The organism is Candidatus Cardinium hertigii (genome assembly GCF_050864855.1).
In the GTDB taxonomy this organism is placed as follows: domain Bacteria; phylum Bacteroidota; class Bacteroidia; order Cytophagales; family Amoebophilaceae; genus Cardinium; species Cardinium hertigii_C.
Genome location: NZ_JBOZWW010000056.1, coordinates 57,672 through 99,208, shown reverse-complemented (window position 1 = coordinate 99,208; position 41,537 = coordinate 57,672). Strand labels below are relative to the sequence as shown.

The following is a 41,537-nucleotide window of genomic DNA, read 5'->3' as shown; positions in this document are numbered from 1 at the left end:
AAACCCATACGCAACATGTTATGGAATCTATAGCCTATAATTTATATAGAGCTCCAAATATCATTTTAAAGGGTTTTTAGGGGGATGGTATATCTAAAATATACAAATATTAACTTGAAAATCAATAAATAATGAAATTTATGCATCCTTAACCATAAAAACTACAAAAAATACAACTACAACCTTATCAAAAATTATAATAACTATCTATAACAACGGTCTCAATACGTTTGATAGGCTTGCCAAAAAAAGATGCGGATGATGCGATAAAAATTATGTATGGTACATTTAGTGAAAATGAACCAAACGTATCAGAAAACGCTAGACTTATCGGGACTTTATACAAAAAAATACTTAAACTTTACAAACAAGGTATATCTGGTGAGATTACTCAAGATAAATTAGATGATGAATTAAATAAATTAGATATGCCATCCAACTGGAAATCCTCCTTTAAAGCTGGAATATTACAGGACAAAACAATTTTTGAACAAGCCATTAGAAATAGCACTTAAAGCCATTTATATCTTTATGGTTTGCTTGCCTCTTGATCAAGCAAACCATAAAGATCTGTGTAAAAATTGCAAAAAGAACTCCACTTTCCGCTAAAAAAAAAGCGGTAAGCGCTCTCGTCCCTTTTATTTTAATCAACTGTTTTTTTATATGTAAACAAAGGTTTTTACACAGGGCCTTTTTGTTTCAGGAATATGGAAAAATAGCTAAGCAGATAAAGTCTCATTACCGAAAGCAAAGCTTAGTCACTCCAGCCTCTTTTTCTACTGTTATAGCTAAGGGCAATTTGTCTTTAAACAGTGGGTTGCTTTGGTCCTTTGCCAATGATTGGTAGATCAAATCCGCAACGCTATCTATAGCTTCGCTTTGCGCTGGATGGGGTGCCATCACATAGAGCCGTTCCGCTGCTCTTGTAAAAGCAACATAAAGTAAATTTAGGTTGTCTAGATGGACTTGCATCTGCTCGAGGTAATAGGCTTTGGCGTAATGGGTTTCTTTTAAATCTACCCCATAACTTATAGGCCATATAGGAAAGTGGGCCGATGGTTGTTGGTCGATAGACCATAAAATGGGTCCATTTTGTGGTGGATGATCCAAATTCCAATTACAAAAAGGGATAATGACTACTTTAAATGCAAGCCCTTTAGATTGGTGGATGGTCATTACTTTAACCACATTTTCATGATGACCTGTAGGCAGTTGTATGGCACCTCCTCTTTTTTCCCACCAAACCAAAAAGTCTGCTATAGAAGCGGATTTTGTAAGGCTGAAATGTAAAACAACACTTTGAAAAAAAGATAAAACATCTTTAAAATCAGAAGGATTTTTAAATAAAGAAGTGATCAGTAGCGCCACACAAGGATAGACAGATAAATTTTTTAAAAAGTCTTTTTGTACCCAAAATCGCTCGGGGAATACATTTTCAGTTGCACCATCTACTACGCCATAAAATCTATCATGATGTCCAATGGCCAAATCGTGGTCTATGCAATGCAAATAGGCTTGCACCCAAGCTGCTTTATTGATTAGATCATCGTCATCATTAAGATAATACAATGCATGGATCAATACTTTTACCGCTATATGACTCCATAAAGCATAGGCATGATCCGACCGTACCGCATAAGGACCAGTGGGATGGCTGGTTTGCCAGCCATTGGTTATCAAAGCGGCTTGACTATTATTGCGCACCAATAGGACTATATCGTTTGCTGGGATCTCTTCTTTTTGCAACTGTTCTAGCAGATCTATACAGTTTTTTTGCGCATGGACTTTCCAATGCATAAGATGACCTGCTGGATCTATTTGGTCAGAGGGAAGCAGGTACAATTCTACATGGCCTCCTTTTTGCCCATTGGTTTCTTGGACCACATCGCTATAGGCTCGCCTTATTTGGGCCCATTCATGTGACAATGCATCAATAGGATGAAAATTAGAGCTGCTTTCAAGGTACTCCACCAACCGGTTGGCAGCCGTTTTAAAGAAATAATTATTAAATAATACAATAGCCTCTTGGCTGCGCCTATTGGTCGTTAAATAATGAAGGGTACTTTCCTTAAAGGCTGCTTCTACTTGATGGTTCAAAAGTTTCCAATTGCTGCCACGCCAACGGTAGATAGATTGTTTGACGTCTCCCACTAATAGACTACTATAGCCTTGGGCCAGACTATTACGCAACAATGGTTTGATATTCATCCATTGAAAAAGAGAAAGATCTTGAAACTCATCTATCAGAAAATGATGAAATGAATGGCCTGTTTTTTCATATAAAAAAGCAGCATCGCTTTCCTGAATGGCTTGGTAAAGCAAGGCAGCAATATCTGACATAAAACAGACATTGTTTTTAGATCGATACCGTTCCAACCCTATGAGCAATGCACCTATCATACCAAAAGCATAGGTAAAACGGGCAGCTACTAGCGCTGTTCTATAGGCCAAACCCTCTCTTTCATACAAATCTATAGCCTTTACAAGCAAAGGATGGAGCAATTGCTCCACTACCCTAGCAATAGAAAGGGCATTATCCTCTTTTTCCCTATACCAACTGGTTAGATTATTTTTTCCTATAATAGCTCGTTTGGTTGGCGCAAACCCTTTTTTACTAGCCAATCTTAAAAAATAACCTATTACCCCTTTGGTACCATAGGTAAAATCTGTTGGTGAAAGGTCCTCTTGGTGCAATATGGTCAAGGCGGCTTGACCGATTTTTTGCATGCTTTGTGCAAAAGAATGGACACATGCTTGTGTAGCCAACAGAAATTGGGGCCATGCTTCTTGTTGCTGAAAAGCGATTAATAACGCTTTTTCATGTAGCTTAAACCCTTCATCAAAAAGTGATCTACCTAGCTCCTGAATGTTGCGTTTAATATTCCAGCTTTTACCAACCAATAGTTTCGTAAGGGCAAAATCTACCATCCATTGTTGCAAAAATGGATCATCTAAGGTCAGTAGCTCTTCTATGGTTTCTTTTAAAGCCAATGATTCATCCATTTCAACCGAAAAATGGTGCTGTAAGCCGACTACTTTGGCAAAGGACTGAACCATTCTATGGAAGAAACGATCAATCGTAGTAACCGCGCAATCACCATAGTGATACACCATCATCGACAATACCTCCTTGCTGCGTACCTTTAGCTGAGCAGAGGTCCATCCTTCCTGGCATAACGTTGCTTGTAAAACGGTAGCTTCTCCAATAGATAAGCTATACAAATAGGCTAAAATGCGTTGCTTCATCTCTTGGGTAGCACGATTGGTAAAGGTTACCGCCAAAATATGTTTAAAAGCATCTGGATAACGCAAAGCCCATTGAATATAACGGGTTACCAATATATGGGTCTTACCAGCACCTGCAGAAGCACGATAAATATGCAATTGAGCCATAGCATTCATTTGATAAGCCACTAGATGAATATAACTGCATATATTCTTTTGATCTGTTCAAAAGATGGCTATACGGGTTCGATTCCATTAGGCCGGTAAGAGTAGGCTTTTGTATACTGCAAAATACCCTTCGTTATATTGATCATCATTTTGCACCCAAGGCAATTCGTTTTTTTTTAAAAAATCTTCAAATTCAACAGCATCAAGTGTTTCGCCACGCAATACCAGATCAGAATAGTCCATAGCAAATTGAATGATGTTCTGAAAACCACCAGGGGTCAATAATACTGCATCTTTCGGTGCAATACCGAGCTTTTCTATCTTTTCTGCCAGAAAGGGAAAATGGTGCGAGAAAGTATTATTATAAATCGTAAAAACAAGCTTAGCTTTTGTAAAAAGAGGATGGTCTTGATACATTTTTTTCCAAAAGATAGGTATAAGAGCCGTTATCCAATCATGACAATGTACAATATCTGCTTCCCACTCTAATTTTTTAAGGGTTTCCATTACACCCATGCAGAAAAAAATCATGCGCGAATCATTGTCCTCAAAAAAATTATTATTTTGATCCTTAAAAACCGATCTTCTACTGCCAAATAAATCGTTATTGTCTACAAAATAAACCTGTAATCGGGTATTAGGTATCGTGCTTACTTTTACAGAAATAGAATGATCTACATCATTTACTGAGACAATAGAACCTGATAAACGCAACACTTCATGTAGCCTATTCATCCGGTCATTGATGGTACCAAATTTAGGTACTACAATTCGTACATCTATCTGTTTGCTTTGCATGGCTTCAGGCAGCCTACGTACACAATTTGAGACAAGGGAAGTTTCCAAAAAAGGAGCTATTTCACTTGCTACATATAGTATCCTTTGTAGAGACATCATGGAAGATACTTTTAAAGGTCGGATTAAAACAAGCATTTTAGCAAACTAGCTTTAAATATAATGTTTTTTCTTTTTTTTTTAAAAACTCATGTTCAATAATTTTTTATTTTAATTTCTTATAAATGCAAATAGATTGCTACAATCTAAAAGGGTTGCAATAGATTGACAACATAATTTTTGTTAACTTTACAGCTTTGCTTTTTGCAATTTTTAATATTAAGGGGAACGAGGTTAGCAATGGTATTATGTATTGAATTTGAATTGTAATTTTATTAACTTAGGAGAAAGGGAAAATCTATACCAAGGTATATATACGGGGAAGCATCATTTTTTAACATCTAGTTTAATTTAAAAACATAAGCAATGCAAAAAAACATAAATTTTTTATTTAAAAGTACGGTAATATACACCTCTATAGGATCTTTTGCAGTTGCATGCTTCGATCAAAGTACACAAAGACATTTTTTAATGGGAACAAGGGATAGAAAAGAATTAAAAAACTATGCAAGTACAACCGATCAAAGTAATAAACGATTGATGCAAGACGAAGGCCAATGCTTAGATGTTTCTATACAAGCAAAACGCACCAAATCTGTTTTAGCACATACATATGAAAAAAATGATAACCAATCAAATATTGATCTTGATCTATTTCACCAGAAGCTAGATAATGTAAACGAAGGGACGACTACATGGGATCCTATTGCCTCAACACAAATAGCCCTAGATTCAACGGAAGGACTAGAAAAAAAAGCAAAAAAAACAGAAAACAATCAAGAAAAGCCTATGTATATAGACATTATTGATTACAAACCTCAGCCTATTTCTGACAAACTTAATGGTTACTATTCCACTGATAACGAGAATTTTTATGAGGAGATTATTGATACAGAGTCTTATTATGAAACGCCGCGGAGCAATAGTAGCCATCAAAAGGATACTGATCAAAAGCTAAGCCCGATACATCCAGAGCAAACGCATAAAAGTGAAGCACTTATTTATCAAAATGGAATCGATATGAACCAACATGAAGAGCCTATTTATGAGGAAATAGATTGTAAAAAGGAAGAGGAAAGTAATAAAAATAAACAGCCTATTCATCAAAATACATCATCAACATCTAAAAAACAGGGGATACGTTTTATGAATTTTTTCACATCACGGCGTAAATAACGTAAAATCTACTTCTAATTTTAAGGTTCTGTGGCGTATATATTTATTTGGTATAGATATTACCTTGATTATCTATCTTTTTTCCTTATTCGTGCAAAAATTTATAAGCCATACAATTCCCGAGATAATTTATTTTTATAGCGCAGATAATATCCATAAGAAACAAAGGCCACAGAACCTCATTAAGTCCAGCAAACTGGTTTATTCGCCTCCACACTCCCTAATTCCTTCTAAAGGGCTACTTTCTTGTACCGATTCGTCTTCTGCATCTTGAATCGGTAGATCGGCATTAAAGTCATTTAAATTTGGAGATCCTGCATTGATCCAAGCCGTCAACCAAAAGTTTCCTACTTCTTTAATCGACTGTTGCAAACGTGCTTCAACCTGTCCTTGTAGTGCTTGATGGTAGATAGTGGCAAATGCAACTGAATATTCTTTTTTGAGTAGCTGGCCATCTTGTTCAAAACTATATTTTGCTACCATAGGATATTGTGCTGAAAGCTCCTTTTCTAAATGCAATACCTCTTCAACCAATTCATGAGATGCCAACACAATATGCCAAATATGGCTAAACAGATCTTTTATATAAACCGCCTGTCCAACAAAAAGATTATAGGTATCAAAAAATAAAATAGGGAGTCGGGTTTCCCATAAAGCATGAATCCCTTCTTGGTCCGTCATTTGTCCATTGTAGTTTTGTGTAGTGTGTAAAGGAACATGCGCATCGGCAATATAATGGCCTAAATCTGCTGATTTTTTTAGAATTTTAGCAATATTCTTCTGCCTAAAAGCCTCTGTTAATTGCTTGTGTACATGGAGTATAGCCCAAGGAAGTTGACCATGTGCCTCTACCGCTCTAGCACCATACTTTTCAACAGCTTCTTCAAATAAAAGCTTTTGTCGACCCAATAGACCAGCTTGGTAATGCTCCATATCTATAAAGTGTTTTGAGGCTTCACCTTTGACCACATATCTACGTTTATCTGGATTTATAGATTTTTCAGTTAAAAATGTTAGATGGGGTTTATAAAAAGCAAACATAGCTGGCGGTAGCGTAGTAATAGCATACCGATTAATCTGCTTGTGTGCAAAAAAACCCCAAGACCAAGCCTCTAAAGGAAGGGAAAAGGTTATCCAAAACCAATAAATGGTTTGAATAAGTACGAATTTTTTTTTCATTGTTCTAAACAAGAAAATTGTAATGCACCCATCAAATGGGAAAGACTATGCCACTATGTAATGCGATCTTATTTATTCTTAAGCCCATCGATTTTGAATATAACAAACGTATATCGTAATACAACCTAAGTTCAGTATCAAAAAATTTTTATATTGATAATAAAATTATAAAATTTATAACAAAACTTATTTTATTAAGCTTTTGACTTAAAAACAAACAGCTAATAATCAATGTATTTAACATATATTCTTCGATAAAACGATGATTAAAAATTTATCATATACTAAATAGTAATCAGATATATTATTATATTTCTAATGGCAAGCAACTTTTGTGCATAGAATATTTTTTTATTCTAATTTTACTTACATTAAATATAGGTACAGATTAAAGCCAATAAAATAGCCCATTACAAACCATATTAAATCATTTTACATATGATGTATACAAAACACACCCCATATATTCACTTTTCTAGTATAGAAGCAATGTTGTATAGGATTTTTCTGTTTCTTTTACTTCCGGTCTATGGTTATGCTGAGCCATATTCATTGGTAAAAAAAAGTGATACCAGTCTACATGTAGCAGCTAAAAATGGTGATATAGATAGGGTAAAATCTTTACTAAAAAATCCAACGGTTGATGTAAATGCGAAAAATGATGCTAATCTTTCTCCTCTTCATCTGGCAGCCGAAAAAGATCACGTAGCAGTAGTGAAAGCGTTGTTAAAACGAACAGATATCTTAGTCAATACAAAGCATAAGCATAATGGTACCCCCCTTCACATCGCAGCGAAAGAAGGTCACGTAGAAGTAGTAAAAGCACTACTATGTGCTAGAGATATTCGTGTGAATTTAGGAGATTATGTTGGGCGTAATCCATTATATTTGGCAGCCGAACAAGGTCACGTAGCAGCAGTGAAAGTGTTGTTAGAACAATCCAATATTAATGTTAATGCAAAAAGTATATATGGTGTTACGCCCCTGCATATCGCAGCCTGTAAGGGGCATAGAGCAGTAGTAAAAACGTTACTAGCCGTTAAAGATATTTTAATAAATACTCAAAATGAAGGTGGTTATACGCCACTTAAATTGGCCATGATTCATAACCACTCAAAATGCGTTACCCTATTAAAAATAGCTCTAAAAAAACTTTAAAAAACAAAAGTACGCTTCGTTCGAAATTATCCAGCTATTTTTCTACGTTAGAACGAATGCTTCGCAAGCAATCCATCATTCAAACTATTATCAATCAAGTTAAAAATATTAGTCACATAGAACATGCTGGCGATGGAAATATTTATAATTGTATTGTGTATATGATAGGCCAGTATTTCAGCCTATGCAATAATAAAGAGAAAAAAAATCTATAAATAATATATTATAACTGATTTACAATAAATACAATCCCTAATTGACATTAATATAGCAATTTTTTTTAGGATATAATCTGTAAAAATAGCAGCGCTTTGGCTGGTCCTATCTTGGCCATCAAATAATTGAATGATATGTAAAAAAGTAGTATCTTGTACCCAAAGCAAGCATTTAAATATTTAATTCCATTCATATGGCAAATCATAAATCAGCTGAAAAACGCATACGATCAAGTCATACGAAGTATCTTCGCAATCGTTATCAGCTAAAAACATGTAGAACCTTTATGAAAAAGGTGGGTAAACTTACAGATAAAACCGCTGCAGAACAGTTGTTACCTAAGGTTTTTTCTATGCTAGATAAACTAGCAGCAAAAAACATTGTGCACAAAAATAAAAGTGCAAATAGTAAAGCCAAACTGGCTAAATATGTCAATAGGTTAACTGCAACTGTAGCCTAATCGCTTAAGTGATATGGCATCACACATGTATAGAACAGCTCCGCTCAAGATTCGAGACTGGGCGCCTGAAGATCGGCCAAGAGAAAAGCTACTACAAAAAGGAGCAGCAGCCTTAACCGATGCAGAGCTTTTAGCTGTCCTTATAGGATCTGGTACACGCAATACAAGTGTGGTGGTATTGGCACAACATATTTTAAAAACGAATGGCAATAGTCTTCAAGAGCTGGCCAAACGTTCTGTACAAGAATTACAGCGATTTAGGGGTATAGGAGCAGCAAAAGCAATTGCTATTGTTTGTGCTATGGAACTTACGCGTAGGCGAACCGATGAGCCATTCCGAAAAAAAGAACTGGTCAACAGTTCTTCTAAAGCTTATAAATTACTACAGCCAAATTTAACGGATAAATCTATAGAAGAGTTTTGGATTCTCTTGCTCAATAGAGCAAATTATCTCATCAAGAAGATAAAAGTTAGCAGTGGAGGCACTAGTAGGACTATTGTAGATGCTAAGTTTTTATTTAGATTGGTGCTAGACCATCAAGCTGTTTCTATTATATTGGCGCACAATCATCCCTCCGGCAATACCGCTCCGAGTACTGCTGATATCGCATTAACCAATTCGCTTGACAAAGCTGGGAAATTGCTTGATATAGCTGTTTTAGACCATATTATATTTACAGACAGAAACTATTTTAGTTTTTCTGATGAAGGACTGCTTTGAGGCCGAAGGTGCCAAAAATGCACGTAACCATTCTACCTATAGATATGTTGTAATCTTCTCAATTATTTTTATAAGAAGTTAATCGATATCTTTAGGCTTATTGCCTTCTTGTCACAATAAAGCGCAATAAACGATAATAGATGGACCACTTTTTTTCATTAACGTTATTTAAAACTACTAGTAGCCTAAGCGGCCATTAAACTAAAATATTTCATGCAACCATTACGTAATATTGCCATTATAGCACACGTAGACCACGGGAAAACTACCTTATTAGACAACTTATTAAAGCAAAGTGGCGCATTCAGAGCCCATCAAGAAGTAGCCGATCGGGTTATGGACTCTAATGATTTAGAGCGGGAACGTGGCATTACCATCTTGGCCAAGTGTACCTCTTTAGTTTGGAAAGATACCCGTATTAATATTGTAGATACACCTGGTCATGCTGACTTTGGTGGAGAAGTAGAACGCATCTTAAGTATGGTAGATGGCGTGGTTTTATTGGTAGATGCTGCAGAAGGAACCATGCCCCAAACGAAGTTTGTTTTAAGTAAAGCGTTAAAGCTGGGATTACGTCCTATTGTAGTCGTGAATAAAATTGATCGTCCGGATGCACGTGTAGAAGAAGTAGAAGATGAAATTTTAGAACTTTTTATAGCACTTGAAGCTACAGAAGCGCAATTTAACTTTCCTACTGCCTATGCTTCTGGCAGAGCAGGTTGGGCCAGTAGAACATTAGATGGTGAACGAAAAGATCTATCCCCTTTATTTAATCTAATCTTAGACCATGTACCGGCACCAACTGTAGATTTAAATAGTGATTTTTCCATGCTTATAACGGCAAGGGAATATGACCCTTATTTAGGCCGTATGCTGACAGGACGTATCTTTACAGGTAGCTTAAAAGTACAACAGGCCATCAAAGCACTAAACAAAGACAATGGAGTGGTAGAAAATGGCAAGGTTACAAAAATTATGGCTTTCCGGGGCATGGAACATCTACCCATTGAAACAGCATATGCTGGTGATATCATTGCGATTGCAGGGATGCAACAGGCCAACGTAGCGGATACTATTTGCGCACCTACCGTGATAAAAGCTTTACCTGCGATTCCTATAGATCCACCTACACTGGCCATTAATTTTTCAGTAAATGATTCTCCACTCGCTGGAAAAGAAGGGAATAAGGTTACTTTTAATGCCCTACGTGATAGGCTTATGCGTGAACTTGAATCAAATGTATCGATTCAAGTAACAGAAAGCGCTAATAAAGATTCTTTTGAAGTAGCAGGACGTGGTGAATTACAGTTAGGGGTTTTAATAGAAACAATGAGAAGAGAAGGATTCGAACTTTCCATCAGTAGACCTCGCGTATTAATTAAATTAGGAGCCAATGGTGAAAAATTAGAACCATTAGAAGAAATACAAATAGAAGTAGATGATGCATTTTCAGGTGCTGTAATTGAATCTATGAATGTGCGAAAAGCAGAGATGAGAGACCTGCGTCCAATAGGTGGAGACAAAACACGTATTATTTTTGTTGGGCCATCACGTGGTTTAATTGGTTATTATGGCACTTTTCTTACTGAAACTAGAGGTACTGGTATTATGAATAGGACCTTTCATAGTTATGGTCCCTATCGTGGAACCATTGCTGGACGACGCAATGGAGTACTGATTGCAATGGGTATGGGCGATGCAGTTGCCTATGCCCTATTTAATTTAGCAGACCGAGGTAAAATGTTTATCGGTCCAGGCGAAAAGGTCTACGGTGGGATGATTGTAGGAGAACACAATAGAGATAATGATCTAGAAGTAAACTTATTAAAAGGGAAACAGCTTACAAATATGCGCGCATCAAGCTCAGACGAATCTATTCGATTAAGTCCACCGGTTGCGATGACATTAGAAGAAGCGATTACTTATATAAAAGATGATGAGCGTGTAGAGGTTACACCGCAATCTATCCGCTTACGAAAAGCTATATTAGATCCTAATCAGCGAAAAAGAGCTGCTAAATCACATTACTAGTTTTTAACACAAAAAATCAAAAAAGTTCCAAAAACACCTTTAGATAAGTTTTCTTGCAGTACCATTCCTAGATGGTTAAACGCATAGCAATAATCGCTGCTTAGATTGTATGTATAGCGCGTTATGAGGGGATAAATGAGATTCCACTTTTAATGAAAGCGATCCGCTAAACAGATGTAGAGGTTAGGTATAACAGACTGTAAAATCTTTGGAACGATAGCTTCTAACAATGGAAACAATAGGCTATTATCTGTATAAATACTGGACAAAGTAGCAAGTCCTAGAAGCCGGCAACAGTAGATCAACAAACTGATAAAAAATGCTACTTTACACAACCCAAATAGTGCCCCTAGTAGGTTATCAAATATACCTAGCAGACCAATCACTAAAATGCCTCTTATTAATTTGACTAGGAAATAAATGACGCCTCCTCCTATGAAGAGCATGAAAACAGCCAAGCAAATAGGAAGATAAGTAGCTAAAGCAGGTAATTCCTCTTTTATAATAGGGAGCAATGTATAAAACATAGGTACACCTTTTATGCAACCCAATACTACTAGAGCGGAAGCGATTAGCTCTACCATAAAGCCTTTCTTAAACCCATTATAGCTACCCCAAATAAGAGGTATAATCAGTAAAACATCCAAACCATTCATAGTTTTATTGGCATCAATTTAAAAAAATATCTATTTCAATGTATAGCTTTAGAAGAAGTATTACACCATTTTTTTTAGGTAATGGTGCAATACTTAATTTTAATCTTTTTTCAATCTAAACCAATAAGGTAATCAAGTTATATTTTTAGGTATTTGGGAGACATCACAAGAAAAAACTTCATCCAAAACCCAAACAAGCAAAATAATAAACGAAACCATTCGAATGGGTATGCTTTTATTGAATAGCATATTGCATCTGTGTTACCACACGCACCCGTTTTTTAGTAGGGATATAAGTATCTTCTATAGAAAAAGCACCTTGAGAAGCGTTACGCAACTTTCCTAAAGGAACATTTGCATCAGCAGTAAACTGCTCTGCCGCTTTTTTTGCGTTTATAGTAGCCTCTCGGATCATAGATGGTTTAATTTTATTTAAATCTGTGAAGATAAATTTAGCTGGCCCATCCCATCTATAAGATAGGCACACACCCAGTTTCATTAGCTCTTGAGATTTTTGTACAGTTTCATATAGTAAAAATACATTGGAGGTATGTACAACGACTTCCATCTTTATGGAGTTCCCAACAGGCTGTGCCTCGTTTTTTCCAAGATAACGAAATTCTGGGGTACCATGTATAATTTCTTTATCTACAAAACCTTGTTGCCTTAGAAAGGCAAGTAATATTTCTGTTTGCTTTTTTATTTTGTTATTGACGCCCTCTACATCACTATCTACTGCCTCAAACGGAATCGTCCATATACCTAGATTGGCATCGACTTCCTTTTCTGCAAGCCCTTTTACGCTAACAGATGCTACCACCCTTGAACGGGTGTAGTATAGACCTAAAACAAAAATAATACTGCTTACGACGAATCCTAAGCTTAGGATTACAGTGGCTTTTATTATATTCTTATGCATAGTAATTTAATGTATAGTTAGGGGTAATAGCTAGTTTTATGGGTTATCACCTTAAAACTAGGTAAACCCCATCTCTACACCACTGAATTTTAAATAGCATTCTGAACCATATCGCTTCTAGTGATATTACAAGCTAAATTTTACACCCCCAGAAAATTTGTGTACAGGTGCCTTATCTTTTGTCTCATTTACCCTGAACTCCCTGTTTACATCATACCCACCAGAAAAGGTGAAGTGGTTATTGAACTTATAGGCTACTTGCGGAATTAGATTCCATTGCTTAAGAAATGCGAAACCAGGCTTTTGTGAATCTTCTAGAGTAGCAAGATAAGAGCCTGCTATAGATAGCGTCCACTTAGGTGTTACACAGTATTCTAAAGCAGCGCCAAGGCCCCATGCATTTATAAAAGACAAGTGATTTTTGTCCTTATCTATATAGTAGGCGGCACACATTTCCTCACGATCTCTATCACTTTGAACTGCAGCAAGAGGCGGTAGGTAATCACCCAAACCATATACATAAGTGCCTTGTCCTGTAATGGTAAACTTTTTAGGTATCACTTGATACTGAATACCTAAATGGCCACCGCAAGTAAACGCTAAGTTATTAGGCAAATTTTGCGCATCAGGGTTAGTACTATGTGTGTAATCAGAAAAACGGAATAAGCCACTCAGGCCAATATTAAGGTCATCTCTAATGACGCTTAGGTTTACACCAAGGGATGGGAAATTGTTTTGAACTTTAAAAAAACGTTCTTTCTCTGTTAATTGATCGACTTTATTAGGTCGAATACCTTTTGGTTCTTTTGGTTCTTTATCGTCTTTTTGCTCTCCTTGTCCTTCTTTTTTCTTTTCCTGTTCTTTTGATGCTGATTTTTTTTCCTCCGGTTGATTTTTATCAAACAGTCCTACTTGCAATGCAATAGGCTTCTCAATGGCATAGCCAATTCGAAACCAATCAAAAGTATGCTCATTTTTTATTTGTAACACAGATCCACCTGGAGAAATAAGTAACCCATCAGCTGCTTTTTCATAAGAAAAAATAGTAGAACCATAGCCAATCGTTGTCATTTTTCCAATGGTAATAGTAGCACTACTAAGGGTAGTTTTTTTCTCTTTGCAACTAGCAGCTATATTAAAAGCTGCAGCTTTGTTGCACCAAGCGTTTGGCACCTCCGCCTTAAAGGTTAGCTTTGCACCAATGCTATTTTGAGAGGACCACCTCTTTTCCTGGTATACCATAGCAGGGCTCATGCTAATAGCAGCACCCAATTTTATCAAATCTTTAGATTTAGCTTCTTCCTGAGCTGCTTCTACTTTTACATCATCTTGCTCAATGATCGGATTGATACTTACTTCATCCGCCTCTAATTGAGTTACATATTCATCAGCATATATAGGATGCATGATGCTGTTGGCAAAGAATAAGCCAAGTAAGGCGATTTTAATTTTCATAGCAATAATATGTTAAAGTGGTATGCGTTAATTAAAGTGGTAATAAAATTAATTATAGGTTTTGTTAAGTCCCTTTAACAATCAAAGAGGCTGAAAAGTTAGCTACTTGCTTAACCAGTGGCTATGCGTTTTTTACAAACATTGAACCAGCTTCACAAGAGCTGCACATATTATAATAAATATGATTGGAATAAACAAATATTGATAAGGAAGGATTAATCTAAATCGAGCAAATCTTGTAGGCCGTCTAACTTGCTTGGGTCGTTTAATGTATGGTTTTTAGTATGGCAAGCTTTATTATTTAAATGGTTCTGACGATTACACTTGGTACATCGCATAGAAAGACCGACTTGGAGATAAATAGCGGGTTGTCTGTAGTAAATATTGTAATTTTTATGGTCAAACTGTTTAAATGTTTGCAATTCCATAGCAAAACGCATGGTGTATGAAAGGTAATCCGTCAGCTGCTGCTCGTATCCCACACCAAAATTATAGGCAACTGTTTGATGCAAGTAGGGGCCAAAGGTTACCAACCTAGCCAACTTATTACCCAAATGATGCACATAAAATAGTCGCATATCGCCAAAAAATCTATGCTTTTCATTATCAAAGGCATACCACCCACATTTGGCAAACCATCTTCCCTGTGCAGACCATTTTTGATGCATACGGTAGGCCTTATCGGATATGTGGTTGTGATCAAGAGTCAATCTACTGGTAGCATTAAAGATCATTTCTCTACCCAAACCTATAAACAGTCGTTGGCCACAAAGATATTGTATCCCTAATGTAATAGGCAGACCTAATCCTTTTCCTTGAAATTGTATCTTTTCATTGCGACCATATGCTTCAAATGGACCAAAGTCGGTGACTTTATCAAGCGTATGGTGGAACCAATTTGGCTTATATACTTGATTCGTCTTACTTCTAAGGAAATAAGTATTGTCTTGCCTTTGGATTAACTGCATGTGTTGCAAGCGGTTGGTATAGAAAACAGCGCCAACGCCTAGGGTGCAATCAAATGAAAATTTAGCCCATATACTTTTCGCTTGCTCCGCATGAGTGGTACGTGTGTGAACACCCAGCAATTCTTCCAATAGCGCATCTGTAACTACAGGCTGATCATGCAATAGATTATTCTGATCTGGTAAAATTGTTTTTTTTGTAGCAGTAGCGGGAGCATCGCTATTTATCTGGGTGTCGGGTTGTTGCAAATAAGATATAAGACTACCTTTGTGCCAGATCTGATGAGCCAAATCATATGGCCAAAATGTTGGCTGATCATCGATGATTGGATCAATAAGGGGATCACCGTAGAGCGGTTGTGGCCTAGCCTGGCCCAGCAGACCGACACAAGAACCATTTTGCGTTTGATTTTTTAGGTTGCATATGACGACACCACCTTCTATTCCTATCTGTTGGAGGTCATAGAGCCCTTGATAATCTAAATTTTTTAAAGTGTAACTTCCTTTAAATATTTTTTTGCAAAAGTTCCTTGTATTTTGTAGAATTGTAAAAAGATTTTCAATTTTTTGATCTTTTGCGTTGCTTGAATGGGTAAATAAGCAAAAAATTATACTTAAAATAGCTGTTAATAAATTGGAGGCTTTGCTACGTTCAGATGCATAGTGGCCGCTATAATTTTTATTGTTCATTACATTATCTCTTCTATTGCTTTTACCTCATTTAGCGTTTATATAAGTTGGACGTAGCGCTTAAAAAATCAAAAAATAAGCCAACTACGTTAGCTGTTCATAATACAACTAGCACACCTTAACTTATTTTAGTTTGTAGATGGTTGTGGGTTTGTTAATTCTTAATTACGTTATCTCTTCATTATGCTCACTATTAATGTAATGGTTCCTTTTGAATTACACAAGCTTAACACAACCATCTAGCCAAACAGATGTTTTTATTTTAGCAAATAAGATGTATGCATACTTTGTTCTGACTTATAAAGCGCATAAAAAATGGTTTTGACTTATTAATAAGTCAAAACCATTGGTAATAAATGTATAAAAAGCACTAATAAAGCTCTATTTCTTCTTGATTTCGATTGACAAGTTTATAATCTGTTACCGCCATTGAAGAATCTTCAACCAGCGTAACCCATTTACCATATTTTATAAACCATCTAAATCTCCTAGAGAACAAATTTTTAGTAAAGTAGGCATAGAGATAAGGATGAACTAAAAGTCTTATGCCCTTTTCATTTTGATTCATCAAAACAAGACGCAAGTTTTCTTCAATTCTTTCTGAAACCAATATAGAAGCATCAATTTTTCCTGTTCCATTACAAGATGGACAAAGTTCTCTTGTAACTACATTCATTTCTGGTCTCACCCGTTGCCGTGTGATTTGCATAATACTAAACTTGGACAATGGTAAAACAGAAGTTTTGGCGCGATCTTCTTTCATAAGCTCCCTCATTTTTTGATAAAGAAGCTTACGATCTTCTATGTCCTTTATATCTATAAAATCCACTACAATAATGCCCCCCATATCCCGCAAACGCAACTGCCGTGTAATTTCTTGTGCTGCGGCTAAATTAACATTCAAAGCCATTTTTCCTTGCCCCTCTTCATCTAATGCCCTATTGCCACTGTTTACATCAATAACATGCATCGCTTCAGTATGCTCAATCACTAAATAGCCCCCCCCCTCTATACCAACGGTTTGGCCAAAAAGAGTTTTCAACTGACGTTCTATACCCCACTGTTCAAAGAGCTTAATCTTACCTTGGTGAAGTTTAAGAATTTTCTCCTTGTCGGGTGCAATTGTATGTATATACTGTTTTATTTCAGTATAAAGAAGTTGATCGTCCACAACAATACTGTCGAAAGACTCGTTGAGCATATCGCGTAAAATAGTATAGGCTCTATTTACCTCACCTATAACTTTTTCCCCGGGTAATGCATGAACCAACTGTTCTATTCCTTTTTTCCATTTATTGATAAGATCTTTGAGATCTCTGTCTAATGTAGCGACATCAATCCCTTTTGCTACCGTACGCACAATTACGCCAAAATGTTTTGGCTTAATAGAAGCAATTAAACGGTGTAGTCGATCTCTTTCTTCAGCATTTGTAATTTTTTTAGAAATACTAATCGTATCTACAAAAGGTATAAGTATCATATAACGACCAGGTAAAGTTAACTCAGAAGCTATACGAGGTCCTTTACTAGAAATAGGCTCTTTGACAATTTGTACCAATACTTCTTGCCCTTTTGTCAGTACATCTCCAATTTTACCAAGCTTGTCTATAGGGGGCTCAACTACAAAATCAATGAGATTTTTCACATTACCTTGCTGATGCCTAACTACTTGAATCGCATTTTTTAAAGAGTTAAACTGCGGACCAAGATCTAAATAATGCAAAAAAGCATCTTTTTTGTATCCTACATCTACAAAACTTGCATTTAAACTAGGGACTACTTTTTTAATAATTCCCAAATAAATATCGCCTACTTTGAATTTGTTATCTTCTTTTTCTACCTGATATTCAAAAATATTCCCATCTTTTAGAAGTGCTATTCTACAATTATTATCTGTACTATTAATTATTAATTCGTTACCCACGTGCTCATTTTGTTTACGCTTTTACAAAAACTTAGAAAGCAATCAGCAGCCTATTTAATAAATAGTTAAGCAAAGTAGATAATAATGCTTCTTGGCACTTAAGTGCTATCTATTTTTCTTTTTATGTCTATTTAACCTAAGACGCTTTTTACGCTTATGTGTAGCTACCTTTTGTCTTTTTCTTTTCCTACCACAAGGCATTTTACTAAGATTTCGTAAGTTATATTTATATACCACTCTAGAATAGCCCCCCCCTGCGTTATAAATGCTGTTGCATAAGAGGATACTATTCATTTATACTTGATAAGGTCTATTGACTTATGCGATAAACCTCATTAAAATCCCAATACGGTTCAGGCATTGGAGATTAATCCCTCGAATTTACTGTTTTTTTCTCTAATTACATGCATGCTTATAATGATTATAGCCATACATCGGTACCATAAAGCAGGTTTTTAGATTCAAGCCAACGATTCAACAGCTAATCTAAACTTAATATATGATCTTATGTATGGTACCTATTCAAAGCAGATCCAATTATATCTTCATTGATTTATACGATATGTACCATTGTATTTGACCATAAATCCCTATAACTGATAAAATCAGATAGTGTATACTCAGTATGATGGCACCCTTTTGATAGCAGGCCAAAGAGAAGATGATATAACGAAAAATGGTAACGACCCATCGTTCTAATTTTTTATGAGACATCAGCCACTTATCCATAAAACCCAAAAACATATAACAAGTATCGCCATATGTAGATAGAATTGGGGCTTTATTAAAATATATATGTCCTATAAAGGTCCACACCATGCTACCCAACATACTCAGGCCAGTAATAGATAAAAGCATTTTATAAGATATTCTACTAACTTGTAGCGGTTTTCGATGCAAGGTTCCTTTCCATCTTAGATAAGCATATGCATTAAAGAATATAAAAACGATACTATAGATTACTTTTCCATAAAGCTGCCTAACCGAGTAAACATAGATATTGGTTAAAGCTATAGGAAAGGCTAAAATTCTGCTCCAAATGTTTTGACGTGTTTCTAAAAAATGGGCAAAAACGGATACAACTACTAAGATAAATTCTAATAACCTTTGTGGGTGATAGATAAGCGATTGTACTACATCTATAGTAGCTACTAAAAGTTGAGGGATGTGCATAGGTAAGCAAGAATAGATAAAATTAAAAATATATCACGATCCTTTATCATGTAAATCATGGGTATCAATGGATTTATTGGTTTGAAGTTGCGTGCAATTTGATTTGAGTTGTGCATTGGATTGCGCATGAATCTTTCCTATTAATTCATATACTTCCCGAAAAGGCTTTTCAGACAAAGCTTTAATAATTACATTTACTTCAGTAATGTTTAACCTTAGTGCTATTGTATTTTGCTGCATATGATTACATCCTATTTAAAAATGTATAGTGTACGTTATTTTATGTCGTGTAACAAGTATATGACAATCTTAAAAAGGATAGCCAATATTTACATTAAAAATGGGTTGTAGCTTCTGTAGTTTGCTTCCAGAAGGTCTATATAATGGGAATGCTAGATCTCCACAAAGTACAAAAGTATTGTACAAATTTAATCTTAATCCAAAACCACCTCCTACTGCAAAAGCTTTGTAAAATTTATGAAAATTAAATTTCATTTTTAATGGCGCATCTTTTTCTAGCTTCCAAGTATTGCCTATATCTAGGAAAAGCGCCCCCTCTAAATAGCCAATCAACTTTTGACGTAGTTCTATATTACCCAGTAAAAGCAAATTACCTTTTTGTGCTTCTTTTTTATCTTTTTTGCTTTCATACAGACCAGGTCCAACCATTCCTCTATCCCAAGCGCGCACGCTACCATATCCTCCTATTGTATATTGTTTGTCTAGAGGGACTTTATCAGTTGCTTTGTATCCCTTAACAGCACCTAATTTAGTTTGGTAAACCAGTGTTGTATAGGCTGTAAGGTGAAAAGCATGTCGATAACCTATATCAATCTTAAGATACTTATACAGTTGAATCTCCTTAGGTAAAATTTTCTTCACTAGAAAAAGATGTTCATAGAGCCCTCCATGCTCTATAGCGATTGAAACCATCCATCTATAGCTGACCAAGGGATTGAAATACAACGCAGGCGTGGCCGCTCGTATGGTAAGTATGCATCCTATGCTAGTGAAAAAAGATGGTAATTTTGTATGCGGTTGGTTTACTTTTGACTGATCTAGAACTTTAGGATTGTCAAATGTCACTTTAAAAGGAGCGCATTGGTATAAGATATGTTTACTATACCAATCATAATGTAATGCTGCATCTATTTTTTTGCTACTGTAAACACGATTTTCAGTAAAACTATAATCGATAGCCATAGTGGTGCTTGGATTAAGTTTTTCCAACATTAAATTGGTTTTTCTTGATAAAAAAAGTATAAAGCGTGGCGTAGTAAATTTACCACGCAATCCGTAGGCAATATTCTGGTAAGATGTTTGGGCCACAAACTCCTCTCTTCGCGCAACACTGGCCTCTATCTGCAGTATACCTAGCCCTCCAACCCGCCTTATAATGGGATTTAATTTGATAGCAGGATGGAGTTTTTTAAGATTGAGGTTGACGCATTCTCCGGCAATTTCTGTTTGGAATCTTATGCGTTCATCAGGCTTGGCATGAATGTAAACGACCAACCGATCCGCTTCTATTTTGGGTAAAATAGCAATAGACCCAAAGGTAGCAATGCGATGGAGCCGCTCATAGGTTTCTAAAATTTTACTTTTGTTGTACAAATCGCCAGGTCGAAGGGGTATTTTAGCCGCTATGTCATCTAAGGGATATCCATCTGATGGGACCAAAAAATAAAGACCTTGACATACTTTGGTTAGCAGACGCATTGTACTTGAAGCGTGATCCTTTTGGGTAGTTAGATCGACTACAATACGTCCTATTTTTGTTGTATGGTAGACCATTTTAGGATGAGGGAGATCTACTACAGTAGTTACCGCTATGGTATGGTCACTTTCTGATTGGTGAGCTATAAAGTGCACATATTGTTCATTAAATTCAAAATAACCATTATCTGACAATAGGTTTACAATACGTTCTTGCTCATTGACAAAATTTTGATAAGCATAAGGATCGCCTATTTTAATCAAACTTTCACTACTATGGTTGGCCAATAGGGTGCAGATTGCTTGATCATTTGCTTGTAACCTTGTTGCAATAATTTTATATAAATTTTTTGGCTTTATGTAATAAGTGACACGTATATTTGATTTTTGCAAATCAGTTTTAGTAATAATCTCCGCATCTAAATAGCCTTTGGAATTCATATAGTTTAAAAATATTTTTTCATTATGGTGCACATAGATTGGGTCATAGTATAAAGGTTTTTCACCCATACGCATGAGGCGGTTCCCATTGGCTGCTAGATTTTGTTTTCGTTTAATAGCTTTATCCCGTTTGGCCATAAGTTTAATTTTTTCTTTTTCATTGGCGGCTTTACGGATTCGGTAGCCATAGGTTGCTTCAATAGCTACACGCTCGTTTTTTATCTTTTCAAGATTAAAATGGTGATTGCCCCACTGATACAGCCATTTTTTAATGGGCATGGCTAAAAAAGTAGTGTGGGGGTGGTAAATAGAATGCTTTTGCAATGCCTTTTTATGCATATGATTGACGCCTACAATTACTTCTTTAATGGGCAAAGATTTACCAACAGATGCATGCAAAAAGCTTGCATAAATAGATAGCAATAGGTATGAAATAAATTGTATAATCAGCTTTTGCTTGTCTAAGCAATAGGTTTTCAACGCGTTATATTTAGAATGAAAATTTGACGATCTACTAAAGGTACAAGATGTAATACAATATTTATAGCTTCGATACAAAGTACTGCTATCATGATGCCATGTCAAATAAATGTAGTATGTTTAAGGATCAATTGGCTTACTTGACGACTACATCCTATTGATCATCTATTATTGCCTTAACTGCAGATGGCGTTGTTGATACACATACCATTAAGCTACTAAAAAATTTAGGAAATTTTTATTTTTTTAAACTTAGACTATGACGGATAATACAGAAAAATTAAAGGCGTTACAAATCACCATTGATAAGTTAGAAAAAACATATGGCCGGGGAGCAGTTATGCGGTTAAGTGACAATCATGTGGTAGATATTCCGGTCATTTCGACAGGCTCTCTGGGTTTAGACCTAGCGCTAGGCGTAGGTGGCATACCACGTGGAAGAATTATTGAAATTTATGGACCAGAATCTTCTGGAAAAACGACACTTTCTTTACACTGTATTGCAGAGGCACAAAAAAAAGGTGGGTTAGCTGCATTTATTGATGCCGAACATGCTTTTGATAAAAGCTATGCGGAGCGTTTGGGTATAGATACCGAAAATTTGCTTATCGCCCAACCAGATGATGGGGAACAAGCGCTAGAAATAGCCGAACATCTGATTCGTTCTGGTAGCATAGACATCTTAGTAGTTGATTCTGTAGCAGCACTAGTGCCACGTAGTGAACTAGAGGGAGACATGGGTGATAGCAAAATGGGATTACAGGCACGTTTGATGTCACAAGCCTTGCGCAAACTTACCGGAACGATTAATAAAACAGGATGTGCTTGCATTTTTATCAATCAACTTAGGGAAAAAATTGGTGTGCTATTTGGTAACCCAGAAACCACTACAGGTGGGAATGCATTAAAATTTTATGCCTCTGTTCGTCTGGATATTCGTAGTATAACCTCACTAAAGGAGAGTGATGGAACAGTATCAGGGAAACGCACCCGGGTCAAAATTGTAAAAAACAAGGTAGCTCCTCCTTTTCGAGTGGTTGAGTTTGATATTGTCTATGGAGAAGGGATTTCTAAAGTTGGCGAGCTTATTGATATTGGTGTAGAATTGGGTATAGTGAAGAAAGCTGGCTCTTGGTTTTCCTATGAAGAGCATAAGCTCGCCCAAGGAAGAGAGGCCAGCAAAGAGCTCTTAAATAGCCATCCAGAACTTTTTAACAAGATAGAAGCAAATATTAAAGCAAAAATAGCCCAAGCTATGAACAAGAGCTAGTAAAATATAAAGCGTTGTATAGGTCTACCAAGGCAGTTGGGTCATTTGGAATTGTATTTATTTTTTACTAAGTATAAACTATAAGGGGCAAGAAGATACTTCGGTCTAACCTACCGCTAATCTTTATCTAAGGTTTCTTTTTGTCTTAATTTTTTAAGCAGAGAGCCATAATATGGAGCGATTTTATTCTGTTGAAAGCACTTTGCTTATTGTTGGTAATATGTTTTTAATACTTTAAATATCATTTCTATGAAGAAGATAAACAGTAAGGTAGGCCTATGCATCGGGCTGTTAAGCTTAAACACTTGGTCTGCTTGTGTACAGACCAAGCAACCTATGCATCGACCTACTTTAGGTGACGCAAAAAGGGCCTATAATAGAAACCCAAAAGCATACCTTTATGGAGCAGCAATAGGTACAGCTGCACTTTTAGGTGCTGGTGTAGTGGGATACAATCTTGCGGGTACAAGCACAGCACCTCCCAATACTACTGGGTTCAATGGCACTAACTTGACAACTATAGGCCCAGACTTATCAACCACAACCCTATCGCCGACCACAACTGAATTGAGTGACAGCAATGCTACGGATGCACCATCAACCAATCCATCAACGCTACAGCCATCTCATACAGCTGAGAGCGACACTGACACTATAAATAGAAAAGGGCCATACGGGGTGACACGTCTAATGGAGGCATCTGTAAATGGTACTATAGCAGATGTTGAAGGGTTAATACAGGCCGATGCAGATCTGAATGAACAAGATAACAACGGCCTGACCGCTTTAATGTATGCAGTAAATAAAAATAGAACAGAGATTGCTGAAGTATTGTTAAAAAACCATCCAAATTTGGATATACAAGATAAACAAGGAAATACTACTTTGATCTATGCAGTAAATAAAAATAGAACAGAGATTGTCGAAATGTTGTTAAAGAACCATCTAAATCTGGATATACAGGATAAAGCAGGAAATACTGCTTTGATCTATGCAACACTGGCAGACAATGAAAATATAGCTGATTTATTGATAAAAAAAGATTCAGGTTTAGATATACAAAATAACCAAGGATATACAGCTTTGATGTATGGGATGCGCAAGAACCGTACAACTGTCTACCCATTGTTGCTCAATAAAGGTGCAAATGTAAATATAGTCAATTTGTGGGGACAAACTCCTTTAATGGAAGCAGCAGCAAATAATATAGCGAATGCTTGTCAGTTATTGCTAGATAGTGTCGTCATAAAAAGTTAGCCCATAAATGGATACATCTAATTTGGACAGCTGCCAAGAAGGATGCTGTGTTCTTTGCATACCTAGTGGAGATTCCTCTCCATTGCTTAATTTTGAGAAACATATTCTCAATAAGATGTCGGAATTTATATAAATTCTTGTCAAAATAACGTTTTGTTTTTCTGTTTTTCTTGGAAGGGATAACAGGAACAATACCTTTTTCTATAGTATATTTAATGATTTTATCGGTATCATAGGCACGGTCTGCCAACAAATGCTTTGGAGTTATCCCCTCAATAAGATATGGAGATTGGCTACAATCAGCTCTGGTACCTTCTGTGATAATAGCTCTGATCGGCATACCAGACGCATCCACGGCCAAATGTAGCTTCGTATTAAGCCCCCTTTTGTTCGACTCATAGATTGGTTGCCTCCTTTTGCACCCGTTCCATGTATATGTACTTTAATATAAGTAGCATCAATCATAAGCCATTTAAAATCAGTATTATTAATCAGTTTTTCTAAGATCCTCTCCCATATACCATTATCTCTCCAGCGAGAAAATCTACGATGAGTGTTTTTCCAATCTCCATAGCTCGATGGAAGATCACGCCAAGGAGATCCTGTACGTAAAATCCAAAATACTGCATTAATAAACAGTCTATTATCTTTGGCAACAGCTCCCCAACCTCCTTGTTGACCTGGAAGTAGAGGTGATAAAATAGACCATACTTTGTCTGAAATATCATGACGGTGAATCCATTTAGACATCTATAAATATAATTGATGTTATGATCTAAAAATATAATATGAACTACAAAACAAATATACAAAATATTTCATGACGACACTATCTAGAAAAAGGGGCAAATGCCAACGCAAAAGATAAAAAAGATGGCTCAACTGCTTTATGGTATGCAATAGGACATCATAAAATAGATAATGTCAAGGTATTACTAAACGGAGGGGCAGATGTAAAGGTACAAAATAACAACGGAACAACTCCTTTGATACATGCAGCAAAGTCTACTAATACAAAAGATATTTTCCAATTGCTGCTAGAGAAAGGGGCAGATCCGAATGCAAAAGATAACGAGGGCAAGACTGCTTTGATCTATGCAGCAAAATACAACAGAACAAATGCTTTTAATCTATTGACAGAGAAAGGGGCAGATCTGAATGCAAAAGATAACGAAGGCAAAACTGCTTTAATCCATGCAGCAATCTATAATAGCAAACAATTTGCCAAATTATTGATAGAGCATAAGGCAGATCTCAATATAGCGGATAACCAAGGCAAGACTGCTTTGATCTATGCAAAAGAATATGGTGCAACAGCTATTGTCGAATTATTGGAACAAAGGAGCCTGTAATAGCGGGTTAAGCAGCTAACATAGGACTCATGTTGATACGAAAAGAGGCTATGCGTACAAAATGGTTAACTTTGCTACCAACTGTAAAGCCACCACTGGGTGGTTTTACAGTTTCAATTTACGCTTGATTAACAACGGGTTAAGGGACATCAAAAGATGTTATGGATGAAGAACATTGGTAACCCAATGGCTCCAGAACATTAAAAATTTCAGGCAAAAGATAGCCGCTCTATACCCAAGCAACTACAGATGCAACAGCACCCTATTTTTATATCTATTCTTTTTTAGCTGATGGGTCGTCCATAACATTCTTTAATGGCAACTGTACATAAAGCGGAGCATGAAATAAGAAAGCAATAATTTCTTGACTGACCGTAGCCATAAATTTTCTAAATAAATGGTAAGCTTCAAACTTAAAGGTTATAATAGGATCTTGCCGCTCATAAACGGCATTTTGCACCGATTGTTTTAAATCGTCCATAGTGCGCAAATGACTTTTCCAATGTTGATCAATTACATGCAGCACAACCATACATTCTAAATTTTTAACCAATTTTCTTCCACGAGAAGCCATAAAAGTAACAGGATCAACTGTAGCATTAATATACATTTTACCGTCAAAAAAAGGAGCTTCCAAGTTATAATTACTGCCTACAATGGACTGCTTAAAATAGGAAAACAGCCCTTCTCGCAATGTAGTCATGCGTTCGTAATATAGGGTTATGAACCGCTGATAGATATCCTCTATAAGGGCTTCTTTTTTCTTACCTACAAAAAATGATGTTGAAAAAGCATCTAAAATGCCAAATACAGCGAAAAAAATAGGATTTAGAGCACTTGCCTCTAACTTACTATTTTCATGCTCTATAATATTGGTTACCGTATCGTAGAGCATATTCATAATATCCACTTCAACGCCTTCTCCTAATAAGGCATGGGTCCGTTTCTGGTAGACGGCATTACGATGGGTGCCCATTTCACGGTCATACTCTAACAAACGTTTGCGCATGGCAAAGTTGTTCTGTTCTACTTTTTTTTGTGCCCTTTCGATAGACCTACTTACCATGCTATGCTGAATAACTTCTCCCTCTTCTAAACCAATTCTATCCATTATAGCGGCAATTCTATCAGAACCAAAGAGACGCATTAAATTATCCTCTAAGGAAAGAAAAAATTGAGAAGAACCTGGATCGCCTTGTCGTCCAGAACGGCCACGCAACTGTCTATCCACACGTCTGGACTCATGACGTTCTGTACCAATAATAGCCAACCCACCGGCTGCTTTTGAAGGTTGGGTCAATTTAATATCGGTACCACGACCTGCCATATTGGTAGCAATCGTAACCGTACCCGCCATACCGGCTTGCGCCACTATTTCTGCTTCTTTTTGATGATGTTTTGCATTTAAAATTTGATGGGGGATTTTGCGCAAAGCAAGCATTCTACTTACTAATTCAGATATTTCTACTGAAGTAGTACCCACTAAAACTGGCCTTCCTTGGGTAGATAAGAGGACAATTTCTTCAATGATGGCATTAAATTTTTCTCGTGCTGTTTTGTAAATTTTATCTTCCCTGTCTTCTCGTAACAATGGCCTATGGGTTGGAATAGGTACTACCGCAAGACCATAAATATCCCAAAATTCTTCTGAATCTGTCTCAGCTGTACCCGTCATACCGGCTAGCTTATCATACATATGGAAGTAGCTTTGAAGGGTAATAGAGGCATAGGTTTGAGAAGGTTTTTCAATATGAACCCCCTCTTTTGCTTCTAAAGCTTGATGTAGACCATCTGAATATCTACGACCCTCTAATACCCGACCGGTTTGCTCATCTACAATTTTTACTTTCCCTTTGGCTACAATATAGGCCACATCTTTCTCAAATAAAGAATAGGCTTTTAACAATTGATGCAAGGCATGAATACGTTGTGCTTTTACCTTATAGGTTTGTTGAAAATAAGAACGCTGCGCAATGCTTTCCTCATGGGTTAAGCTAGTGTCGTTCTCAATAGTTGCAATATGGGCTGCTACATCTGGTAAGATAAAAAAAGAAGCATCTTTTTCTTCCTCTGTTAAATAAGACAATCCTTTTTCAGTAATTTCAACATTGTTGCTTCTTTCATCAATGGAAAAGAAAAGAGGTTCGTCCGCTTGAGGCATCATCTTAGCATTTTCTTGTATGTAGTAAGACTCTATCTTATCTAAGACCTGACGGATACCTTTTTCACTAAGGAATTTAATTAAAGGTTTATATCTAGGTAAGCCTCTGTAGGCACGAAAAAGGGCTAGCCCTCCTGCTTCTATATGGCCTTCTTTTATTTTTTGCTTGGCTTCTTGTAGAAAATTAATTACTAGTTGCTTTTGTAGTCTATACAATTGTGCAATCTTAGGCGCCAACTCTTTATAAATGTGCTCATCACTCTCTTCTACAGGACCTGAAATAATAAGCGGTGTTCTAGCGTCATCAATAAGTACAGAATCAACTTCATCTACAATAGCAAAATAGTGTGCACGCTGTACCAAATCGCTGGCATCTGTTACCATATTATCCCTAAGGTAGTCAAAGCCAAATTCATTATTGGTACCAAATATAATATCTGCCTGATAGGCACGTTGCCGTCCGGTGGAATAGGCCATATGGTTATCTATACAATCTACTGTAAAACCATGAAATTCAAAAATAGGTGCCATCCATTCGGCATCTCTTTTGGCCAAGTAATCATTGACGGTAACCACATGAACGCCTTGATGACTTAATGCATTTAAAAAGGCGGCTAAGGTCGTAATCAAAGTCTTACCCTCTCCTGTAGCCATTTCAGCTATTTTCCCTTGGTGTAAAACCATTCCGCCTATCAATTGGACATCATAGTGTACCATTTCCCAAACAACTCTATGGCCACTTACCTGCCATTGATTGTGCCAAATGGCTTTATCGCCCTCTATGGTCACATAAGACTTACTGGTAGCAATAGCTTGATCATGGGGATGCAGCGACACGGTTAAGGCGCTATGATCCCTAAAACGGCGCGCAGTTTCTTTTACAATGGCAAAAACAGGTGCCAATACTTGATCTAAAATCGTTGCCAACGCTGCTTTGTATTGCTTTTTTAATTGCTCTAACCGTTTATATTGGTCTATTTTTGTGTTAGCTATAGCCAAAGCATCGGTCAATGGTTCATCCGCTGATTGATTGAGTTGTTCCATTTCAGACCTAATAGGCTGTAAATAGGCAGTTATCTCTTGACGAATCGCTGTAACTTTTTCCCGTAATGCATCATGGGAAAGGGACTGCAATAATTCATAAATTTGGTTGATTTCTTGTACTTTTTGATTATAAAAACGGAATTGTTTTTCTTTTTTTGAAGTAAAAATACTGGTAAAAAGTTGATTGAGCATCTTGGTATGAGTGAGTCAGGCTACAAAACTAGGGATCATAAAAATTGGTGCCATACTAAAGCAAAATGACATCAAAAGTAAGCTAATACTTATTTTATGCACCATCCACATTATCCTAAGCAGACAAGTGGATCGAAAAAGGGCTGTAGCTTACTAAAGCCCAACAGGCTTAGAAATTAGCGCTAGGCTTAGATGTAAGAAATAAAGTGGTGATGAGAGGACTCGAACCTCCGACCCACGGATTTTCAGTCCGATGCTCTACCGACTGAGCTACATCACCAAACTAGTTATTTTACAAGGGTAGCAAGTTACTTATTTTATCATGTTTACACAAGAGGATTGAACATAAAAAAATGTACTGGATTGCAGCATTAGGACAAAAAATATTAATTTTAGCTGCTTGTATTTAATTTGTATTAGGTTAAACGAAGGGCCTCAAGCCCGTTACCGTACAAGTATGGGGTAAGGGAGTTAAACGATTCAAAATTAGAGAAGTCAGTTCTTAGCAAATATCTTCTTTTGGATTAATCTTGAGATTATGAGAAAAATAGATGATATTTACAAGGAACATCGCGCATTAAACATTACCTGATGCTTTATTTAAATGCATTCAAATATGAAAAAACATATTCCCAATTGCTTATCGCTTTTAAACCTAAGCAGTGGTGCAATAGGTACCTTATTGGCGCTAAACGGCCATTTGATATATGCTGCTTCCAGTATCTTTGTAGGCGCTTTTTTTGATTTTCTAGATGGTTTTGCTGCCAAACTACTACGTGCGCAATCGTCCTTTGGTAAGCAATTAGATACATTGGCAGATCTTATTACTTTTGGCATGCTGCCTGGGGCAATCTGCTATATGTTGATTAAAACGTACGAAACCTGTCCATACCGTCCTTATTGCGCTTTGTTAATCATTATCTTTTCTGCGCTTCGTCTAGCTAAGTTTAATGTAGATCCCAGACAAGTAGGTCAATTTATAGGGCTTCCTACACCCGCTAATGCCATGCTAATAGCTATATTGCCTATAATGATACAGCGTCCCCTTTATCCCTTTTTGGTGAATGGTTTAACCCAGCCCATGGTATTGCCTTTATTAACGATACTACTTTCTTATCTATTGGTTGCCAATATTCCATTTATAGCTTTAAAATTTCAAGGATTTTCTTTTCAAGCGAATCGAGCGCGCTATGTATTCATTGTAGTATGTACAATATTAACCGTTACCATGCATATTGAAGGACTTTTTTGTAGCCTTTGGTTATATATATTACATGGCTTATATAAGGCCAAAATTGGATAAAGCGCTCTTCCATTACGTGTATCCAAAGTATGAAACAAAAAATTTTAACCGGTGATAGGCCAACTGGCAAGCTGCACTTAGGTCATTATATAGGCTCCCTACAGAACAGAGTTCAATTGCAACATGCATACGACCAGTACATCTTAGTGGCAGATCTACAAGCTTTAACAGACCATTTTGATCATCCAGAAAAAATTACCAAACATATTATTGAAGTTGTAAAAGATTACTTAAGTGTTGGGATTGATCCCAACCAAACAACTATTTTCATTCAATCGCGCATACCAGAAATTGCAGAATTAACGATCTATTACTTAAATCTTGTTACCTTGAACAGATTAAGCAAAAACCCCACTGTAAAACATGAAATGCACCAAAAAGGATACCGTGAAGCGATGCCACTAGGCTTTCTCTGTTATCCGATTAGTCAAGCGGCAGACATTACGCTGTTTCAAGCAGAATGGGTACCTGTTGGAGATGATCAGTTGCCTATGATTGAACAGACCAATGAAATCGTTAGACGCTTTAATAGAATCTATGGTACCAAAGTTTTAAAAGAATGTAAAGCAGTTTTAAGTAAAACATCTAGGTTAGTAGGTATAGATGGCAAATCCAAGTGCAGTAAATCATTGGGAAATGCCATTGCGCTCTCCGATTCACCAGAAGTGATCAAACAAAAGGTCTTTCAAATGTATACAGATCCTAATCATATTAAAGCGAGCCATCCTGGTCGTGTAGAAGGCAATGTTGTATTTGCTTATCTAGATGCTTTTCATAGTGACCAAGAAGCTATTGCCTCCTTAAAAGCGCACTACAGACGCGGAGGACTAGGCGACGTAGTCATTAAAAATATCTTAAACGATAGTTTACAACTTTTTTTGGCACCAATCAGAGAAAAAAGAAATTGTTTAAATGATAAAATGGTAAAAGAAATACTACATCATGGTACTGCAAAAGCAGCTCAATTGGCAAAAAAAACCATGGAAATGGTACGAGAAGCAATGCGTATTAAATTTAGGTAGTCGATCGGGTATAGTGGAGCGAAAAAACTGGACAAAGAATGACTTAAATTGTTTCCTATTTTAATAATTTTATTGTTTCAAAATGGATTTTATCAAATGGGAAGAAAAAAAGGTTAGAAAATTTAGTTCAGTAGAGAAGACTAAAATAGTTTTAGATTTATTGAAAGAAGCATTAACGTTAGTAGAGTTATCGTCCAAGTATGGAGTAACTACCAAAACACTTTAAAATTGGAAACATCAGTTTATGGAAAATACCTCTTTGGCCTTTGATCCATCCAAAGTTGTTCGTGTATACAAAGATGAAATAAGTCATCTTAAAGATGAAAATGATGCTTTAGCTAAGGCATTAGCTAAAAATAGAGTTGAAAGAGATTGGGCAGTGGGAAAGCTAAAGAGCTTGGACTTATTAAGTAAAAAAGGTCTTGTAGAATCCAAGCTTGCTCATTTACCTAAGGCAAGACAGTGTAAATTATTATCTATTAACCGTTCTTTTCTATATTACAAATCTAGTATAGAGGATAGTTTTAATAGATAGATAGATTATCCATAACGGTCTCAGTTTATAGATACTTGCCCTTTAAATTGGTTTATCTAACCTTTTTATCTGTAGAAGTTTCAAGCACTACGTACCATTATTCTTAATTTTATATTAAATTTCAGATTTTAAAATCCATTGTTATCTATTTATGTTAAATATTATTCTAGTGGGCCCTCCTGGGTCTGGAAAGGGCACACAAGCTGAAAGAATGATTCAAAAATATGGCTTTATATCGATCGCTTTAGGCGCTTTGTTGCGCCAACAAATAGCAGAAAATAGAGCCAATAAAGCATGCATTGAGGAATATATTAATAGTGGTCAATTGGTACCAGATGATCTATCTTTTCAAATTGTAAGAGAACTTCTAGAAGCAAAACCTTCTAATGCATCCTTATTATTTGATGGTTTTCCAAGAACGATTGTACAGGCAACCTTCTTAGATAATTGTTTGGTATCATACCATGCTAAAATAGATGGCGTAATTTTTTTAGATGTACCCAGCGTGTACTTACTAAAAAGGCTTAGACAGCGGGCAACCATTGAAGCAAGGTCTGATGACCAGGATGATCATAAAATCAAAGCACGCATGCACATATACCAACAGGAGACGCTTCCTATCCTGAACTATTACCAAGACCAAAACAAATTATATCGTGTAGATGGCACGCAATCTATAGACGAAGTGACTAAAGCTATTGAAACCATTATAGATCGGCTAAAGCTATAACAACCATGTCATCACCCAATTTTATTGATCATGTAAAGCTTTACCTACGCGCTGGAAAAGGGGGAGCGGGATTAATCCATTTTATACGTGCTAAGTTTGTTCCAAAAGGCGGACCAGATGGAGGAGATGGTGGCAGAGGCGGGCATATCATTTTACGTGGTGCGAAACAATATGGTACTTTGCTTCATCTTAAATATCGAAAACATATCATTGCTGCCAATGGGGAAGTAGGTGGCGATAGCTGTAAAACTGGCGCAAGTGGAAAAGATGTAATCATAGATGTTCCGTTGGGAACAGTAGCCAAAAGCGCAGATAATGAAGAGATATTTTTGGAAGTGCTAGAGGACAAAAAAAAATATATCTTAATGCAAGGGGGAAAAGGTGGTTGGGGCAATACCCGTTTCAAAACCCCTACCCATCAAACACCTCGTATAGCTTATCCAGGAACAGCAGGTATGGAAAGCTGGATGATATTGGAATTAAAATTATTGGCCGATGTAGGTCTAGTAGGTCTACCAAATGCAGGTAAGTCTACCTTGCTTTCGGTTGTATCAGCAGCTAAGCCCCGCATTGATAGCTATCCCTTTACTACTTTAGTACCCAATCTTGGTGTGGTGGCTTACCGAGACCACCAATCTTTTGTCATGGCAGATATTCCAGGGATTATAGAGGGTGCAGCTGCGGGCAGGGGACTAGGCACCCGTTTTCTACGCCATATTGAGCGTAATGCAGTTTTACTATTTATGGTCAGCACAGAATCTCATTCTATCAATAGTGGTTATAAAATGTTGCTGAGCGAACTGGAAGCGCATAATTCTTTATTATTAGATAAACCAAGGTTATTGGTTGTGTCAAAAATAGACTTACTAAGCCAAGCAGCACGTAAAGTTTTGTTGCAAAACTTGCCTAAGGGAATCACATGCTGTTTTATTTCCGCTGCTACGGGGGAGGGAATCATCCATCTTAAAGACCTAATCTGGGAGAAACTTTCTATATCAGCGGTACAATAGTCAACAAAATTTTTAGATGCATTATGCAGGATTTCGGCTTTATGGCATGATAGCTTCTGATGCAACGCAACTGCAATCGACTCAAACAAAGGAGACTATTCACTAGGCAAACATATCTAACCGCTACGATGCATCACACGGTAAAAACACTAGGTAAAGAAACCATTATCTATAGCATAAGCAATATTATTGTCCGCGGATGTTCTTATTTGGTGTTACTACTTCAAACCAATTTACTAACCCCAAGTGGCTACAGCATTGTTACAGAGTTTTATGGTAGTTACATTGCCTTGGGTCATGTCATCTATGATTTAGCCATGGATGTAACCTATTTTAGGTTTGTACATAGATTAGGCAAATCTTATACTTTTAATGCAATTATAACCATATTATTTGCTACCACTTTTATTTTTTCAATCTTACTGATTCTACTTATACCACAAATTGCAAAGCTAACCAATCACTTAGTCCATATACGGTATTTCTATTATATGACTGGGATACTTATACTAGATACGCTGCTGATGATTCCCTTGGCGAGGCTACGTGTAGAAAAAAAGACTTTTAAATTTTTGTTGGTAAAATTTTTGCAAGCTTTTGCTCATATTATTTTTTCTTTTATATTACTTTATTGTCCTATATCTTTAACCCGTATAGCCTATTGGATAGGTAGTGGACAGGTAAGTTTAAATGAACTAGATGCTGTGTTTATAGCAAATGTATTGTCTAGCACAACTGCTTTAGCCCTTTTATTCGGTCAATTTAAAGGATTTTATTGGGTTTGGCATCGTCATACCATGCAAATGATAGGTCGCTATGCCGCAACTTCTTTTTTTACCATTCTATTTTTTAGGATTAATGAAACATTACCAGTCTTATGTTTTCGAAAATTAGTTCCCAGTAATTTTTACACTATCCATACAAAAGAGGAAATATTAGGTAACTTTGGTGCCTCTTGTAAGCTAACCGTATGTATTGCACTAGGGATTCAAGCTTTTAAATATGCTGCAGAACCATTCTTTTTTGCCAATTCAGATCGAAAAGAGGCACCAAGGTTATATAGCCAAACGATGTATGTATTTATACTAGTATCCTGCTTTTGTCTATTATTGCTGAGTATAAATGTAGATTGGATTGCAAAAATCCTCATTCCAAATGCAAGGTATCGTCATACCATTGACACGGTACCCTACTTAGCATTTGTGCATATTATTTTAGGTATTTATTACAACTTGAGTACTGCTTTTAAATTAAGTAATCATACCCAATACAATACTTGGATCAGTGCATGGGGCAGTTTAGTGATTGGACTTACTGCCTTTCTGCTGATACCAAGATTTGGCCATTGGGGCTGTGTATATGCCTCCATCAGTGGTGCAGTGGCTATGGGTTTACTGGGGTATTATATGGGCCAAAGATGTTATCCAATACCCTATCCCAAACAGGGATTCTTAATACTGTTATTTACCTTTTTAGTATTTCGAAAAATTCCTTTGTGGCGTACCAAGTTAGCTTTTTTAGGGATAGGATGGGCCTATATATGTCTCCATATAGCGATTTTAGCCTTTTTTTTTATTTTAATCGTCGTATGGAAAAAGTCTACCAAGCTTAAAACATAGGACTATAAAAAAAAGGAGTCCTGTATCGTATCTTAGCGCAATGCTATATTATGTATAAATGTGCAATCAGTACATTTATGTACATTTTACATTTTTTCTATTTTATTTTGGCTCTTTATTAGCAAAACAAATATATTTTTTTGCTATTATTAGTGGATGCTTTCTTCTAATAAATAATTTGCCATTGGCTTATTGACCAATGCCGGATGTACTACAAAGCTTTTAACCGAATGGCCACTTTTGATGGTAGATTGTAGATCTTTGGTCATTAAAGGATGCCAATCAGGTAATGGTTTTTTTTCTTTAACAAGGCGATAGGCACAACTTTTGGGTAGCCAAGTAATGGTCTTTACATTTGTAGGATTTAGCTTGATACAATCATCTACATAACGAAACCGTTCTTGGTAGTTGGAACATTGGCAAGTGCGGGTATTAAGTAGCCGACAACAAATCTTTGTAGTACGGACCTGCTGCGTTTCTGCTTCTTTTATTTTAAGCAAACAACATTTACCACATCCATCACATAAGGATTCCCATTGTGCTGGAGTCATTTGCTCTAATGGCGTACTAAGCCAAAATTGGTCTTTTTCATTGGTTGTATGCATTATATGTAGTATAAAACTAACTTGAATATTAATTGTTAATAAGATATAAAAAATTTAATAAAAATTGATCTATGCACAGTTATTAAAGAAAACTTTTATGTAAATTAACGTGAGCGCTGCATTAGAATATTTTTTAACTTTATAATCAATTATAAAATATATTTAATCAAATTATTTATAAACAGTTGTATAAACAATATATTTATATACAATATATTGTTTATCAGGTTGTTATATTATAAAATACTTAATAATGAGAACTAAAATACTTCTTTTTTTAGTAACCTCCCAGTAAAATAACTTATTTAGTGTGTTGTAAATCAGTAAAATAAATCTAAAAGGCACGTTAAAAAATATTCAGGCAGCAGGAAAAAATGGTATAGAGGTTGTCGATGCAGTAGGCAATGGCTTTTTTGGTCTTAAGTAGCAACAAACGTGGATAGCATACATAGACACCCACCTAGCTTTCCTTTACAATTCTCAAAATTTATATAGGTAGATTTAAAGAAGGTATGGGAAGCGCTGCCACCTGAGGTAGGCTGTAATCAACCCCTTCTACTTCAAAACCGAATAGCTTATGAAATTCATGGCGGCATCCTACCCAATCCGTAACAGTGGCTAGATTTCCTTCGTCTACCTTTGACCAAAGTGCAGCAACCGCTTGTTGCACATCTTCCCGCATTTCCCAATCATCTATACGAATCAGCCCTTGCGCATCTACCAATATTTTTCGATCTGTTCTATACAAGCGATCTGCATATAACCTGTACATTTGTTCTATACACCCCTCGTGTAGTTGTTTTTCTTTCATAATCTTGTAGACCAATGAAATATAAAGCGGTACCACTGGTATAGCTGCACTCGCTTGTGTGACCACTGCTTTATTTACAGCAATGACAGCCTGTCCATCTATAGGACGAAGCCGATGTTGTAGTATTTTGCCCGTTGCTACCAAATCTTTTTTTGCCATTCCGATCGTTCCTTTTGAATACATTCGATCGGTTAGCTTAGGACCTATGTAAGAATAAGCCATTGTTTGTACGCCTTTAGCCAATAACTTTTCCGCTAATAAAGCTTCTATCCACATCATCCAGTCTTCACCTCCCATTACAGCAACCGTATCTGCTACTTCTTTGGGCGTTGCAGGCTCAATGCAAACATCTGAGAGACGGCCACTTATCATATCCATCGTTTGGTTGCGATAAGGCTCCCCGATAGGTTTTAAACACGATTTAAAAGATACACCCGTTTGGGGATGGGTACGACGTGGAGATGCTAGACTATAGATTACCAAATCTACCGCACCACCCCAATCCTTTTTGATTAAAGCAATGGTTTCTTGTTTTATGGCATCTGAAAAAGCATCACCATTAATACTTTTAGCATAAATTCCCGCTTGGTGTGCAGCTTGTTCAAAAGCCGCTGTATGGTACCAACCAGCAGAGGCAGTACGCTTGTCATCAGCTGCTCGCTCAAGAAAAACACCTATAGTTTGCGCTTTGGCACCAAACGCTGCTACTATCCTACTCGCTAACCCATAACCCGTAGAGGCACCTATAATTAATACTTTTTTAGGACCTGATGCAATTGAAGGCTGATTGGATACATATTGGATTTGTTGCTTTACATTTTGGATACAACCTGCTGGATGAGCCGTAGTGCATATGTATCCTCGTATTTTTGGCGCTATATGCATATGTATATCTATTTTATAGATGGATTAGAAGGGTTAGGTGATTTTAACTTTTCTGGGTGGTTGCGGATATATTCAACTGTTTTAGCTTTAGGAGATAGACTCGCTTCAGTAGCAGCGGCCAGAGGGGAAACCTTATGCTCCTTGCCCATTTTACATTTTCCATCAAAACAAGCCCCTTCTTCAAACACTAGTTTGCTAGTAATGATATCGCCCCATACCATTGCAGTTGATTTGAGTACAAGTAATTCTATAACTTCTATGCTTCCTTTTACCTCCCCACCGATTTCAGCATTTTGTGCTACAATGTTGCCTTCTATCTGAGCGGTATGGCTCAAAACGACTTTTGCTTTTGCCTTGATACCACCCGTTACCTTACCCTCTATGCGCAAATTACCTGTAGTGTGTATATTTCCTTCTAAATGCGAACCTTGCCCTATAATGTTACTAATCGTTACAGGGTTTGTCTGTTTTATTTTGTTATTAAACATTTTTTTAGGTATTAATATAGTCTTCTGGATTTAATGCAACACCTTCGTTCCAAAGCTCAAAATGTAGATGGGGCCCTGTGGAGATTTCTCCAGAATTACCCATAAGCGCCACTACATCACCTGCTTTAACCAAGTTACCAACTTTTTTAAATAAAATGGCACAATGCTTACAGATTGAAACAACGTTATTGTAATGCTGAATGACAATCACCCATCCGGTATCCACGGACCAATCGGAAAAAATCACCATACCAGTTGATATGGCTTTAATAGGATCTTTTTCTTTTGCGACAATATCAACGCCATAATGGTTACCTGCTTTATGAAATGGTTTTGTAATCATTCCATTAATAGGAGGAAACAATAAAAAAGACCTACTCTGAATAGTATTTTCTTGGTTGGTAGATATGGCTACCGATGAAGCCACTTTAGCGTCTTCTTCTATTGATTCTGGAATAGTAGTAAGAGATGACGAAGGAAGTGAAGATTTAGAGGTTCCTTGAATGATTTTTTGGAGGGTCGCAATAAATTTAGTTTGAGCAGTAATCTGTTGCTCTAAGGCTTCTACGGTAGTCGCTAAGGAAAGTATTTTTTTTTGATTTTCTGTTTCTATATAGATGGGGTTCATCCACCTAGCTAAAACAGTTTTAGCCAGCCATAGGCTCAGACCAAAACTTATACATAACCAAGATAAAAATATTGTCATCAAGGTTACATAGCTGAAAGAAGGCGTTATATACTCCGCAAAATTTTCAACATTTCGAATAATAAGTTGATATTTATTTTCGAAATAATCTAGAAATCTTTTCTGGGTACGCAATGGTCAATTTATTTAAATATTTAGCACTTAGAAAGGATCTTTTTCAATCGAAATAGCAGTTACCTGGCATATTTTACCTGTTGTGGGTGGCATTGGATTTGAACCAACGACCTTTCCGATGTCAACGGAATGCTCTAAACCATCTGAGCTAACCACCCCTAATGACGCCTGCAAAAGCAGATTGGAACCCGTGAAGGGTTAGGCTTTACCCGGCTAATTTTAATTTTTTGTGCGCAAAGGGGGACTCGAACCCCCACGCCCGAAAGCACCACCCCCTCAAGATGGCGTGTATACCTATTTCACCACATGCGCAAAAAATAGCTATTTTGTACATTACAGCTGGCAACCAGATAAACTAAACTAATTTAGTATATAAAAAGATATTTGCCAAATATTGCCTAAATGCGTCGGGCTACTGGATGGCCATTATCGTTAAATGGCTAAAAGATGGATAGAATCTTTTTTACATCATTCAATGCACATCCATTTCTTACAATTTTAAAAGATCCTTCAATGGAGAGGTCTATAATAGTAGAACCTAATCTCATCGGATCTATGGTACCCAATTTACCTTCATCAAAAACTGCATCTAAATCACACCAAAGTGGCTTAAATTCTTCCACCTTTAGACAACTCGGCGCTCTACTTTTATTGGCACTGGTTAAGGCAATCGCTCCGTTACAAAGTTGGGCAACTTGTAGGATAAACGGGTGATCTGGCATACGAATGGCTACTAAATGACTGTTAGCGATTCCTTCTTTATCCATTGGCCATGCTTCAAAAAGCAGCGTAACCGGTCCAGGAAGTAAACTATTTAGTAAAGGTATAATCTTTAGGTCTACTTTACCATATTTAGTGATCTCTTGAATAGCTCCTATACAAAGCGCAATCGGCTTGTCGTTTGTACGTTCTTTGATTTGAAACAATTTTCTTAACGCTTGCTTATTTTGCGCCAAGCAAGCCAATCCATAAACCGTATCGGTGGGTAGGGCAATGATGCCTCCTCTATGTAATAAGGCTGCAGCATATTCGACAGCAGATCGCCATGCAGCAGCCGATGGCAGCGCTTGATTTGTTTGAGTCGTTAAAGATACAAGTAAGGTCATCAAAATAATAATAGACTATAAAGTATCTAGTCAGCCATCTGGCGGTTACATTTTACAAACAAATAAAACGTAGCACAAAAATGTCTTTGGCTACAAGAAATTTTATTAATAGAAATTCAATAGAAACCATCTTCCAAATGTACAATTTGGGTAATTTGTTCTTGACTACCTAGTACCGCTATAATATCGAAACGTATGGCCTGTTGGCTATTTTGGGTACGTAAGTAGTGTGTGGCAGCCACGCGTAGGGCACGCATTTTCTTTTGGTTAACAAAATCTTCTGGATAGCCAAATAAATTATTCTTACGTGCTTTTACCTCAACAAAAACAATCAATTCGTCTTTTTTAACAATAAGATCTATTTCAAAGCGTTTGTAACGAAAATTTTGCGCCAGTATCTTAAATCCTTTTTTTACTAAGTAATCTGCAGCAACTATTTCTGCGTATTGACCAAAGGATTGTGCCATGTTTTTTGTAGGCATAGGCTATAAATCAATAGTGGGTATGCTATACAGAGATTATGGATGCTAAATAAATATAAAAAATAGTTTCCTTAAAGACGCTTTTTTAAAGTATGAACTTATTGTTCCATGATCCGATGGCACTTTATGTAAAATTTAGAATTTTATTTTGGGAGCTTGTTCCAGCCAGAGAGACTGTATTAAAAGGTGGAAAATAAAAACTTAGTATAATTAAATAAATATAAATTTATTTTTACCATAAAATAGCTGTAATTTAGTTCCCTATGAGGAGGATGGTAATTTTAGCTTTGTATTTTTCAATGGGTCTTAGTAATGCCATAGCATTACCTGGTCGTTTTAGTGCTGAATTGTCCCCTTCTTACACTATTAATAGGGTGTATAGTCGAATGAACCCACCCCTTGATACGAAAGGGAATTCCTTAAGCTTACATTTTGGTGGTGCCTATCACTTTGTGCTACAGGAGTACGTTGGCCTTAGTGTAGGTATTTCCTATGTTTTAAGCCATATGGAATGGACACGTGCGGCTAGTTATAGAGCTTGTTCTTTACGTTATCTCTGGATACCTTGTCTATGTAGATTTTATACCAGTGAGGTAATGATTGATACCAGCATCTATTGTAAGCTAGGTCTCATACCCTCTATACATTTACCTAGACGATTCGATCCACAATCCGATTCAGACAAAGCTGCTGTTTTGACCCAACGGCCCTTAGGCTGTTTTATCCTTTTAGGTGGTGGTCTAAAGTATGATTTTAGTTTGACCAATAGCCTTGCTATAGGATTAAGTTATTGTTGGGATGTACCTGGTGTGATGTATAAAAAAGATTCAAATGATGGTTCAACCTATCTTCATAATAACTTTTTTTGCCTTGATTTGTGTTTTTTATTTTAATCATACCTGCCAGGTATCGTTAAATAATTGAAGGATAGATAATGATCGTTAATGGACAACTAGGTGCATTGGACCAAAGCAGCCTACAAAGGGCATATAACTTTTTTAAATTATATACATACTATGAAACTATCAAATTTTAAGTTTGAGCTGCCAGCGCATAGCATTGCACAGTATCCAATCGAGGGAAAGGAAGATGCCCGTTTAATGGTTGTACACAAAAATAGCGGCAAAATAGAGCATAAAACCTTTAAAGACCTGCCTACTTATTTTAGTGAAGGGGACACCTTGGTGGTCAATGATTC

The 41,537-nt window shown here is 36.6% G+C and carries 36 protein-coding genes, 3 tRNA genes and 1 pseudogene (1 of these 40 only partly in view); 18 read left to right on the top strand and 22 right to left on the bottom strand.

What is annotated here, in order from left to right; genetic code table 11:
* Positions 1-239 precede the first annotated feature (239 nt).
* On the top strand, positions 240-515 hold the full coding sequence (locus tag ACRRVB_RS03350; RefSeq protein ID WP_432466566.1) for a hypothetical protein: 276 nt from the start codon (positions 240-242) through the stop codon (positions 513-515).
* Positions 516-738: 223 nt separating this feature from the next.
* Here ACRRVB_RS03350 and ACRRVB_RS03345 read toward each other — a convergent pair whose 3' ends face one another.
* Positions 739-3,402, bottom strand: a complete 2,664-nt coding sequence (locus ACRRVB_RS03345) for a UvrD-helicase domain-containing protein (protein ID WP_432466565.1) — start codon at positions 3,400-3,402, stop codon at positions 739-741.
* Between the two features lie 78 nt (positions 3,403-3,480).
* Entirely contained in the window at positions 3,481-4,290 is an 810-nt protein-coding gene (locus tag ACRRVB_RS03340) for a glycogen/starch synthase (protein WP_432466564.1), read from the bottom strand.
* 468 nt (positions 4,291-4,758) lie between these two features.
* Between ACRRVB_RS03340 and ACRRVB_RS03335 the strand changes: the two genes are divergently transcribed.
* Positions 4,759-5,463 carry a hypothetical protein gene (locus ACRRVB_RS03335; protein WP_432466563.1) on the top strand — a complete coding sequence of 235 codons (705 nt, stop codon included), beginning with the start codon at positions 4,759-4,761 and terminating at the stop codon, positions 5,461-5,463.
* Between the two features lie 201 nt (positions 5,464-5,664).
* On the opposite strand, the gene ACRRVB_RS03330 is transcribed toward ACRRVB_RS03335, so the two are convergent.
* Complete coding sequence (locus tag ACRRVB_RS03330; RefSeq protein ID WP_432466562.1) at positions 5,665-6,642, bottom strand: zinc dependent phospholipase C family protein; 978 nt, start codon at positions 6,640-6,642, stop codon at positions 5,665-5,667.
* A gap of 438 nt (positions 6,643-7,080) precedes the next feature.
* Here ACRRVB_RS03330 and ACRRVB_RS03325 point away from each other — a divergent pair, with 438 nt between their 5' ends.
* From ACRRVB_RS03325 to typA, 4 genes are all read left to right on the top strand, one after another.
* Entirely contained in the window at positions 7,081-7,800 is a 720-nt protein-coding gene (locus ACRRVB_RS03325) for an ankyrin repeat domain-containing protein (RefSeq protein WP_432466561.1), read from the top strand.
* A 409-nt stretch (positions 7,801-8,209) separates the two neighbouring features.
* Complete coding sequence (rpsT, locus tag ACRRVB_RS03320) at positions 8,210-8,476, top strand: 30S ribosomal protein S20 (RefSeq protein ID WP_432466560.1); 267 nt, start codon at positions 8,210-8,212, stop codon at positions 8,474-8,476.
* A gap of 13 nt (positions 8,477-8,489) precedes the next feature.
* Positions 8,490-9,197: a RadC family protein gene (gene radC, locus ACRRVB_RS03315; protein ID WP_432466559.1), complete on the top strand. Its 708-nt coding sequence runs from the start codon at positions 8,490-8,492 to the stop codon at positions 9,195-9,197.
* A gap of 213 nt (positions 9,198-9,410) precedes the next feature.
* The gene (gene typA / locus ACRRVB_RS03310; protein WP_432466558.1) at positions 9,411-11,228 is read left to right on the top strand and encodes a translational GTPase TypA; all 1,818 of its coding nucleotides are present in this window, start codon (positions 9,411-9,413) and stop codon (positions 11,226-11,228) included.
* A 149-nt stretch (positions 11,229-11,377) separates the two neighbouring features.
* Here typA and ACRRVB_RS03305 read toward each other — a convergent pair whose 3' ends face one another.
* From ACRRVB_RS03305 to ACRRVB_RS03270, 8 genes are all read right to left on the bottom strand, one after another.
* Entirely contained in the window at positions 11,378-11,884 is a 507-nt protein-coding gene (locus ACRRVB_RS03305; RefSeq protein WP_432466557.1) for a CvpA family protein, read from the bottom strand.
* A 235-nt stretch (positions 11,885-12,119) separates the two neighbouring features.
* Positions 12,120-12,803: an SIMPL domain-containing protein gene (locus ACRRVB_RS03300; protein WP_432466556.1), complete on the bottom strand. Its 684-nt coding sequence runs from the start codon at positions 12,801-12,803 to the stop codon at positions 12,120-12,122.
* A gap of 126 nt (positions 12,804-12,929) precedes the next feature.
* Entirely contained in the window at positions 12,930-14,258 is a 1,329-nt protein-coding gene (locus ACRRVB_RS03295) for a hypothetical protein (protein ID WP_432466555.1), read from the bottom strand.
* 215 nt (positions 14,259-14,473) lie between these two features.
* Positions 14,474-15,913, bottom strand: a complete 1,440-nt coding sequence (locus ACRRVB_RS03290) for a hypothetical protein (RefSeq protein ID WP_432466554.1) — start codon at positions 15,911-15,913, stop codon at positions 14,474-14,476.
* A gap of 370 nt (positions 15,914-16,283) precedes the next feature.
* The gene (locus tag ACRRVB_RS03285) at positions 16,284-17,837 is read right to left on the bottom strand and encodes an Rne/Rng family ribonuclease (RefSeq protein WP_432466553.1); all 1,554 of its coding nucleotides are present in this window, start codon (positions 17,835-17,837) and stop codon (positions 16,284-16,286) included.
* A 537-nt stretch (positions 17,838-18,374) separates the two neighbouring features.
* Positions 18,375-19,010 carry a nicotinamide mononucleotide transporter family protein gene (locus tag ACRRVB_RS03280; RefSeq protein WP_432466552.1) on the bottom strand — a complete coding sequence of 212 codons (636 nt, stop codon included), beginning with the start codon at positions 19,008-19,010 and terminating at the stop codon, positions 18,375-18,377.
* Between the two features lie 33 nt (positions 19,011-19,043).
* Positions 19,044-19,250, bottom strand: a complete 207-nt coding sequence (locus ACRRVB_RS03275) for a hypothetical protein (protein WP_432466551.1) — start codon at positions 19,248-19,250, stop codon at positions 19,044-19,046.
* Positions 19,251-19,319: 69 nt separating this feature from the next.
* Entirely contained in the window at positions 19,320-21,647 is a 2,328-nt protein-coding gene (locus ACRRVB_RS03270; protein ID WP_432466550.1) for a BamA/TamA family outer membrane protein, read from the bottom strand.
* A gap of 259 nt (positions 21,648-21,906) precedes the next feature.
* Here ACRRVB_RS03270 and recA point away from each other — a divergent pair, with 259 nt between their 5' ends.
* Positions 21,907-22,917, top strand: coding sequence for a recombinase RecA (gene recA / locus ACRRVB_RS03265; protein WP_432466549.1), 1,011 nt, complete (start codon positions 21,907-21,909; stop codon positions 22,915-22,917).
* Between the two features lie 249 nt (positions 22,918-23,166).
* Entirely contained in the window at positions 23,167-24,174 is a 1,008-nt protein-coding gene (locus ACRRVB_RS03260; RefSeq protein WP_432466548.1) for an ankyrin repeat domain-containing protein, read from the top strand.
* Here the strand turns inward: ACRRVB_RS03260 and ACRRVB_RS03255 are convergent.
* Positions 24,161-24,924, bottom strand: a protein-coding gene (locus ACRRVB_RS03255) for an IS5 family transposase (RefSeq protein WP_432466339.1) whose coding sequence is annotated in 2 segments (ribosomal slippage) — positions 24,161-24,552 and positions 24,552-24,924 — 765 coding nt in all. Because the reading frame shifts where the segments join, the coding sequence is not laid out codon by codon here. The genes ACRRVB_RS03260 and ACRRVB_RS03255 overlap by 14 nt on opposite strands.
* 92 nt (positions 24,925-25,016) lie before the next feature.
* On the opposite strand from ACRRVB_RS03255, the pseudogene ACRRVB_RS03250 reads away from it, so the two are divergent.
* Positions 25,017-25,526 (top strand): annotated as a pseudogene (locus tag ACRRVB_RS03250) (ankyrin repeat domain-containing protein); the annotation flags it as partial.
* Positions 25,527-25,800: 274 nt separating this feature from the next.
* On the opposite strand, the gene secA reads toward ACRRVB_RS03250, so the two are convergent.
* Together secA and ACRRVB_RS03240 are read right to left on the bottom strand one after the other, a co-directional pair.
* The gene (gene secA / locus ACRRVB_RS03245; protein WP_432466547.1) at positions 25,801-28,923 is read right to left on the bottom strand and encodes a preprotein translocase subunit SecA; all 3,123 of its coding nucleotides are present in this window, start codon (positions 28,921-28,923) and stop codon (positions 25,801-25,803) included.
* 207 nt (positions 28,924-29,130) lie between these two features.
* Positions 29,131-29,203: transfer RNA gene (locus ACRRVB_RS03240), tRNA-Phe, on the bottom strand.
* A 336-nt stretch (positions 29,204-29,539) separates the two neighbouring features.
* Between ACRRVB_RS03240 and pssA the strand changes: the two genes are divergently transcribed.
* The 7 genes from pssA to ACRRVB_RS03205 all read left to right on the top strand — a co-directional run bounded on the left by pssA (position 29,540) and on the right by ACRRVB_RS03205 (position 35,142).
* Positions 29,540-30,226 carry a CDP-diacylglycerol--serine O-phosphatidyltransferase gene (pssA, locus tag ACRRVB_RS03235; RefSeq protein ID WP_432466546.1) on the top strand — a complete coding sequence of 229 codons (687 nt, stop codon included), beginning with the start codon at positions 29,540-29,542 and terminating at the stop codon, positions 30,224-30,226.
* Positions 30,227-30,255: 29 nt separating this feature from the next.
* A complete protein-coding gene (gene trpS / locus ACRRVB_RS03230; protein WP_432466545.1) occupies positions 30,256-31,248 on the top strand; it encodes a tryptophan--tRNA ligase in 993 nt (330 codons plus the stop codon).
* 82 nt (positions 31,249-31,330) lie between these two features.
* Positions 31,331-31,474: a hypothetical protein gene (locus ACRRVB_RS03225; protein WP_432466544.1), complete on the top strand. Its 144-nt coding sequence runs from the start codon at positions 31,331-31,333 to the stop codon at positions 31,472-31,474.
* Between the two features lie 18 nt (positions 31,475-31,492).
* Positions 31,493-31,783: a hypothetical protein gene (locus ACRRVB_RS03220; protein WP_432466543.1), complete on the top strand. Its 291-nt coding sequence runs from the start codon at positions 31,493-31,495 to the stop codon at positions 31,781-31,783.
* Between the two features lie 151 nt (positions 31,784-31,934).
* Positions 31,935-32,513: an adenylate kinase gene (locus tag ACRRVB_RS03215; RefSeq protein ID WP_432466542.1), complete on the top strand. Its 579-nt coding sequence runs from the start codon at positions 31,935-31,937 to the stop codon at positions 32,511-32,513.
* A 5-nt stretch (positions 32,514-32,518) separates the two neighbouring features.
* Positions 32,519-33,523: a GTPase ObgE gene (gene obgE, locus ACRRVB_RS03210; RefSeq protein ID WP_432466541.1), complete on the top strand. Its 1,005-nt coding sequence runs from the start codon at positions 32,519-32,521 to the stop codon at positions 33,521-33,523.
* 128 nt (positions 33,524-33,651) lie between these two features.
* Positions 33,652-35,142, top strand: a complete 1,491-nt coding sequence (locus tag ACRRVB_RS03205) for a lipopolysaccharide biosynthesis protein (RefSeq protein WP_432466540.1) — start codon at positions 33,652-33,654, stop codon at positions 35,140-35,142.
* Positions 35,143-35,291: 149 nt separating this feature from the next.
* On the opposite strand, the gene ACRRVB_RS03200 is transcribed toward ACRRVB_RS03205, so the two are convergent.
* From ACRRVB_RS03200 to ACRRVB_RS03165, 8 genes are all read right to left on the bottom strand, one after another.
* Positions 35,292-35,747, bottom strand: coding sequence for a YcgN family cysteine cluster protein (locus ACRRVB_RS03200; protein ID WP_432466539.1), 456 nt, complete (start codon positions 35,745-35,747; stop codon positions 35,292-35,294).
* A gap of 487 nt (positions 35,748-36,234) precedes the next feature.
* The gene (fabV, locus tag ACRRVB_RS03195) at positions 36,235-37,443 is read right to left on the bottom strand and encodes an enoyl-ACP reductase FabV (protein ID WP_432466538.1); all 1,209 of its coding nucleotides are present in this window, start codon (positions 37,441-37,443) and stop codon (positions 36,235-36,237) included.
* A gap of 8 nt (positions 37,444-37,451) precedes the next feature.
* On the bottom strand, positions 37,452-37,931 hold the full coding sequence (locus ACRRVB_RS03190; protein WP_432466537.1) for a bactofilin family protein: 480 nt from the start codon (positions 37,929-37,931) through the stop codon (positions 37,452-37,454).
* A gap of 4 nt (positions 37,932-37,935) precedes the next feature.
* On the bottom strand, positions 37,936-38,637 hold the full coding sequence (locus ACRRVB_RS03185; protein ID WP_432466568.1) for a M23 family metallopeptidase: 702 nt from the start codon (positions 38,635-38,637) through the stop codon (positions 37,936-37,938).
* Positions 38,638-38,834: 197 nt separating this feature from the next.
* Positions 38,835-38,909, bottom strand: a tRNA-Val gene (locus ACRRVB_RS03180).
* A gap of 72 nt (positions 38,910-38,981) precedes the next feature.
* Positions 38,982-39,063: transfer RNA gene (locus ACRRVB_RS03175), tRNA-Leu, on the bottom strand.
* 128 nt (positions 39,064-39,191) lie between these two features.
* On the bottom strand, positions 39,192-39,857 hold the full coding sequence (locus tag ACRRVB_RS03170) for an L-threonylcarbamoyladenylate synthase (protein WP_432466536.1): 666 nt from the start codon (positions 39,855-39,857) through the stop codon (positions 39,192-39,194).
* 116 nt (positions 39,858-39,973) lie between these two features.
* Positions 39,974-40,339 (bottom strand): YraN family protein, encoded by a 366-nt coding sequence (locus ACRRVB_RS03165; RefSeq protein WP_432466534.1) that lies wholly within the window; start codon positions 40,337-40,339, stop codon positions 39,974-39,976.
* Positions 40,340-40,611: 272 nt separating this feature from the next.
* On the opposite strand from ACRRVB_RS03165, the gene ACRRVB_RS03160 reads away from it, so the two are divergent.
* A complete protein-coding gene (locus ACRRVB_RS03160; protein ID WP_432466533.1) occupies positions 40,612-41,232 on the top strand; it encodes a hypothetical protein in 621 nt (206 codons plus the stop codon).
* A 123-nt stretch (positions 41,233-41,355) separates the two neighbouring features.
* On the top strand, positions 41,356-41,537 hold the beginning of the coding sequence (gene queA, locus ACRRVB_RS03155; RefSeq protein ID WP_432466532.1) for a tRNA preQ1(34) S-adenosylmethionine ribosyltransferase-isomerase QueA. Its footprint extends 865 nt past the window's final position; 182 of the gene's 1,047 nt are visible here — the first part of the coding sequence; its start codon is at positions 41,356-41,358; the stop codon falls past the right edge of the window.

What these genes read in the sequence shown, in the direction of transcription:
- secA (WP_432466547.1), bottom strand. Translation starts at nt 28,923, where the DNA reads ATGCTCAATCAACTTTTTACCAGTATTTTTACTTCAAAAAAAGAAAAA.
- ACRRVB_RS03295 (WP_432466555.1), bottom strand. Translation starts at nt 14,258, where the DNA reads ATGAAAATTAAAATCGCCTTACTTGGCTTATTCTTTGCCAACAGCATC.
- radC (WP_432466559.1), top strand. Translation starts at nt 8,490, where the DNA reads ATGGCATCACACATGTATAGAACAGCTCCGCTCAAGATTCGAGACTGG.
- ACRRVB_RS03185 (WP_432466568.1), bottom strand. Translation starts at nt 38,637, where the DNA reads ATGACAATATTTTTATCTTGGTTATGTATAAGTTTTGGTCTGAGCCTA.
- ACRRVB_RS03345 (WP_432466565.1), bottom strand. Translation starts at nt 3,402, where the DNA reads ATGAATGCTATGGCTCAATTGCATATTTATCGTGCTTCTGCAGGTGCT.
- obgE (WP_432466541.1), top strand. Translation starts at nt 32,519, where the DNA reads ATGTCATCACCCAATTTTATTGATCATGTAAAGCTTTACCTACGCGCT.
- ACRRVB_RS03220 (WP_432466543.1), top strand. Translation starts at nt 31,493, where the DNA reads ATGGAAAATACCTCTTTGGCCTTTGATCCATCCAAAGTTGTTCGTGTA.
- ACRRVB_RS03205 (WP_432466540.1), top strand. Translation starts at nt 33,652, where the DNA reads ATGCATCACACGGTAAAAACACTAGGTAAAGAAACCATTATCTATAGC.
- fabV (WP_432466538.1), bottom strand. Translation starts at nt 37,443, where the DNA reads ATGCATATAGCGCCAAAAATACGAGGATACATATGCACTACGGCTCAT.
- typA (WP_432466558.1), top strand. Translation starts at nt 9,411, where the DNA reads ATGCAACCATTACGTAATATTGCCATTATAGCACACGTAGACCACGGG.
- ACRRVB_RS03200 (WP_432466539.1), bottom strand. Translation starts at nt 35,747, where the DNA reads ATGCATACAACCAATGAAAAAGACCAATTTTGGCTTAGTACGCCATTA.
- ACRRVB_RS03305 (WP_432466557.1), bottom strand. Translation starts at nt 11,884, where the DNA reads ATGAATGGTTTGGATGTTTTACTGATTATACCTCTTATTTGGGGTAGC.
- ACRRVB_RS03275 (WP_432466551.1), bottom strand. Translation starts at nt 19,250, where the DNA reads ATGCAGCAAAATACAATAGCACTAAGGTTAAACATTACTGAAGTAAAT.
- rpsT (WP_432466560.1), top strand. Translation starts at nt 8,210, where the DNA reads ATGGCAAATCATAAATCAGCTGAAAAACGCATACGATCAAGTCATACG.
- pssA (WP_432466546.1), top strand. Translation starts at nt 29,540, where the DNA reads ATGAAAAAACATATTCCCAATTGCTTATCGCTTTTAAACCTAAGCAGT.
- recA (WP_432466549.1), top strand. Translation starts at nt 21,907, where the DNA reads ATGACGGATAATACAGAAAAATTAAAGGCGTTACAAATCACCATTGAT.
- ACRRVB_RS03325 (WP_432466561.1), top strand. Translation starts at nt 7,081, where the DNA reads ATGATGTATACAAAACACACCCCATATATTCACTTTTCTAGTATAGAA.
- ACRRVB_RS03215 (WP_432466542.1), top strand. Translation starts at nt 31,935, where the DNA reads ATGTTAAATATTATTCTAGTGGGCCCTCCTGGGTCTGGAAAGGGCACA.
- ACRRVB_RS03160 (WP_432466533.1), top strand. Translation starts at nt 40,612, where the DNA reads ATGGTAATTTTAGCTTTGTATTTTTCAATGGGTCTTAGTAATGCCATA.
- ACRRVB_RS03335 (WP_432466563.1), top strand. Translation starts at nt 4,759, where the DNA reads ATGGGAACAAGGGATAGAAAAGAATTAAAAAACTATGCAAGTACAACC.
- ACRRVB_RS03260 (WP_432466548.1), top strand. Translation starts at nt 23,167, where the DNA reads ATGAAGAAGATAAACAGTAAGGTAGGCCTATGCATCGGGCTGTTAAGC.
- trpS (WP_432466545.1), top strand. Translation starts at nt 30,256, where the DNA reads ATGAAACAAAAAATTTTAACCGGTGATAGGCCAACTGGCAAGCTGCAC.
- ACRRVB_RS03280 (WP_432466552.1), bottom strand. Translation starts at nt 19,010, where the DNA reads ATGCACATCCCTCAACTTTTAGTAGCTACTATAGATGTAGTACAATCG.
- ACRRVB_RS03340 (WP_432466564.1), bottom strand. Translation starts at nt 4,290, where the DNA reads ATGATGTCTCTACAAAGGATACTATATGTAGCAAGTGAAATAGCTCCT.
- ACRRVB_RS03300 (WP_432466556.1), bottom strand. Translation starts at nt 12,803, where the DNA reads ATGCATAAGAATATAATAAAAGCCACTGTAATCCTAAGCTTAGGATTC.
- ACRRVB_RS03170 (WP_432466536.1), bottom strand. Translation starts at nt 39,857, where the DNA reads ATGACCTTACTTGTATCTTTAACGACTCAAACAAATCAAGCGCTGCCA.
- ACRRVB_RS03225 (WP_432466544.1), top strand. Translation starts at nt 31,331, where the DNA reads ATGGATTTTATCAAATGGGAAGAAAAAAAGGTTAGAAAATTTAGTTCA.
- ACRRVB_RS03330 (WP_432466562.1), bottom strand. Translation starts at nt 6,642, where the DNA reads ATGAAAAAAAAATTCGTACTTATTCAAACCATTTATTGGTTTTGGATA.
- ACRRVB_RS03165 (WP_432466534.1), bottom strand. Translation starts at nt 40,339, where the DNA reads ATGCCTACAAAAAACATGGCACAATCCTTTGGTCAATACGCAGAAATA.
- ACRRVB_RS03190 (WP_432466537.1), bottom strand. Translation starts at nt 37,931, where the DNA reads ATGTTTAATAACAAAATAAAACAGACAAACCCTGTAACGATTAGTAAC.
- ACRRVB_RS03290 (WP_432466554.1), bottom strand. Translation starts at nt 15,913, where the DNA reads ATGAACAATAAAAATTATAGCGGCCACTATGCATCTGAACGTAGCAAA.